The organism is Lutibacter oricola, assembly GCF_900106565.1.
Taxonomy (GTDB): Bacteria; Bacteroidota; Bacteroidia; order Flavobacteriales; family Flavobacteriaceae; genus Lutibacter; species Lutibacter oricola.
Genome location: NZ_FNNJ01000007.1, coordinates 57,672 through 115,342 on the forward strand (window position 1 = coordinate 57,672; position 57,671 = coordinate 115,342).

Here is a 57,671-nt window from a genome sequence, read left to right on the forward strand (position 1 = left end):
TGTTTCTTAACGATTTTTTATAAGCATCTACAGCTTTATCATACTGCTTTTCATTCATAAACGTATTACCCATATTGTGGTAAGCCTCTGCTCTACTTTGCTTATCAGTAAATGTTTTTTCAACAACTTCAAACTGAGATACAGCTTCTTTATTTCTTTTTTGTTGATATATACTATTTCCTAAATTATACGATGCTTTAGGATAATTAGGATTTTTAGACAATGCTTTTTTGTAAGCAATTTCAGCTTCAGAAAATTTTAATTGATTGTACAATTTATTTCCTTCTCGTACGTGTTCGCGAGCAGCTCTATTTAATTCCTCGGCACTTTGTTTTTGCGCAAACAAAAGTGTTGAAAAACCTAAAAACAATATGATTATGTATTTTTTCAAGTCTTCTTATTTTTTTTGATTAAATAAATTCAATTTCTGAATCCAAGTTGTTTTCTTTTCAAGTAATAATACATCAATTAACAACAACAACAATCCTATACCTATAAACCACTGAAACTGATCTTTATAATCGGAAAATTGTTTGGTTTCAAATTCGCTTTTTTCAGCTTTCACCAATATTTCTTCAACAATATCTATAGTTTCTTTAGTTTTATTTCCATTTATATATTTACCATTCCCTTCGGAAGCAATATCTTTTAATACTGCTGGATTCATTTTAGTAATTACAACTTCGCCTTTACTATCTTTTTTATATGAAATTCCACTACCAATGCTTTTAATTGGAATTGGAGATCCTTCTGCAGTACCAATACCAATAGTGTATGTTTTAATTCCTTCTTTAGTAGCCTGTTGCGCTAATGCTAATGTGTTTTCTTCGTGATCTTCACCATCAGACACTACAAACAAAAAGCGATTGGTTTGTTCATCATTATCAAAATAAGTAATAGCACGTTCAATAGCTTCATTAATTGCAGTTCCTTGGCTAGAAACCATATCTGGATTTGCATTTTGAAGAAACATTTTTGCTGCAGCGTGATCTGTTGTAATTGGTAATAAAGGATATGAATTACCGGCATAAATTATAATTCCAATTCTATCGCTACCTAACTTATCTATAATTTTTGTTACTACTTGTTTTGCTTTTTCTAACCTACTTGGAGCAATATCTTCCGCCAACATACTTTTAGAAACATCTAAAGCAAAAACAATATCAACTCCCTGTCTTTTTACAGTTTCTAATTTTGTTCCCATTTTAGGGTTCGCTAATGATATAACTAAAAAAGCAAGCCCTAAACAAATAACAATAATTTTTAAAAACGATTTAAATGTAGATTTTTCAGGACTTAATTTATCTAACAAAGCAGCATCTGCAAATTGCTTTTGTTTTCTTTTTTTCCACCAGAAAACCAACAAAAACACTGTAAGTATTACAGGTATAATTGCCAAATAAATAAAATATGTTGGTTCTTCTATTTGATACATATTAAATAAAACTTTTAAATATTGTGTGTTTTAACAGCATTTCAATTAACACCAACAATCCAGCTATTAATACTAAAAAACGGTATTTTTCGTGATAGTTATAATACTTAAACTCTTCAATTTCTGTTTTTTCGAGTTTATTAATTTCTTCGTAAATAGCTTTTAATTTAGTGTTGCTAGTTGCTCTAAAATATTTTCCTTCAGTTTGTTCGGCTATATATTTTAATAATGCTTCATCTATTTCTACCTGCGATGGTCTAAACATTAATTTGCCTGTTCTTGGGTCTTGTGCATACGGAAAAGATGCCGTTCCATTGGTTCCCAAACCAATTGTATACACTTTAATATCTAAACCTACAGCTAGTTCTGTTGCCGTTTTTGGATCTACAAAACCTGTATTATTTACTCCATCGGTTAATAAAATAATAACCTTACTTTTTGCTTTACTTTCTTTTAGTCTGTTTACGGCAGACCCTAATCCCATTCCAATTGCAGTACCGCCTTCAAGATCTCCCCATTTTAATTTAGAAATTGTATTTCTAACAATACGTTTATCGCTTGTAATAGGTGTTTGTGTAAAACTTTCACCTGCATAAACTACAATTCCAATTCTATCATTTGGACGTTGATTTACAAATTGTGTAGCTACTTTTTTTAATGATTCCAACCTATTTGGTTTTAAATCGGTAGCCAACATACTTGCTGAAACATCAATTGCCATAACAATATCAATTCCTTTATTGGTTTTTGTTCTAGAACTTACTTGAACATTTCTAGGACGTGCCAAAGCAATTATTAACAATGCAATAGCTGCTAGCCTTAACACATATAACAACGGTTTTAATTTTGCTAATATAGATGGCTCTGCCAGAAATCCTTTTGCACTACTTATTGTTAAAGACGAGCTGTTTGTGTTACGCTTTAAAAAGTACCATAGCACTAAAAGCGGCAATACTAATAGTAGCCATAAAAAGTGCGGATGCATAAATTCGAAATTCTCTAACATATTTATCTATTTATGGAAACTGATTTTAGTATTCTATCTTTAACTTCTGCAGCCGATTTATCATTATCTAAATGAACAACAGACACTTGTTGCAAAGCATTTTTATCTGCATAAATTACCATGTTAATTTTGTACGAAGCTTCTTTTTGAGTCAACTCGTTTTTCGATTTAAAATTGGCAGTTACTTCTCTTCCTTCAATTCCGTTAAAGTCAATTTTTTCAGTTTTTACATTTGTAACCTTACTGCCAATAGCAGCTTCAACTTGTGCAATACTTCCTTGAACTGCTCCTTCAAAATTTAAATTATCCATTTCTGAAATAAAATTGATAGTTGACAATCCAATATAAAAGTCACCAACCATTGAACCATACTCAAAATGAGCAAAATCTCCAATACTTGTAACTCCATTATCAGGTAAATTAACCGATTTTACTTCTAAAATTTCAGGTGTTTGAATAACAACAGGTGGATTTCCGTACGAAGAAGTGTACCATTGTTTGCTCATCATTTCTGAAGTAGTAGCTCCAATAAAATTCTCTTTTATATATTGATATCCAAAATAGCCTAAAGTTCCAAAAAGCAATGTTAACACTCCAATAGCAATTAGAATATATTTTAAAATATTGTTCTTTTTCTTAACAGGTGCTACTGGTATTTCAAAATTATTTTCTGTTGAAGTACCACTTGCTGCTTGCATTTCTTTTCGTTTAGCTAATACAGCTGTTTGAGTATCTTTTAAAATATCTTCAATAATTAACCTATCTCCATTAATCTCGTTTGCTTCAGGTTTCGATTTTGCAAACTTTACTAAATCGGCACTTTGTAAAATTGTTTTTAATTGTTTTAAGGTTTCTTTTGAAATGCCCAACTTACTCGATTCGTTAAAATCTGTAATTGTTTCTAACAACTCGTTAGTTGTAGATTCTAATGCTGGAATTTTTATATCCTTCTCTATATATGTTCTAACAATATCGGTTAATTCAGAATAGTAAATTTTTATTTTATTTTGTTTCACTAATTCTTTAGCATCCAACTCTTTTAAACGCTGTAAAGCTTCTTGAATTGGCGGAATTTGAATTTTAACCTTTGGTTTTTTCTCTTTCTTTCTGAAGATTAAATACAATCCTAGAATAAGTAGTAAAACAACTGGAATAATCCACCATAACCAAGGTTTATAATCGTCAAAAGTTTTAGGTTCTCTTTTAATCGATTTTATTTCATACATTTTCTGCTTGGTAGTATCTACCTTTACAGTTGCAACGTTTATTAATAAAGAATCGGCTAAAAACTTTTTGTTATTTATTACTATTTCTTGCTGTGGAATAACATAAACACCACTATCAAAACTAGTAATTAAGTATTTTTTTTCAAGTCTGTTTTTAATAGTATCTACTGGTAAATCTTCAACAACTTCAACCTTACCTAAACTATCTAATTGTAGTTTAGAAAACAGCACATTTTTTATTTCACTTACAGAAATTTTGTATTCTATTTGTTCACCAATTTTTATCGCAGTAGTATCAACTTCAACAGAAATTGGACTTTGTTGTGCATAGGTTATAAAACCGATAAAAAACAGTATGTAAACTAAGTTTTTTTTCATTAAAAATTCTTTTCTATCTAGATCCTTTGTTTTTAAAGTATCCTAATAATTTTTTAACATAGCTCTCATCAATTCTTGTACTTATAGTACCTGCACCACTATGGCTAAACGTTTTTTGAAAATAATCTACATTACTTAAGTAATACTTGTTGTAGCTATTTCTTACTTTTTTTGAAGAAGTATTTACCAAAATAGTTTTACCAGTTTCAGCATCTAACATTGGTACCATTCCTAAGTTTGGAATTTCTACATCGTGTTTATCAAAAATTCTAATTCCTGTTAAATCGTGTTTTCTACCAACTATTTTTAAAGTTTGCTCGTAATTAGTATCCATAAAATCGGATAACATAAAAACAATTGCTTTTTTCTTCATAACGCTAGACAAATATTTTAGCGCCATATTAATATCTGTTTCTGTGCTTTTAGGTTTAAACTCAATAAGCTCTCTAATTATTCTAAGTACGTGGCTTTTCCCTTTTTTAGGAGGAATAAACAATTCAATTTCATTAGAAAACAACAATAAACCTACTTTATCATTATTTTGAATTGCTGAAAATGCCAACGTTGCAGCTATTTCAGTAATAGTATCTCGTTTAAATTGTTGAGTTGTACCAAACAATTCCGAACCACTAATATCAACCATTAACATCATAGTCAATTCGCGTTCTTCTTCAAAAACTTTTACATAAGGCTCGTTATAACGCGCAGTAACATTCCAGTCAATTGCTCTAACATCATCTCCGTATTGATATTGTCGAACTTCAGAAAAAGTCATACCTCGCCCTTTAAACGAACTGTGATATTCGCCTGAAAAAATATGATCAGACAAACGACGAGTCTTAATCTCTATTTTACGAACTTTTTTTAGTATTTCTTTGGTATCCATATATTTAATTGGCAGTTAGCTGTTGGTGGTTAACAGTTAGCACAGAATTAAAAAAACTGTGAACTGAAAACTAAAAACTGAGAACTGTTAAGGTACTTCTACTTCGTTTACTATTTGGTTAATAATATCTACTGAAGTAACGTTTTCTGCTTCTGCTTCATAAGTAATTCCAATTCTATGTCTAAGAACATCATGCACCACAGCACGAACATCTTCAGGAATTACATAACCTCTTCGCTTAATAAACGCATAGCATTTTGCTGCCATTGCTAAATTAATACTACCACGTGGTGATGAACCGAAACTGATTAATCCTTTTAAATCTGGTAAGTTATATTTTTCTGGATAACGAGTAGCAAAAATTATATCAAGTATATATTTCTCGATTTTCTCGTCCATATAAACTTCTTTAACTGCTTTTCTTGCTCTGTTAATTTGATCTAGTGAAACAACCGAATTTACAGTTCCAAAAGTACCCATTAAATTATGACGCATAATTAACTGCTCTTCATCTTGTTTTGGGTAATCGATTACTGTTTTTAGCATAAAACGGTCTACTTGCGCCTCTGGCAATGGGTAAGTACCTTCTTGCTCTACAGGGTTTTGAGTTGCCATTACTAAAAACGGCTCGTCTAATTTAAAAGTAGTATCGCCAATTGTAATTTGACGCTCTTGCATTGCTTCTAATAAAGCTGATTGCACTTTAGCTGGCGCACGGTTAATCTCATCTGCCAATACAAAATTAGCGAAAATAGGTCCTTTTTTAATGGTGAAATCATTGTCTTTTACGCTATAAATCATAGTACCAACAACATCTGCTGGCAATAAATCTGGCGTAAATTGAATTCTACTAAAACCACCATCAACAGCTTTTGCCAATGTGTTAATAGCTAATGTTTTTGCTAAACCAGGAACACCTTCTAATAAAATATGCCCATTTCCTAATAAACCAATTAGCAATCGTTCAATCATATACTTCTGACCAACAATTACTTTGTTCATTTCCATTACCAATAAATCTATAAAAGCACTTTCTTTTTCAATCTTTTCGTTGATTGCTTTTATGTCTACTGAAACTTTATTTTCTTCAATCATTTTATACGTTTTTAACAGCGTGAATTTAACATGCTTTCTAACACTTTGCAAGTAGCATAAATATTTTTTAAAACGTTGTTAAAAATTGGTTAAAACCGTTGGTAAATATGACTTTTTATGAAATTTTAAACAGATAATATTCTAGAATAAAAACTTAATTAATATTTACATTTCTGTTTAAATATTCCATATCACTAGTAGGGATATATTTATTAAGTAAAACAAACTCTACTCGTTTATTTTTTAAATGTTTTTTGGTGGTGCATTTTACTCCATTAACACATTCATTTATAAGTTTAGTTTCTCCATAACCAACTGCTGTTAATCTATCTTTTAAAGGCCAATTAAATGATTTTATGTAGTTAGAAATCTCTAAAGCTCTTCTACTAGATAGCTTTAAGTTAAAAGCGTCGCTACCTAAACTAGATGAGTGCACTCCTATTTCGATTTCAAAATCGGTGTATTTTTTTAAAAGCATTACTACTTTATTAATTTCTCTTTTAGAAGCAGCGCTAATTTTACTGCTATTAATTTCAAACTTAATTGGTTTCACTTTTACTAAAAAACGCTTATCTACATCTATATAAACTTCTTGATTTTCTAGTTTAAAATTAAACTCTTTACTTTTTATTTCATTTTTAAATGTAGAAAAAAGTCTGGTTTCACTAACAAAACCATTTATAGTTACAATTAGTTGGTAATATTTATTAAAACTAGCATCAACTTTATAAACTCCTTTTTCGTTAGTTGAAACAACTTTAATTTTATGTTTTAGAGTATTTTGATGAATTATTTCAATGTCTTTTTGAAGTCTTACAAAGTTTTCCTTATTTACATCATACAAAACAATTTTTGCATTAGATAAGGTCTGATCTGTTAAAGAATCTTTAACAATACCTGAAACTTTAAATAAAGTATTTGTGTTATTTTTTTCTTGAGCGGTAGAATTTATTGTGAATTGAAATAGCACAATAAAACAAATTATAATTAGGGATCTCATTTGTTATTTTATTTGGGGTTACCACAAATATAATAAAAAAATGACTAAAACTAAAATATAAACAACTGATTAACAGAAAGAAGCACCAACTTACGCTTCTAACTTTTTTAAACTAAGTGTATCTTTATTAAAAACAGCATACGTAAAATAACTAACCCAATCGCCTGTATTAATGTATTTTGAAGTTTCGGTTAAGTTAATTTCTAGAGGCAAATGCCTATGGCCAAACACAAAATAATCGTAGTTTTTCTGTGTTAATTTATACTTACAATATTGAACCAACCACTCATTTTCATCGCCTAAATACGTTACATCTTCTTCACCAGAAATTAATTTATTTTTAACAGATAAATATTGCGCCAAACGAATACCAATATCCGGATGCAACCAACGGTACAACCATTTAGACAAAGGATTTGTAAACACTTTTTTCATACGTTTATACCCCTTATCTCCAGGCCCCAAACCATCGCCGTGACCAATTAAAAACTTTTTGTTATTGAAGGTAAATTCTTTTGGTTTATGATACGTTGGAATTTCTAATTCCTTTTCAAAATAATCATTCATCCATAGATCGTGATTACCTACAAAAAAATGAATTTCTACTCCACTATCTTTTAATTCTGCAAGTTTGCCTAAAACCCGAACAAAACCTTTTGGAACAGCTGTTTTATATTCAAACCAAAAATCGAATAAATCACCTAATAAAAAAAGTACTTCAACATCGTTTTTAATGCTATCTAACCAAGCAACAAACTTTTGCTCACGCACTTTACTAGCTTCTTTTGTTGGCGCACCAAAATGCTGGTCTGATGCAAAATATATTTTTTTTTGAATTTTCAATTTTCTTTTTTTATACCACTATTCCACTTTTTCCAACTCCAGAACCTTCAATATCATTGGGTCTTCCTTTTGAGTAATCATAAAAAAGCCTGTATCATCAAATAAATTACGCGCAAAAAATGCATTTAAGTACATTTTTAAGTTTTTTCTAACTCCTGGTGCTAAAGGCAAATTCATATCTAACTCACTTATATATTCCTTAAGAATCTTTTCATCTTTATCAAAATTTTCAACAAAATTACTCAATTCCCAGGCATCCATTTCTGCTCTATGATTATCTATATATTTAAATGTAAATGAATTTAAATTCCCAAACACTTTATTGCTGAAGTTACTTGTAGTATCTAAACCCACAAAAACATCTGGAATAATACCTCCACCACCATAAACTACCTTTCCTTTTGGTGTTTCGAACCTTAAAGAATCATTTACTTTAATACTATCTTTCGAAACTAATTCTCCATTATGAACACGCTCTAAATACTCTGTTTGATACTTTTTAGAATCGGTATGACTATATGGTTTTTGAATAGATCTACCTGTGGGTGTATAATAGCGAGAAGTTGTTAAACGCACAGCAGAACCATCACCTAAATCCATTTCTTGTTGCACCAACCCTTTTCCAAATGACCTACGACCAACTATGGTACCTTTATCATTATCTTGTAATGCACCTGCAACAATTTCACTTGCTGAAGCCGAATTACCATCAATTAAAACATAAACGTTTCCATTTTCAAAGTCTCCTTTAGAAGTTGCGTAAGATTTATCAATTTCTCCATTTTTACTTTTTGTAAATACTATTAGTTTGCCATCTTCTAGAAATTCATCAATAATGCTATTTGCAATATCCATAAAACCACCAGGGTTTCCTCTTAAATCCAACACTAAAGAAGTCATTCCTTCCGAAATTAAACTATCTAAAGCACTTTTAAATTCTTTATAAGTAGTGCGCGCAAACCTATCAATATTAATATAGCCCAATGTTGAGTTTATCATATAATGCCCATCAACACTTTTTAATGATACTTCTCCACGAGTTATTGGTATTTCTATAACTTCGTTTGTTTTTCTACGATAAACCGAAACATTTACCTCGGTATCCGGCTCGCCTTTTAATGCTTTCATTACAGCGTCAGACATTTTTCTTGAACGCACAAAATCTGGACTTCCTTCAGCAATTACAGCTTTATTTTCTATAAATTTCCCAAACAATGTATCTTTTCCGGCAATTAAAATTCTATCTCCAGCCAACAATCCAGCTCTTTCGCTTGGACCACCTTTTATAACACTTGCTACTGCTACTGAATCTTCGTGCATAACAAAACTAACTCCAATACCCACAAATTTTCCTTGCATGTTTTCGGTAATGCCTTGCAGTTCTTCCTTTGGAATATAAACTGAATGCGGATCTAGTTTTACCAACATATTTGTTATCGCATCGTCTAACAAACTATCTGTATCTACCTGATCTACATAATCATATTGTATATAGTTAATTAAGCGTTTTATTTTAGCTTCATTACTATTATTATTAAATAAAACTGATTTATTTTTGAAGTTTAAATTACTTCCAATAAGAATTCCTACAGCAACTGCTATACCCAAAAAAATAGGAAGGTTAAGTTTCTTTCTAGTCATTATATTTCTTTAAGGTGTGTCAATTCAACACCTGCTTTTTCTAAAAAAACAATACCTGTTGTATCTTTATACTTATCAGCAAATACAACTCTTTTAATACCCGATTGGTGAATTAATTTACTACACTCTTTACAAGGCGATAAGGTAATATATAACGTAGAATCTTTACAAGATTGTGTAGAAGCAGCTACTTTTAATATGGCGTTTGCTTCTGCATGCAATACATACCATTTTGTAAACTTCTCATCATCTTCGCAACAATTTTCAAATCCAGATGGTGTTCCGTTGTACCCATCAGAAATAATCATTCTATCCTTTACAATTAATGCTCCAACTTGTTTACGATCGCAATACGATAGTTTTGCCCATTCTAGCGCCATTCTCATATAAGCTTTATCGTACTTTAACTGTTTCTTATCCATATACACTTAAATATGCCCTAAATTAATTTTTTTTTAGCAACTCAATGTTAAATTTTTACCAAATCCAGTTATTAATAAGCATTGGTATAGTTACACCTATTACAACTGATGAAATAACTAGGATCCAATCTCTTTTTGAAAACCTAAAAATAGTTTGAAAAATAAAGCCTAAAAACAAAATTAGAATTACTATAACAATCTGAGCCAATTCAACACCTAATGCAAATTCTAACAACGGCAAAAACTTGCTATTTGAAGTACCAACTAACATTTTAAAATAGGACGAAAATCCTAAACCGTGTATTAACCCAAAAAACAAAGCAAAAAATAAATTTGTATTCGTTTTTGTATCTTTTGAAGCTGTTTTAGCATAAAATATATTTACTAAAGCAGTTATAAATATGGTTAACGGAATTAAAAATTCAATCCAAGCTTTACTTATTGAAACTACGCCATAAGCTGCTAATAATAAAGAAACAGTATGACCAATTGTAAAAAGAGTAATTAACCAAAATATTTTTTTCCAATTTTTAAAATCGTATACAACAGCTAACGCAATTAAAAATAATACATGGTCGTAAGCTTTCCAGTCTAATACATGAAAAAAGCCTTCTTTTACAAAAAAGATTAAATTATCCATAGGGGTTTGATTTAAGTATCAAATATAGAAAAAGTTTTTTCTACACTTTACTGCTTAAACCAATTATTTACTATAGATTTTTCTGAAGGAACAGAAGTTTTATGAACAAAATCATTTTTCACATCGCTATACTCATAATCTTCACCCCATTTTTTAAAGTTATCAGCAACTTGCTTAATAGCTTCACACACAAACAACACCTCTTTATTAGTAATTGTTGGGTGAATTGACATTCTAATCCAACCCGGACGCTCTATCATACAACCTTCTAATATTTTTTCTTCAATACTGTGTGAAGTTTCTTCATCTACGTGTAACAAAAAATGTCCGTATGTACCTGCACAAGAACAACCTCCACGAGTTTGAACACCAAACTTATCATTTAACAGTTTTACTATTAAGTTGAAGTGAACATCTTCAATATAAAAAGAAAAAATTCCTAATCTATCTTCGTGCTTAGATGCTAATATTTTTAAGTTTGAAATTTGTTTTAGCTTTTCAAAAACTATCTCATTTATTTCGTGCTCGCGTGCTAATATATTTTCAACACCCATTTGTTCTTTTAACTGAATTGCCAAAGCAATTTTAATACTTTGTAAAAAGCCTGGTGTACCACCATCTTCACGCGTTTCAATATCGTCTACATAATCGTGATTTCCCCAAGGGTTGGTGTAATTTACTGTACCTCCGCCTGGGTTATCTGGGATCATATTTTTGTATAATTTTTTGTTGAATATTAACACTCCTGAAGTTCCTGGACCACCTAAAAATTTATGAGGTGAAAAGAAAATTGCATCTAAATACGCTTCTTTATCCTCTGGATGCATATTTATTTCAACATAAGGCGCAGAACAAGCAAAATCTACAAAACACAACCCTCCATATTGATGAATAATTTTTGCTATTTGATGGTAATCTGTTCTAATACCTGTAACATTTGAACAAGCTGTAACAGAAGCTATTTTTATAGGTCTGTTTTTATATTGTTCCAATAGTTTTGTAAAGCTATCAAAGCATATTAAACCAGATTCCTGACAAGGTATAATTTCAACATTGGCAATAGTTTCTAACCAAGAGGTTTGATTAGAATGATGTTCCATATGCGTAATAAAAACTATTGGTTTCAATTCTTCTGGAACCTTTGTAAATTCTTTTAAACCTTCAGAAACCTTTAACCCTAAAATACGTTGAAACTTATTTACAACACCTGTCATTCCGGTTCCGTCAGTAATTAACACATCATTTTCACTAGCATTTACATGCTCTTTAATAATGTTTCGAGCCTTATGGTAAGCCATAGTCATTGCAGAACCTGTAATCGAAGTTTCGGTATGCGTATTGGCTACAAATGGACCAAATTCATTCATCAATTTTTCTTCAATTGGTCTGTACATCCTTCCACTTGCAGTCCAATCGGTATAAATAATTTCCTTTTCACCATAAGGAGATTGAAATGTTTGATTTATACCTACAATATTATTTCTAAATTGCTCGAAATATTGCTCTAATGCTGTTTGGTTAGCCATAAATTAAATTACTTAAAATTTGAAGTTCCTTTTTTCAACCAATTGTAATATTCATCTACATCTGGTGTGTATGCAACAGGATCTATTAAATTTTCTTCATTATGATCCATTAATACATAAAAAGGTTGTGCATTTGCTTTGTATTTTATGGTTTGAAACTCGCTCCATTTTTGTCCAATGTATCTTAGTTTTTTACCTGGTCTAAGTTTAGATTCAATTTCTTCACCTTTTGGCAATGGTCTTTTATCATCTACATATAATGAAATTAAAACAACATCATTTTTCAAAATATTTAAAACCTTGTCTTTAGCCCAAACGTTTTGCTCCATTTTTCTACAATTAACACAAGCGTGTCCTGTAAAATCTATCATAACTGGTTTGTTTACTTTTTTAGCATATGCCAAACCTAAATCGTAATCGTTAAATGCAATAATATTATGTGGAGCCATTACGTGAGCTCCTTCTGGAATATCACCGTGAGCACTTCCACCTCCTTGACTATTTCCAACTCCGTATGGAGACTCGCTATAATGTTGTGCTGGTGGAAAAGCACTAATTAAATTTAATGGCGCTCCCCAAAGCCCTGGAATCATATAAATTGTAAATGAAAGCACTAGTAAACCTAAACCTAATCTCCCTACTGAAATATGCTCTAAAGGAGAATCGTGTGGCAATTGAATTTTTCCAAATAAGTATAATGCTAAAGCTCCAAAAATCGCAATCCAAATTGCTAAAAACACTTCACGCTCTAACCAATGTAATTGTAATACTAAATCTGCATTTGATAAGAATTTAAATGCTAAGGCTAATTCCAAGAACCCTAAAACAACTTTTACTGTATTTAACCAACCTCCAGATTTTGGTAAAGAATTTAACCAACCTGGGAAAGCTGCAAACAACGCAAATGGAATTGCCAATGCTAACGAAAACCCTAACATACCAACAGCCGGACCTATTTGATTTCCTCCTGCAGCTGCTTCAACCAATAAGGTTCCAACAATTGGACCTGTACATGAAAAAGAAACAATTGCCAAGGCCAAGGCCATAAAAAAGATTCCTACTAAACCTCCTCTATCAGCTTGCGCATCTACTTTGGTTCCCCAAGAACTTGGTAAAGTAATTTCGAAAGCTCCTAAAAAAGAAATTGCAAATACTATTAATAACAAAAAGAAAATTATGTTAAACCAAACATTGGTGGATAACGCATTTAAGGCATCAGCGCCAAATATAGCACTTACTAATAAGCCTAAAAAAACATATATAATTACAATTGACAACCCGTAAATTACAGCATTTCTAATTCCAGCTGCTTTACTTTTACTTTGTTTGGTAAAAAAGCTAACTGTCATAGGAATCATAGGAAACACACAAGGAGTTAATAAGGCTGCAAAACCTGAAAAAAATGCAATAATAAATATACTTAATAGCCCTTTATTACTTTTTTTAGGCTTTTTGCTTTCTTTAGACTCAATTTCTTTTGTTGAAATAATATTTGTAATACCTTTATTTGCTCCTGAAACATTAAACTCTAAATCTTCAAAAGTTGGTGGTAAACAATTAGCATCATCACATACCATAAATTCAACTTCACCAGTAATTTTTAAATCTCCTTTGGTTAGAAGTTTTACTCTTTGTTTAAACACTGCTTCATTTTCGAAATACTTAATTTTCATTCCAAAAACAGGATCGTCTACCGTATGACCTTCCTCTTCCACAACATCTCCAACTAATTCATAATTTGCTAGTTTCTCAAAAGCAAACGATGTTGCAATTGGCCCATCTTCAGGAACGTTTTGAGAATACAAATGCCATTTGTTTTCAATTTCAGCTTTTACAATTAAATCATATTCTGTTTCACTTATTTTCTCAACTTTAGTTGACCAACTTACAGGATTATGAATTTGTGCGAATACCGATGTACTTACAAGAACTAGTAATAAAAAGAGTTTTTTCATCTATTTCAAATTTGAATTTCCAAAATTAAACAATAATTATTACTCTGTCGTTATGGAAACTTTTAACCCTAAAAAAATGTTGTTAAATTTTTCTTAATGTATAAATTTAAAAAAGTAGGGTTTTACCCTACCTGAAAAATGTTTTACCATACGAATAGCTTGTTTTTCTAAAAAAAAATCGCATATACTTTAAATTGAGTATAATAAATATTACATTTAAAAAATCAACAAGGAAAATTGCAAAAATTAAAGATTCTCAAAGACGGAAAAAGGGTTTGTACTATACAAACCCTTTTTCTTTCGCTTTTAATATTAACTCTCTATCACCATCAGCTTCAAAGAGAATTTTTAGTTGTTTTTTTCTTTTTTCTAAGCCTGCCAGTGACATTGGAATTATGGTTGGTAAGTCTTTCATTTTTGTACCAATAGACATTTCATAAATTAATTGTCTATCTATTTTATCTAATTTATAATCTACCGAATTTTGTTTTCTAAATAACTCTAAAACTGACTTACTATAGTAAGGAGTATCTTCAAGAATTGATTTGACTGCAACTATTAGCTCGTCCTTTGTTATGTCATTTTTTATTAAAAACCCATTTGGATTTACACTTTTTAAAATTACTTGAATTCTAAAATTATCATTAAACGTTGTTGAAATTACAATTTTACAAGTAGGAATGTCTTTTCTTAATTTAGTTCCTAAATCTTCACCAGATAAAATCTTTCCGTCTGAAGATGGCGGTAAGGATATATCTAGTAATGCAATATCAATTCCTTTTTTATTTGAAACCGCTTCCTCTATTTCTTCAACAGCATCATCACAATTTTCAACTATAGTTATATTGAAATCGACTTCTTCATTTTCTGAAGACACCAAATCAAATGCACTTTTATATGCATTCGCTATTAATGGATGATCATCTACAATTAAAATGTTATAAGTCTTACTCATTACAGTTATTTTTTTATTTCGCAAGATACCAATATTTGAGTACCCATATTTATTTCTGATTTTATATTTAACATTCCTCCAAGGTTTTTAACCCGGCTTCTCATATTTTTAAGACCAATTCCTTTCTTTTTTTGCTTAGAATTAAACCCAATTCCATTATCCTCGACTTTTAAAGTTAACCATTCATTCTCCAACTTAACTGAAATTTTTGTTAAATCTGCATTAGAATACTTAATTATATTTTGTAAAGCCTCTTGTATTATTCTATAATAATTAATTTTTACTTCATCACTTATTGTAAGCCAATCAACTTGTTTATCGCAATTATACTCGTATTTAAAGTTGCCTAATTTTGCTTTTTGAATTATTAAATCTTCAATAATTACATTAAAATCTTCTTTAGAAAATAAAATTTCACTTTTTAATTCGTGAGAAATTGTTCTTATTTCTTTTTCAATGGATTGTAGTTCATCTATATATAACTGATGTTGCTTCATTGTTTCCTCATCACCCTTCATATTCAAGAATCCTAAGCCCAATCTTGTTCCAAAAATTTTTCCTAGAACACCATCATGTAAGTCCGCTGCAATTCTATTACGCTCATTAAACCTACCTTCTTCCAATTTTGCTTGTTGCTTTAACATTAATGACAAAATTTCTTGATTTGACTTTTCTTGTTCTTTTTCAAAAAGTAATTCTTTATTTTTTGATCTTTGAAACCTTATTAAATATGCTAATAACATAAATAAAAGTATTACTAAAGAAGACCCTAAGATAAGTATTTTTTGTTGAGATAAAATTTCTGTTTTTTCAATATATTCGTCAGTCTCAAAACGTATTCTAGTAAACTTATTTCTAGTTTTTCTATCTTCAACATTAAGGCTATCGTTTAATCTAATGTAATTATTTAGATAGTTAACAGAGTTTTTCTTTTCTAACTTAGATAGTAAACTAAGCATCTCTAACCTATCTTTATAACCACTAATTTTAAAAGCTATTTTTCTAGCTGATTTAGCATATTCAATTGCTTGAGCAGTATCGCCCCTATATGCTAAAAATTTTGCAAGGTTCATTTTACTTAAAACAATACCTGCATTATTCTTTAAACTATCTCTTATCCTTAAAGCATAATTTAAGTCTTTATAAACATTTAAAGTGTCACCTTTTAAAAATTTAGTATAAGCAATATTATCTATTACTCTAACATAAAAACTTAGATTTTCCTTTTGTAAATTTGAATTCTCAAGTGATTTTTCGAAATAACTTATTGATTTATCATACTCTTTTAGATCTCTATAAACCAGTCCTAAGTTCCCTAATGTCCATTCCTTAAAATTATTCTTTTTTTGAGATTTTTTGAGATATTCTAAAGCTTTATTACTTGCTATAATTGATTTATCATACTCCTTTAAACTTCTATAAACTAAGCCTAAGTGATTATAACAATTATATAAGGATTGATTCTTATTAAAACGTTTATAAATATCAACATCTAATTTTTCGTACATATTTATAGCTTCATATGCTGATATTTCACTTCCGGTATAATCTTTAGTTCTTCCTTGAATAAAACTTAAATTATATAGCATTTGAGCAACATAATAATCATGTTTTACTGTTTTAAATTGTAAAAACGATTTATTAAAATAATAATAAGCACTATCGTATATATGTTTTCTTGTATAATAACCTGCATAATTCCAATTAATATCACCTAAGCTTAAAGAATCATCTAACTTTGTAGCTAAAGCAATAGCTTCTTTATTTACTTTAAACAACTGGGTTTTATTTGTGCTTAAAGCAATTAATGATATTTTTCTAAAATATTTAATTCTTGCAGTATCTTCCCTTACCTGCTTTGCAGTTTCAAAAGCTTTGTCTAAAAATAATATTCTCTCATCCAATGTGTATTTTTTTCCCTTTGACTCTTTTAATAAAAAAATTATGCTATCTCCAACAGCATTATTAGGGGTTAACTTTTTCTTTTTATTGCAACCCAATAAAAAAGAAAAAAAGAAAAAAATAAGTAGACTATATAAAAAGTATTTATTCAAAAGCTTTTTTTATTTAAAACAAAACTACTAAAAAAGCCTTAAAGTATAAATTTAAGGCTTTATTAAGGTTAATATGTTATTACGGAATTATCTACCGTCTGCATATGTTTCATTTCCTTCTTCTCCTTCAGCTCTTACTTGATCTAATGAATATAATTGTTCATCTGTATCAATACTATCTGATGTACAAGAAATAAACAATGTTGAAAATAATGATAATGCGATTAGAAATTTAATAGTTTTCATGTTTTTAAGGGATTATAAGGGTTTAAAAATTATTTTTAACTTGAAAGGCTCTAACTAAAAAACCTTCAACAACACAGCTAAACTACTTATTAACAATATTTTATACTAAAAAAAACAACTGTCTTTAGCAAAACCAAAGGATCTAAAAGGGAATACTATTAGTTTGAGAGGGAAATTTAATTTAAGGATTGATAAGAATGACCGGATAGCGCTTTATTAATAAGCTCTATATTTTTAATATAAGTTTTGGTGAAAGGAACCTTATAACTATTCTTTTTAATAGAACAAAAATGCTTGCCGTATTGAATTCTTGACACAAAATTTTTATTTATTATATAACTTTTATGAATTCTATGAAAATTATCTGGTAGCGTACTTTCAAAAGTTTTAAGGGTTTTATAGGCACTTATTATATTTCCATCGTTCATATAAAAATCAGTAGTATTATTATCGGCTTTCAAAAATAAAATTTCATCTGTTTTTAGATATTGATAATCTTTATAAGATTTTAAACATAAGTGCTTTCTTGATCTTGCAGGGATTTTTTTTAGCACTCTTAAAGCCGATTTTCTAATTTCTAATTCAGACAATGGTTTTAATAAAAAATCGATAAATCCATTTTTAATAACCTCATACAACCTATCTTTCGAATTAGACATTGCAATAAATACAGGAAACTCCTGATTAAACAAGTTTAGCTCTCTAGTAAATTCAAATGGATTTTCAATTACATTATCAATATTAAAAAAAACAAGGTCAGGTGCCTCCTTTAAAATTACATTCATAGCTGTATTATACTCATTACAAATGCCGATAAAATTAAAATCGGCATAATCATTCAAAACATTTTTTATGCTTTGGATAGAATTTTGATTGTTGTCAATTATTAAATAATTACGCATTTTTAATTGAAGGGATATATGGTTATCTACCAAAGGTAGATAAGTTAACACTACTTTTAGTAAGGGAAATCCTCCTTATGTTTATGGTTAAAACAATTCAATTCCTTCAATTAAGGCGTACATTTACAGTACTATTAAACATTAGTATTTGTTATTAAGAACGTTTTAGTAAGTATTTATTTTAATAATTACTATAGTTAAATACTTTGAGAGTGGTATTTAACCATAAAATATACTAAAACCTTTACATAGTGTGAATGAAAAATACATTTAGTCATTAAACAAGTAATTACCAAATGATATTCAAGGGCTATTTATAACATTAGGTAGTGAGTAAAAGTATTTTTTAACCCCTACAATTCACACTAGAAATAGTTAGATAAAAATTCTAACTAAAAAAAACCTGATAATTTATAATTATCAGGTTTCTTCTTTTTTATTAACTCTATAAATTTAATACTGTTTAATAATTAAAGGTGTGTTTACCTTTAAAGAAAACTCGTTTAAATAGTTTTCCCATTCTTTTTTATTATTAATCTGTTTGCTTTTTTTCCATCCAAAACCTGCATAATAAATTACTTTATTATTAATTACATTCAAGTTAGTATAAGCATTACTTAAATCTTTTTTTGAAGTTACATATTTTTCAAAATCTATAAAATATTCTTTCGAAGCTAAAATAGTTGTTCCCAATTCAGAATCTGCATGTGGCTGCCAATAGCTAACCCATCCATTTTTTCTACTACCTGTAACCTCACCATCTTTTTCGTGCAATGTTAAACCTGCTGCAACTCTATTTGTACCTTCTATACTAATTTCAAATTTAGATAAGTTACTTCCATAATCTAAACTAATAACTCTAGACTCTTTAATTATATTCCCATTAGCATCCCAATCTTCATAATTTAAATAAAAACTAGTTCTAATTGGTCCGGTAGAAATAACTTTCCAATCTGTATAATTTTTAGAAAAATAATATGACGAATCTTTTTTAACAGCAATTCCACCAACACCTCTACTTACACCTACATGAAAATTATCTAACCCTTCACCTGTATCTTCGTGATAAGTACCTGTTTTATCTGAGTGTTTTTTATACCATTTATTAATAATCGGGTATTCAACACGTTTTAACCACGCGTCTACACCGCTTGAAAGCGTACCTCCTTTTACACCATCTTCTATCATCTTTTGAGCCGTTGGCCCGTAAACTCTAAAAGCTACTTTATTGTTTTCCCAAGCAAAATCATCTGTTCTTTCAGGAACAAAACGAGCGTAACAACGTTCTTCAAAAACTGGTTTATCTTCATTTGAAATAGTAACAACTTCAAACTTTTTTTTTGAATTAGCAGCTATTTTTGGCTGAAATAACAATTGATCCACAACTCCATCTCCATCAATATCTACTAATTGTGATACTTGAATTTTGTTAGAACTAACATCTCTAATTCCTATTGTAGTTAAATCTTCAACCTTTAAAAAATCTTTAGACAATTCAACTGTTTCAAAAGATCTATCAATATTTAACGTGTTTTCTATGGTAATAAGTTGCTTCACTTTTTCTTGTGAACAACTTGTAATTAAACCAATACAAAAAATAATGAATGCAACTGTTTTTAATTTCATAATATAAATTGGGTATAAAAAATATACATTTATTTAATCTTCGTTTGCTGGCTTTCCAATAGTCGCTAATATTCCACCATCTACATAAACTACTTGCCCACTAACAAAATCACTTGCTTTTGAACTTAAAAATATAGCTGCTCCTTGCAAATCTGAAGGATCTCCCCAACGTCCAGCTGGAGTTCTACCAACAATAAAATCGTTAAACGGATGTCCATCAACTCTTATTGGCTCTGTTTGTGATGTAGCAAAATATCCTGGTCCTATTCCATTTATTTGAATATTGTGTTTAGCCCATTCAGTAGCCATATTTTGAGTTAACATTTTTAACCCACCTTTAGCAGCTGCATAGGCTCCAACAGTATTTCTACCAAGCTCACTCATCATAGAGCAAATATTGATTATTTTTCCTTCTTTTCTAGAAATCATACCTTTTACAACGTGTTTAGACACAATAAAAGGGCTTACTAAATCCACTTTAATCACTTGTTCAAAATCTGCAACCTCCATTTCTTCTAATGGAGTTCTCTTTATGATACCAGCATTATTTACTAAAATATCAATAACACCAACTTCAGTCTCTATCTTTGTAATATTTTCAATTACCTCTGCTTCATTAGTAACATCAAAACGATAACCAAAAGCTTTTAAACCCAACTTTTTATATTCGGCTACTGCGTTGTCTAATTTTTCTTGTGAAGAGGCTCCGTTAATAATTAAGGTAGCTCCGGCATTTCCTAAACCAATTGCCATAGCCATTCCTAATCCGTGAGTTGCACCTGTTACTAAAGCAACTTTTCCTGTTAAATCAAATAATTTTATAGACATTATCTCATTTCATTAATTGCGCACATATCCATATCACTATAATCTAAATTTTCACCAGCCATACCCCAAATAAATGTATAGTTACTTGTTCCTGAACCTGAATGTATTGACCAAGGTGGAGAAATTACAGCTTCGTTATTTGCCATCCATATGTGGCGAGTTTCATTTGGTTGTCCCATAAAATGACATACTGCTTGATCTTCTGGCACTTCAATATAAAAATACACTTCCATTCTTCTATCGTGGACGTGTGCAGGCATTGTATTCCATACACTTCCAGGTTTTAAAGTTGTCATACCCATTTGTAGTTGACAAACATCTACAACACTATTTACTATATATTTTCTTAATGTACGTGCATTTGCAGTTTCAGGAGAACCTAATTCAACAACCTCAACATCATTAATTCCAATTTTTTTAATAGGAAATGCCTTGTGTGCTGGAGTAGAATTTAAATAAAACTGTGCTGGATTTTCCTTAGACTCACTTGTAAATACAACACTCTTATTTCCTTGCCCAACATACAACGCTTCTTTATGATCTAAAACATAAGACTCTCCGTCTATTGTAACTGTTCCTGAACCTCCAATATTAATAACACCCAACTCTCTTCTATCTAAAAAGTTTTCAGACTTCAATGTATCTAAAGTTTCTAAGGCAAGAGCCTCACCTACTGGCACAGCACTACCAACCATAAACCTATCGTAATGAGAGTACACCCATTTTACTTGGTTAGCAATCATTAAATCATTCACCAAAAACTCATCTCTTAGTGCTTGTGTATCATATTTTTTTACAGCCTCTGGACTTGAAGCATATCTAACTTCGTAATTTGTATTCATAAATATCTTTTTAAATTCAGGCATAAAAGTACAAATATTTTATTAAAATACAATCGATTGTATTTTTGAATTTTTTTATACTATATTTGAAATGAAATTACACCAAACCAATTTCAAAAATTATATGCATAAAGGAAAAATTACTATTCATGATATCTCTAAAGAATTAGGAATTGATAGCTCTACCGTTTCTAGAGCGCTAAACAATAGTCCACGAGTTTCTAAAAAAACAAAAGAAAAAATTTCAGCTAAAGCAAAAGAATTAGGTTACCAACGCAATAGCTTAGCTTCTAAATTAAGAACCAACAAAACACATACTATTGGTGTTATTATTCCTCGTATCTCACGTCACTTTTTCGCTTCTGCAATTGCTGGAATTGAAGAAACTGCTTACGATGCTGGTTATGACGTTATTATTTGTCAATCTTTAGATAGTTATGAGCGTGAACAAAAATTAATTGAAACCCTATTAGCTAACAGAGTTGATGGAATTATAATTTCAATTTCTATGGAAACTACAAATTACAACCATTTAGACAGGTACAAAGCCAATGGTTTTCCAATGATATTTTTTGATAGACCTTGCGAAACAGAAAAGAACACCAATGTAATAATTGACGATTTTCAGGCAAGTTTTGAAGTTACTGAGCACTTAATTTTTAATGGTTATAAAAATATTGTTCATTTTTCAGGCCCTCAAACAAACTTACTATATCAAAACAGATGTAAAGGTTACAAAGCTGCATTAAAAAAACATAAGTACCCAATACGAAAAGAATACATAATTGAATCTAAATTAATGGAAGAAGATGGTATCGAAAACGCTAAAAAAGCACTAAATCTGCCAAATGTAGATGCCATTTATTCTGCAAATGATATGGCTGCAATTAGTGCCATGCAATACTTAAAATCGCAAAACATTAAAATTCCCGAACAAATAGCTTTTGCAGGTTTTAGTAACGAACCTGTTTCCGCAGTTATTGAACCTTCTTTAACAACTGTAAACCAACCAAGTTTTGAAATGGGTAAAGTTGCAACCAATATATTGTTTGACCAATTGAATAACAATACAAGAGAAAATAAAACTACCATATTAGAACCAACACTTATTATAAGAAACTCATCTTCAAAAACTAATAATAACTAATGAAGAAATTATATATAATTACCTCGATTATTTTTTATTCAACTCTTGCTGTTTACGCTCAAAACAGCAAAGTTGAATTTAATGGCGAATTAAAAAAATGGCACAAAATAACATTAAGTTTTACTGGTGAAGAATTATCAGAAAATGATGCCAATAACCCATTTTTAAACTACCGCTTAAATGTAACCTTCAAAAACAAAAACAAAACCTACATTATTCCTGGGTTTTATGCGGCAGACGGAAATTCAGCAGAAACTAGTGCTACAAATGGTAAAATTTGGCAAGTACGGTTTACTCCTGATGAAATTGGAGAATGGACTTACAATGTTTCATTTAGAAAAGGGAATCAAATTGCAATAAATGATAATCCTAATGCAGGAGAACCTATTTCATTTAATGGTTTAAACGGAAAATTCAATATTGAAAAATCTGACAAAACTGGTCGTGATTTTAGAAGTAAAGGCCGCTTAAATTATGTAAACAAACGCTATTTACAATTCGAAGAAACAAAAGAATACTTTTTAAAAGGAGGAGCCGATAGCCCAGAGAGCTTTTTGGGTTATTATGATTTTGATCAAACACCACCTTCTCACAAATACGAAGCACACGCAAAAGATTGGAAAAACGGTGATCCAACTTGGCAAAACGGTAAAGGAAAAAATATGATTGGAGCGTTAAATTATTTAGCTTCAAAAGGAATGAATTCTGTATACTTTTTAACAATGAGTGTGCAAGGTGATGGTAACGATGTTTGGCCTTGGAATAACATAAACGAGCGTTACCGTTTTGATTGTAGCAAACTAGACCAATGGGAAATTGTTTTTGACCATATGGAAAAACTTGGTTTAATGATGCATATTGTTACTCAAGAAACTGAAAATGAATTACTATTAGACATTGGTGAACTAGGTGTACAACGTAAATTATATTATCGTGAGTTAATTGCTCGTTTTTCTCATCATTTAGCAATTACTTGGAATTTAGGTGAAGAAAACGGTCCGCTAAGCTGGACTCCAAAAGGGCAAGACGATAAGGATAGAAAGGCAATGGCCAAGTACATTAAAACCCATGACCCATATAAAAATTTTGTTGCTCTACATACGCATGCAGATCCAAAAGCACAAGATCCATTTCTAAACCCATTATTAGGTTACGAGTATTTAGATGGTCCGTCTATGCAAACTCACCATCCAAAAGATGTGCATCGTTTAATTGTAAAGTGGATAAATGAATCTCAAAAAGCAGGTAAACAATGGGTAGTTTGTCAAGATGAAATTGGCCCGGCAGATACAGGTGCAAAACCTGATGCTGATGACCCTGAACACAATGAAATTAGACATGAAGTTTTATGGGGGAATTTAATGGCTGGTGGTGCTGGTGTAGAATGGTATTTTGGATATAAATATGCGCACAACGATTTAAAATGTGAAGATTGGAGGTCTAGAGATATTCTTTGGGATCAAACAAAACACGCGTTAGACTTTTTTCAAAATCACGTGCCATTTCAACATATGAAATCTGCAAACGGATTAACAGATAATTCCAATGATTATGTGTTGGCTGAAAATGGAAAAACATACGTAATTTATCTTCCTAAGGTTGAAAAAACCATATTGAATTTAATAGGTGCAAACTCAAAATTCAATATAAAATGGTACAACCCTAGAGTTGGTGGAGAACTTCAAAAAGGAAGTGTAAAAACAATTAAAGGTGGTAAAAAAGTTTCAATTGGTTTTCCTCCAAATAAAGAAAAAGATTGGGTTGCTTTAATTACAAATACATCTAAAAAAGCTGTTGTAAGTAACTCTAAAAACAAACAAGAAAAAATTATTCTAAACGCGTTATCAGATTTTGAAATTGATCCAACTTCTGAAGCTACTTATTACGTAGACAATCGTAACAAAGCTTTAGCAATAAATGCAGGTAAAAAAACTTTAAGAGATAAATTCGCGAACGCTACAACTATTTTTAAAGGTGCTAATGGAATTTACAAAGGTATGTTAGTATCAATGGCTGAAAATGATGGAGAATCTGTTTATAGAGTTAAAATTAACGGAAACATTGTTTCTACATTTACAAACCCAGAAACAGACAAATCGTTTGAAGAAACGCAGCACAACATTGGTAAAATTTATTTAGAAACAAATGACATTATTGAAGTTGAAGCAAAAGCAGTAACCAATAAAAAAATACCAGAAAACGATGAAACTGCGTGGTCAAGAGGTAGATGGAACTCTATTATTCTTATTCCTGGCGGTGGTTATCAAATTTCAAACAAACATGAAAAAACAACACCTTTTACAGATAAAAAAGGGGTTTTTACTATTGAAGCTGAAGATTTTCATTTTAAAACTTCAAACGGAACAAATAGAGATTGGTATACACGTTCAAACAGTGAAAGCCTTCCTTTTAAAAACTTAGAAAACCACAAAAAAACAGCTAGTAAAAATAGTTATATTGAAGCTTTACCTGATACACGTGTAACACATGATGATGAATTAATTACTGGTGAAAATTTTTATCCGTTACCAGGTTTTGGAGCTATTGTTTCATACAAAGTAAAAATTAAATCTCCTGGCAAGTATTATGTGTGGGTAAAAGCATATTCTAGCGGTCCAGAAGATAACGGCTTGCATGTTGGCATAAACGAAACTTGGCCAGAAACTGGTGCTCGTATTCAACTTTGTGAAGGTAAAAATAAATGGACTTGGACATCTGCTCAACGTGTTCCAGAAAATCATTGTGGTACTCCAAACACAATCTCATTAAATTTCGATAAAAAAGGAGATTACATTATTTCTTTTTCAATGCGTGAAGACGGTTTTGAATTTGACAAATGGATACTTACCAAAAAGAAAAACTTCAACCCAAATAACATTTAATTTTCATTAAAATAACATGAAAACACTAAACTCAACTTTATTACTTATAGCTTTAACACTTTTCATTTCTTGCTCAACAAAAACTTCAAAAAAAGAAAGTAAAATAGACAAAGCTGCTGAACAAATTACACATTTAGTAAAAGATGCTGAAACAGCAAATAGAATTCCTAGAACTTTAACTGCGGAAGGAAAAATGCACTTTGCACATAAAAATTTCGATTGGACTGAAGGGTTTTTCCCTGGTAGTTGCTGGTATTTATTTGAAACTACAAAAGATGAAAAATGGAAAGTAGCTGCTGAAAAATTCCAAAGTTTATTTGAAGAACATAAATTTAGAACTAACAATCACGATTTAGGGTTTGTATTTAATTGCTCTTACGGAAATGGATTTAGGATAACTAAAAATGAGAATTTTAAACAAGTAATGATTACTGCTGCTAAATCGTTAAGCACTCGTTTCAATCCAACTATTGGTTGTATTAAAAGTTGGGATGTAACTGGCGGATGGCAAGCAGAAAGAGGTTGGAAATACCCTGTAATTATTGATAATATGATGAATTTAGAATTATTGTTTGAAGTTTCTAAATTAACAGGTGACGACAGCTACAAAAACATTGCAATTACACATGCAAATACAACATTAAAAAATCATTTTAGAGCAGATAATAGTTCTGTACACGTTGTAGATTACGATCCTGAAACTGGTGAAGTTAGAAACAAACACACAGCTCAAGGTTTTGCACATACAAGTGCTTGGGCTCGCGGACAAGCTTGGGGTTTATACGGTTACACCGTTTGTTACCGATATACAAAAGATGAAAAGTACTTACAACAAGCTGAAAAAATTGCAAAATTTATTACAGAATATAAAGGAACACCAGAAGATGGAATTCCATATTGGGATTACAACGCTCCAAACATTCCTAATGAACCTAGAGATGTTTCTGCTGCCGCTATAACAGTTTCTGCATTAATTGAATTAGATGATTTTTCTAAGAATAATTACCAACCTGCAATCGACAAAATAATGACTTCTTTGGCTTCAGATACATACACTGCTAAAGTTGGAGAAAACAAACATTTTATTTTAAAACATAGTGTTGGTAGTATTCCTCACGGAAATGAAATTGATGTGCCATTAAATTATGCAGATTACTACTATTTAGAAGCTTTAGTTAGACTAAAAAAATAACTTATGAACTTTAAAAATATTTTTTTAACTGGGTTAGTTTTTAGTCTTTTAAGTTGTAAAGCTCAAACTAGTAATGTTTGGGAAGATTTTAAATCTTCAAAAACAACTGGAAATGAAGCCATTTTACCTGATTTTTCTTACGCAGGTTATAAATATAGCGAAGTTGAAATACCAACTGTTAACTACAAACTGTTTGATGTAACCAAATTTGGAGCTATTCCAAATGATTTAAATTCAGATAAAAACGCTATAAAAAAAGCCATTAAAGCTGCTGATAAACATGGGGAAGGCATTGTGTATTTTCCTAAAGGAAGGTATTACATTAATACTCAAAATGATGATATAAGTATTATCGAAATCAAGTCTTCAAAAATTGTTTTTAGAGGTGAAGATAAAGAAAATACCATCCTGTTTTTTGATAAAGATTTACCACCAACTGACCCTAATAAACTATGGTCTTGTCCTTCAGCAATAAAAGTAAAAGCTAAGAAAAATGATAAATTCATCACTAAAATAATTGGAGATTCAAAACGTGAAACTTTTTCTATTAAAGTTGAAGATGCTTCAAAAATTAAAAAAGGAGATTGGATTATTATAAAGGTAAAAAACAATAGTAAAGAACTCATCAAATCTGATATTGGCCCGTTAGAACCTCATCCAAAGTGGAAGAAAATTTTAAATGAAGGTGTTATGGTAAATGAGCGTCATCAAGTTGCTTCAGTAACAGAAAAAAAAGTAACATTGGTTTCTCCAATTCATTATGATATTGAATCAAAATATGGATGGGAAATTTTAAAATTTGAACACGTACATCACGTTGGATTTGAAAACTTAACTTTTGAAGGTAATTGGACTAAAAAGTTTGTTCATCATAAAAATGCCCAACACGATGGTGGTTGGAGTATTTTAAGTCTTTCAGATGCTGTAGATTCTTGGATTCAAAACTGTACATTTAAAAATGTGAACAATGCTGCAAGTATTTCTTCGTCTGCGGCTTGTACGGTAATTAATGTTGATATAAAAGGCAATATTGGTCACGCGGCAATTCACGCATCAAATGGTTCAACAGGAATTTTATTAGCGAAAATTAATGATGAGGCTGGTATGCATCATTCCGTTGGTGTTGGTGGTGGAAGCACTACCGGAACTGTAATTTGGAGATGTACATATCCATCACACACTTGTTATGAATCACACGCATCTCAACCACGTTGTACTTTGTTAGATAATGTTAATGGTGGTTTTTTTACAGGTAGAGCAGGTGGAGCTATTCAAAGTTTACCAAATCACGGAAGGTATTTAGTATTTTGGAATTATAATGAAACCGATGAGGCTGAAAAAGATTTCAGGTTTATAGCAACCAACTCTTGGTATTGGAGAAATGTACCACCTATAATTGTTGGTTTTCACGGAGCTGGAACAACTTTCAAAAAAGATGAAGTTCAAATTGTAGAAAGCAATGGTACTCCTGTAAAACCAGAATCTTTATTCGAAGAACAATTAAAACTTCGACTAGGTAAATTACCAAATTGGATTTCAAAAGAAAAAAAATAGCATTTATATTTTAATAAAATGAAACTAAAAAACACATTACTTATAGCTATTTCATTACTGCTGTTAAGTTGTAAAAGCGAAGTTAAAAAAGAGGTTGTTGTTACAACAAAAAAGCCAAATATATTAATTGTTTTTCCAGATCAATTAAGGCGATACAGTGCTGGTTTTTGGAGCGAAGAAAACTATAAAAAACACGTAGTAGGAAAACCAGATCCTGTATTAACTCCAACCATTGATAAACTAGCAAAAAACGGTGTGGTTTTTACGCAAGCAGTAAGTAATTACCCGTTATGTAGCCCATACCGAGGAATGATGCTTTCTGGAATGTATCCTGAACAAAACGGAATTTGGAACAACTGTAAAAAAGGAAGAGAGCATAGTTTAAAAGATGATATTGCTACCATTCCAGATTTATTTTTCAAAGCTGGTTATAACACTTCTTACTTCGGAAAATGTCATTGGTTAAAAACTGAACCTTTATTTGACGAAAATGGAAACTATCAAGGTACTACAGAAGCACCAGGAGGGCATTATGCAAATACATATGACACTTATATTCCGCCAGGAAAACGTCATAATATCGAATACTTTTACCAAGCTTTAAAAGATGAGCATTTTAATCCTAGAATTTACTCAAACGATCCAAGTACAATTGAAGGTAAAAAAGATGGTGAATTACACTTACCAAAAGTTTTTTCAGCTAAAAATGAAGCTGAAAAAATTATTAAGTACTTAAAAAACGAAAACGGTCAGCGTAATGCAAACAAACCTTTTTGTATGATTTGGGCTTTAAATCCACCGCATAATCCTTGGGATGATGAAAATACAGATATGGAGACTTTACACAAGCATTATGATACAGATAAGTTTCCTGAGATTGATGACAAGTTAGTAGTTAGAAAAAATGCCGATTTAAAAGTTGCTAATTATGCGCGCCATTATTATGCCAACGTTACTAGTGCCGACAATTACATTGGACAAGTTATTGATGAATTAGAAAAAATGGGAGAGCTAGATAATACTATTGTTATGTTTAGTTCAGACCACGGAGAAATGTTAGGTAGCCATAGTAGAACTGGTAAAAATTCATTTCAATTAGAATCGCTATCTGTACCATTTATTGTTCATTGGCCGAAGGGTTTAAAAGCTGATATAACAGATGTGTTGTTCGGAGCAACTGATGTATTGCCAACCGCTATGGGATTAGCAGGATTGTCAAACCAAATTCCTTCGGAAGTAGAAGGAACTAATTTTGCGGAATTACTTCTAAATCCAGAAAATAATTCAGTAAAAAAACCAGAAGACGTTTTAATAATGTTAGGAAATTCTAGAGGTATATTCTCTGGAAAATACACCTTGTGTTTAGAAGAAAATAAAAAACAATGGGATACCGATAAAGGAACCGAAATTTCAGAAGCTTATTTGTACGACAATATAAATGACCCATATCAATTAAATAAGATTGATTTAAAAGCATTGCCTGAAATTTCAAATAAACTATTAAAATCGTTAGGTGAAAAATTAAAAATGTCTAACGATCCTTGGTTTCAACAAAAAAAATATAGCAACCTAATTCCGTATCCAAATAGTTAACTAGCTCATTAATGATCCATTTTAAAAACAGCAGTCGCATAGTTTTATTATTGGTTTCAACATTCTTTTTTATAAGTTGTGAAACTAGCACAAAAGTGCTGTATGCTGATGACTTTGACAAAAATTTAGACAATTGGGTTGTTGAACAAATGGAAGATGGCTTTGTTGAAATTAACAACAAACAATTAGAAATTTCACAAGAAAATGGTGCGGTGGTTTGGTTTAAGCATAAATTACAAACTCCTGTAACCATTGAATATAATATTACTGTTGTAGACAAAGGTGGCAAACATGATAGAGTTGCTGACATGAATTGTTTTTGGATGGCAAATGATCCTGCTAATTCAGATTTCTTTAAAAATTCGGAACTACGCGGAGGTGTGTTTTCAAACTACTTTCCACTAAGTTTATACTATGTTGGTTATGGCGGACATAACAATACAAAAACCAGATTTAGAAAACATTTTGGAAATGGAGAAAGACCTTTAAAACCTGAACACGATATAGAGAATCCTAAATTTCAAATTATTGCAAACACAGCAAATCACATAAAAATAGTGGTTACCGAAAATAGCACTCAATATTTTTGCAACAACAACTTAGTTTACAATATCGAAGATGAAAATTTGTACCGTTCTGGTTATTTCGGATTCAGATCTTATAAAAACCACTTATTGATTGATACTTTCAACATAACAAAACCTTAAAAATGGCAAAATTAATAACACGTATCGGCTTTATAGCTTTAATAGTTTTCATAGTTACTCAATGTAAAATTGAAAAGATTGAAAAAGAGCAATTATCTACAGTCTGTAATCCAATGGATTTAAGTTATAGGTTTATGCCAAATGGTGTTTCAAGGCGCGAGGCTGCAGATCCTACTGTTATTTTATTTAAAGACACCTACTATTTATTTGCTTCAAAATCTGGCGGATACTGGTTCTCGGATGATTTAACAAAGTGGGCTTTTATTGAAACTAACGAAATTCCTACGGAAGAATATGCTCCAACAGCCATTGTTTTAAATAACGAAGTTTATTTTTTAGCTTCAAACGGTAAAAAAAATACAGTTTACAAATCTGCCGATCCAAAAAGCGGAAAATGGCAATTGGTTAAAGATGGTTTAAAGGTTCCAATGACCGATCCGGCATTCTTTTTAGATGATGACAATAAGCTATTTTTATATTGGGGATGCTCAAATAAAAATCCGATTTATGGCGTTGAAATTGATAAAACTACATTTGAATTTATAGGCGAAACACAAGAGCTTATATTTCCTAATCCTGAAAACTTAGGATGGGAAATTCGAGGAGATTATAATACAAAAACTGAAGTTTCTCCTTGGCTAGAAGGGGCTTGGATGAATAAACGAAACGGAAAATATTATTTACAATATTCTGCTCCTGGAACTCGAGAAAAATCGTACTGCGATGGCGTTTATGAATCTGAAAACCCTTTAGGGCCATATACACTTGCCAAACACAATTCTTTTGCTTACAAGCCAGAAGGTTTTGCTTGTGGAGCCGGACACGGAAGTACTTTTGAAGATAAATATGGAAACTTTTGGCATGTCGGAACCATCGCAATTTCAGTAAAAGATAAGTTTGAAAGACGTATTGGCTTTTATCCTGCGTTTTTTGATAAAGATGGAGTTTTGTATTCAAACACTAGATTAGGTGATTTTCCAATAATAATTCCGAAGAAGAAAATTGAAAGTATTGATGATATTTTTCCAAATTGGATGTTACTTTCTTATAACAAACCAATTGAAGTTTCTTCTGAATTAGAAGGGCGTTCAAAAAACTTAGCAACCGATGAAGAAATAAGAACTTATTGGAGCGCAAAAACTGGAAACAAAGGAGAATGGTTTCAAATAGATTTAGAAAAAGAAGTTGAAATTAACGCTATACAATTAAATTTTGCAGAGCAAAACACTAAACTTTTTAATAGACAACCCAATATCTATCAACAGTTTTTGGTTGAATATTCTTTAGACAATAAAACTTGGAAAACCTTAATTGATAAAACAAAAAACAAAGCTGATGTTCCGCATAATTACCTTCAATTAGAAACCTCAACTAAGGCTCGTTTTTTAAAAATTACCAATTATTATACACCAAGCGGAAAATTTGCACTATCAGATTTCCGAGTGTTTGGAAACGGACAAGGAAATTTACCTCAATTTGAAAGAACTTTAACTGGAATTAGAAACAATGAAGACAGAAGGCAAGTTAGCTTAAGTTGGAATACCGATAAAAATGCCTTGGGTTATAATATTCGATACGGTACAGATCCTGAAAAACTGTACCATAACTATCAAGTTTTAAAAAACAACAGTCTAACAATTAGAAGTTTAAACAAACTTCAAAAATATTATTTTACCATTGATACTTTTAATGAAAACGGTATTAAAAAAGGTTCAAAAATTATTGAAATCAACTAACAATAGGTTATTATGAAACAGTTTGTATTCTTATTTTTTACAGGAATTTTATTTTTTAGTTGTGCTAAAAAATATTCAGAAGAAAACATTTGGGAACCAAAAATATTAAAACAATTCAAACAAAAAGGAATAGCTTCTAACCTACCCGATTATTCCTACGCAGGTTATGCTTATGGCGAAAAAAAAATTCCAACAGTTAAAGGAAAAACATACACTATTACAGATTTTGGAGCCATACCAAATGATGAAATTGACGACACAAATGCCATAAATAAAGCTATTGAAACCGCAGGTAAAAATGGCGGAGGAATTGTTTATTTTCCGAAAGGGAAATTTTTAGTGAATACCGATTCTACAAAAACCGATATTGTTAAAATAAACTATAGCAATATTGTATTGCGTGGTTCTGGTTCAGCAAAAAACGGAACCATTATTTTTAGTGGAAGTTCTACACATCAAGCAGAAGATAACAGTCCTTGGTTATCTCCTTTTGTATTTCATACAGGCTTAAATTTACACGGCACATCATCGTTTTTTAATGTTAAAGATTTAGATGTTTTTTCTGAAATTAAACAAGACGTTAAAGCCGGAACTTCTATATTAGAACTAAATTCAACAAAAGATTTAAACGAAGGAGATATTATTTTAATTGCTTTGAACAACACAACGGATGATGGGAATTTAATGAATGATTTAATGCATCCTTTGGAGTTTGAAGAATTTCAAAAAAGTTATTCTGAAGCTGGAATTCAAAGAGCAGCTTCTTTTCAATACCCTGTCGAAATTGCTAACATTATTGATAATTCTCACATTGAACTAAAACAACCTACTCGTAGAGATTTATTATTAAAATACAAGCCAACTATTAGTAAAATGCCAATGCTTAAAAATATTGGTGTGGAACATTTTAAATTCGAAAGTGCTTGGGACGGAAACTACAAACATCACGGTAACAGAGAAATGGATTATGGTTGGGGAGCAATAAATTTGCATCGTGTTGCTAACGGTTGGATTCGTGATATTCATATTGATAATTACACACAAACAACACATTTAGTAAATAGCAGAAATGTAACTATTGAAGACATTAAAATTACGGGAAAAATTGGTCATTATTCACCAAAAATGTATCATTCATCAGATAATTTGGTTCAAAATATTGAAGTTGAAAATGAAGTTACTCACGGTCCTGGTTTAGAAGGTTGCTCCTTTGGAAATGTTTATAGAAATATTAGCTATAAATTTCCTACTCCTTTAGATTTACACGGAATGGCAGATGCAGGATTTTGTCCACCAATGTATAACTTGTATGAAAACATAGTTAATGTAAAACAAATTGCTGGTGGAGCTGCACCACAAAATATTCCACACTCTGGAGAATACAATACTTTTTGGAATATTGGAATGGAAGGTTGGGAAGATGGTGAGTTTCAAGAAATATTTTTCTCTTGGATTTGGAGAGATTCAATTAAGTTTAAAAATGAACTACATATAGATTGCCATAAACAATATTTACGCAGTATTTTAGTAGGAGTTTATTCTTCTAACCCAGAAAAACAACTAAGTATTGAACATAGTTTTAAGGACAGAAGTGATGAGTGGATTTATGTTGAAGGCTTAAATACTAAAAAACCAATGGTCAATTTGTATGAAACTCAGTTAAAATTAAGGCTTAGCAACTAAACCTTTTCTAATTACAATTAATTTTCTCTTTAAGTAGTTATCTAATTTACATTCATTCTAATTAAATAAATACATACTTTTATACCTCTAAATAGCATCTTTTTATTAGAACCATATAAAAAAACGTTATATAAAAAATGCCGCACTAGGTAAACTAAAGACTTTTTTAACACCTCAGTATTGCTTGCATTTTATTGTTGAATAATAATTAAAATTATAATAACCCCTATGAAACAACTACTCAAAGTATGCATGTTGTTTTTTGTCATTAATTTACATGCACAACAAGATCAACCAAACACAAACGAAGCAATTATTTACCAAGGAAAAAAACACATTAATTCTGAGGGTAAAAAATTTAGTTTTGCTTTTGATAAAAACGACAAAATAAAACTAGCTTTTAAAACTGAAAAAGGTAAAAAACTTAAAACAGTAACTGTTAAAAACATTTTTGGAAAAACAATCTGGAAATCTGAAAACTCATTTGAAATAAATCAAGAAATTGCGATTCCTACTGAAGGTGTTTACACTTTTGAATTTAAAGCAAAATCTATGGGAAGTAGAGATGTTTTTATAAACATTTCAAGAGCTAGTAACAAACTTTACAACCCAGCTTGGACAAACTTTAACACTTATAAAAAAGAGTTAGTAAATTACAAAGTAGATAGTATGGTTGGCTATAAAGAGCCAATAGCAGCTAAAAAAGAATTCAAAGTTTTTGATAGGTATTTATACCAAAATATTGAAACTTTTAATTTTCATTCTCAAGTTCTTGGACAATGGGGAAAACATAAATCACAAGCAAAAGGTTACGATTTAGGAATTGATAAAAATCTAATACCTCGCAATGGAAAATTTAAAGGCTATACGTATTCTATAAATTCTACCATTGGAGGAGCAAAACATTGGGTTATAGCTGATGTTACGGTTTCAGTTGGCGCATTATTTTTAAGTCCAGCAGCAAGTTTTGCCGCACACGGAGCAATGGCATTAGTTGGCCCTCAACCAGGAAACGAACCAATCCAATATTTTATTTCAAACAGACATTCCGACATTAATGTTGTTAAAGAAATATACTCTCCAAGTAACAACATAAAAAAAGGTGCAGATAAAGTAGTAGGCGGAGGAAAAAAAATAGGTGGTGCAATTGTAGGAGCATTTAATAAAAAAGCTGGAAAAAAAATAAGTGGAGGAGGTACAGGAATAAAATCCTACAGTGAAAATGATTTAAGTTACACTCAAAAAGGAAAAGTAACTAATTTGTTTATTTATTCTTCTAAACCTTATCCAAACGAATGGTTTATAGTTGCAAACCCAGAAAGAACCCAAGCTAAAAATATTCATATGGAAGCCAATGCTATTTTTTACGCCCCTATTTTTAAAAAACTCTTTGCTAATGAGTTAACCTATGATTTAGAAACTATTGAAGTACCAAAAACAACTTATCAATATTTTAAATCTACAACTTACAGTTCAATTAAAAATTAGTCCCCAACTCATAAAAAAGAAAAAATGCTTCAAAAATATATTTACACATTAACCCTATTTATTTGCTTTACATTTATTGCAAATGCTCAAGAAACCAAAATAAGTATAGTAAAAGGAAAATATACATCTCAAAAAAAAGCTTCAAAATTAAAAACATTTGAAGTTTCTAAAGGAGATATTATTGAAATAAACCTAACCACACTTCATAAAAGAAGAGGATTACATTTATGGGTAAACCAACATCCGGGAGGTTTAACAATTCTTGATTTTGAAGATTTAAAAACTTCAAAAAAAACAATTATAGCACAAACCGACGCTATTTTTCAGGTATTTTACGGAGGAAATAAGCTGGATTTTGAAATTGAAATCGCAAACACAACCAACAAACCTAACGGACCTGGAAAAGGAAAACCTATTGTTGTTCAAATCCCTGACACTTTATACGCTAGCGGTTACGTAAACAAACCTATTGGCGAAAGTTATTCCTTAACTCCTTTTAAAGAAAAAGTAATATTAGGAACAACCATTGAACCAGAACAAATTTGTAACAGAAACTTTTTTACCGGAGTAGATAAAATTGAATTAAACATTCCTAATTTTATTGAAGACGAATACCGTGTTCAAAAATTAAAATCGTACAACGTTACCTTAATTTGCGGTGGAACTTCTATGCAAAGTTCGCTAATGGGAGTTGTAGATGCTGGAATTGATACTTTTGTAGGTTTACCAGGCTTAAAAAGTAAAAACAAAGGAAAAATAGGCAAAGCTTCATCTAACAAACGCTATAAATTCACTAAAAACTTAGATGAACGAAGCGATAAATTAGAAGTTATAAATGAAACCATTGAAATTACACAAGAAGGTGCTGAAGATTATTCTGGTAATGAAAATTCTGAAATACTTGAAAAAACAGCATTTATTGTAGATGGAGGCGTTAAAAAAATAGCTTTGGAAAGCGCTTTAGATGCTACTGGAGCACCAAAAGAAGCTAAAGCCATTATTGGTAAAATAGAATCGTTTCCTAGTGTTAGCGATATGGCTAAAAATGCACTTCATAAAATAACTCCAACTATTAAAGGAAGAGCTAGATTAATTGTTGAAGAAGAAAAATTTGTAAAAAAATCTTTTGCAAAAATACCTTCAACAAAAGAGTTTATTATTCAAAGTGCCATGAATTACGGAAAAAATTCTGGAGGTTGTTGGGATATTCCTGGAGACAATCCTTCACTTTCAGATGGGAAAAACTTCCAAGTATGGAATCTTGATGGTGGATTCGATAGAAAATTCAAATTTACAGATTCTTCAATGCCTGGTTATTATGAAATTCAAGTTAGCTACAGTCCACGTTATCGAGTAAATGTAGACGGTGGACGAACTAAAAACGGTACTAATGTTGAATTATGGTCTAACAACTCAAATAAACGACAAAACTTAAAGCTTAAACATTTAGGCAACGGTCGTTTTAAAATTTATACAAATACTAACAGAGTTTTATGCCTAGATGGAAGAAAAAACCATAACGGTTCTAACATTCATATTTGGGAAGACCACAACGGTGCTTGGACAGAATGGTATTTAGTTGACCCTTATACAAAAAAAGCATTTGTACCAACAAAAAATCATACCATTAAAGTACCACAAAACCATAAACTATCTGATGATGAAGGTGGATTTATTAGTAGACAATTCAAAGTAAATTCAGATAAAAAAGATATTAAAACGCTTCTTACAATTACTAAAAAAACTGCTGAATCCAAAGCTAAACTACTAGTAGAAGCTATTTATGAAATTACAGATTTTACCGATGTAATTAAATACAAAAGAGTAAGTACACCAGTAACAACCAAAGATTTTTGGAGTGCTTATAAAATAAATTATAAATATGCCTTAATGTTTGAAGATCAAGTAAAGGACTATTATAAAATTATTGGTAGTAATTCATCTAGACCAACTAGTGAAGTTGTTGACCCAAACAATGAAAAACAAAAACTTAGATTGTTTAAATACGAACAACTCACAACAACCAAAGCAAACTAGAATTAAAAAGCGGATAAAATTTTAAATTTTATCCGCTTTTTAATTCTAAATATTATAGGTTTTACAAACACCAAAATTAATTATGGGTTAATAAAAGCACCCAGATCTTTTTCATCAATTACTGGATTTGCACCTTCATTTTTTGCTACAATAGCACCAACAGCACAAGCACAATTAATAGCTTCTTGTGGACTAGCATTTGAAAACAATTTATAAATTAAAGTACCTAAAAAAGAATCTCCAGAACCAACTGTATCAACAACATCAACATAGTATCCGCAATTGTGATAGTATTTACCATCAATGAATAATACTGCTCCATGAGATCCTAAAGTAACACAAATAGAATTGGTGTTTGTCTCTTTTGAAATAAATTCAATATTTTGTTCTAATGAATTAAAATTTGACCCCATAAATCGAGAAACCTCATACAGTTCTTCGTCATTCAATTTTATAAAATCAGCTTCATTCATTAATTCAATAAGAGTATCTTCAGTATAATGTGGCTTCCTTAGGTTTACATCAAAAATTTTGTGTTTTGCCACTTTTAATAACTGTAACAATGTTTTTTTTGTTGATTCATCTCTTGATGCTAAACTTCCAAAAACAAAAATATCAGCACTTTTCACCAATTCTGAATCCTCAATAGATAACCGTATTTTATCCCAAGCTGATGGGTATGTTATATCATAAGATGCATTTCCTTTTTCATTCAACCTAACATTTACAACTCCTGTTGGATAATTTTCTTTTACTTGAATTGAGTTTGTAGATATTCCTAAACCATCAAAATACGCAATCAATTCTTTCCCATTATCATCATTTCCAACAGCACTAATAATTGTAGAATCAACTCCAAATGATTTTAATCTTGAAGTAACATTTAATGGTGCTCCACCTATTTTTTTATGCTTTAAAAACACATCAAATAATATTTCTCCAAAACAAACAGCTTTTAATTTTTTCTCTAACATTATAACTCTCTTAAATTAGTATATTCACTTTCATTTAACTTAGAAATACGAATATGTGTTGGTTTAAAAATCATATTTAACAAAAACCCAATAAATAATATTGCTGCAAATAGGGTTGCTAACATAAATCCGTAAGTTGCATTTGAACCAAAAAAATCACTTACCACTCCCATTAATAAAGGGCCAATTGCTGCTCCTGCTGCAGTGAAAAACAAAATAATACCTGCTACAGAACCGTGACTAGATTTTGGAAAGCAACTAATTCCTTTTGAATTTATTGTTGGGTAAATTACAGACATAAATAAACCTGAAAGTGGCAACAAAATAACCGTTGCGGTTTCGCTTACAAAACTTAACCCGTAACATAGAAGGATTATAAAGCTTGAAACTGACATTACAACTGTCCAATCAAACCGTTCTAACATCCAAGCTCCTAAAAAACGTCCACCTGCTCGTAAAATAAAAAATATTGGTAAAGCATATAAAGCAATAAATGTAAAACTACCATCATAACCAGAAATTAAAGTTGGCATCCATACATAAATTGCAGCTTCAACAGCTACGTATAAAAAAGCAGCTAAAGAAAAACCTAACGCATATTTATCTTTTACCATAAGCAACGTTCTCTCTATGTTTATTGGTTCTTCGGTTGATTTTTTAGTGTTAGGGTATTTTGCAAAAAAAGCAATAATTATCAATACTACACACAATGTAGCTGCAACAACATACAACCATTTCCAATCTACATTTCTAGTTAAAAAATAGCTTACTAAAAACGGACCAATAATAGCTCCTACTCCAAAAAAACCTTCAACTATATTCATTGTTGAAGTATGATCATTGGTAGATTTTGACATATCGCCAATAAGAGCTAAAGCACCTGTTTTAAAAATACCAATTGCGACCCCTGAAATAATAAGCAACACTAAGAAAAAACCAAAAGTATTACCTAACAAAAACAAATAAGAATTAATGGCAAACAAAGCCAAGCCAATAATAATAGTTTTTTTTCGTCCAATTTTATCAGCTATAAAACCCAAGAATATTCCTGCTAAAGCAATGGCTGTCATAGGACCATAATGTAATAAACCGGCGGCTGTCATCGATAAATTAAATTCCTTCATTACTTCAGGAATAATTACACCAACAGCATCTGTTGTCATGGCAAACATCATAAACATCAAATAAGTTAACCACTTAATGTTTTTTTGATTGTACTCTGCCGATTGTACTTGCGTATCTTTCATTTTATTTATTTCTATAAAATTAAATAATATTACCGATTAAAATGAGCTGTTTTATAAGTTACTATGAAAAACTAGTTTCCATTTTCATAGCTTTTAAATCTATTAAAAGTTCTGCCCAATGCTCCTTATTTGTCCATTTTATATTTAGCACATCTTCTGAAGTTTCAATTAAATTAAAATCTCCATTAAATGCTTTATGGTTATTCCTTATAATCATTAACTCCTTTAATTTTTTAATTAAAGGCTTTTCTAAATGTGTTTTAATTTCGCTTTTTGTAAAATAATGACGGTTTATATCTCTACCAACATTAGTTTTCTCTAATAATTCCATATCATTTTCACCAGCAAATAAACCTACGTAATAAACTTGAGGAACTCCAGGTACAAAAAACTGAATAGCTCTCGCCATTAAGTAAGCGTTTTCATCTCTACCTAACGCATCAAAATAAGTGCAATTTACTTGGTATAAATCCAAATTTGAAGCTGCTGATCCAGTAGCCTTTAAACTGTTACCTTTGCTATTTGCATGCATTTGATTCACTATTTTATCTAAAATATCATTTTGAATCAATCCTGGTTTTTCATCTTCACCAGCAACATCTACAATTCCAATTCCATCGTGTGTATCTAAAACTGTTAATCCGTTTTTAGGACTCACCTCTAACCATTTTTTAAGGCTAGATGTGTTTTTATTGAATAAAGTATCTAAAACTAACACTGGCAATGCAAAATCATATACATAATCTACTCTTTTTGCAATTTCAATTTGAGTTTTATAATATGAATGTATTTCAACTAATACCTCTATTCCTTTTGCTTTAGCTTTTTCAGTAAGTTGGCTTATAAATTCATAGGTTTCATCTATCATAAAACAAGATGTTCCTTGTTTTTTAATAGCATATCCAGCAGCATCCAAACGAATCATTTTAACCCCTCCTTTTTCAAAAGTATCTAAAATACTTTCCAAATATTTGATTCCAATTTCATTATTTACATCAATATCAACTTGATTGCTAGTAAAGGTTGTCCAAATTAATTTAACCGATCCGTCATTTAATTTAAACATTGAAAAAGGAAGATTTGGACGAGGCCTATAGATTGTCATCAAATCGGCTTCAGTTGCTCCATTTGGAAACACTGTATTATAATTTAAAAATAAAGAAGCATACTCCGATTTTTCACCTTTTTGAAGATAATCTTGAAATTGAATTGATTTAGCTGATACGTGATTTACAATTAAATCTGCCATTATATCAACCTCTTCACTTAAATCTTTTAAATCGTTCCAATCGCCTAATCTAGGGTCTATTAAATTATGATCTATAGGGTCAAAACCTGCATCTTCTCCATCAATAGGGTAATAAAAAGGTAAAATATGCAAACCTCCAAAAAGTCCTTTAAATTCATTTTTGAAGAGTGAATTTAAATCTTGAATACTTTTACATCCTAACCTATCTACATACGTTATTAATTGTATTTTATTTTTCATTTTCTACTTCGTTTATCGGTGTGGGGAATTAAAAAAGTGAACGCTCTCATAGTTTATAAAAAGAACATAACCTAACCTCTTGAGAGCAGTTCACATTTTTAACCATCTAAATGGCTCAGCTCAATTCAAGTTTTTTCTTTTAATAAATATTTATTGGTAAAAGTTAATTTCGAAACCTTTAAAAATTGAAAGGCAGGTATTTATCTGCCTTTCAAAAAATAAACTCAAACATTAATTATTAAGTATGACTAACAATCATCCTTACCGTATTTTAAAATTTAATAACCAGGGTTTTGAATGTACAATCCTCCTGTAAAATCTATTTCTCTTTGTGGTATTGGGTAATATTCATCTCTACCAGATGTAAATTGGGCATTTGCTAAAAAATCACGTTTTGTTTTCTCAACTGCTAAATATCCATTTAACACCTCTTCTGCTTCTCCCCATCTAACTAAATCAAAAAATCTTGGTCCTTCCATTCCAAATTCTAATCTTCTTTCAAACTTTAAAGCTTTTAAAGCATATTCTTTTGAAGTAAAAGTTGGATATGTACCAATATTATAAATATCTGTTGCTCCTGCATCCATTGGCATTGAAGTACTTGCAGCTGCTCTTAATCTAACTTCGTTAATTAAATCTGTTGCTGGACCATATTGATCTAATTGAATCATAGCTTCAGCTTTAAATAATAACAAATCAGCATATCTAATAAAATCAACATTTTTAGAGGTTCCTACAAACGGACCTTCTTTAACATAACAACCGCAATCTGGTGCTTGTTGTTCTTTCATATTCCCAAAATATCCATATACTCCAGGATCTCTAGCCCATGAAAAATTATAAATCATGTCACCTGCTTCATTTACAGTATTTCTATACTTAAAAGGTCTTCCAGGTATTCCAACAGTATGGTCAATTCTTGGATCTAAAGTTATTCCAGCTGTTAATGGTGAATGTCCATTTCCATCAATAGTAGTATAAATATCTTCATTATTAAATGTATCTAATAAAGGTAAACCTTCAGCATTTGTTTTAAATGCATTTACCATATTTTGACTTGCTAAGTGAAATCCACAACATCCATATAAACCTGTACCGTGAGGAGAGTTTAATCCTGTTACATAACTTACACGACTTACTTCAGTTCCATCATTAATTGAAAACTGCGCTGCCCAAATTGATTCTGATCCATTGTCAAAACCATCCATATAATTGTTTCCATAATCAGCTTCTAAACTAGAAGTTACCTCATTAGCATAATCAATTACTTCTTGCAGTCTTGCTGTATTTATTGAAGTTACTTGATGATTGTCATTTTGTTCATAAGCTTGGTATAATCTTAACTTTGCTAAATAAGCTGCTGCTGCATTCCTATCAGCTCTTCCTACTTGATCTTGAGATTGAGGTAAATTGTTATAGGCGAATAAAAAATCATCTGCAATTACATTCCACAACTCTTCATTAGATAAATCATTTGAAGTTTCAAGAATTTGCTCTTGTGTTAACTCTTCAGTTATATATGGAATTTTCTTAAATAAAAGCTTCAACATAAAGTGTGAATGAGCTCTTAAAAAACGTAATTCAGCTTGACGAGTTGTTTTATCTGCATATTCTGCGTCTGGAATTTCATTAATTACTGACAAAGCAAAATTTGCTCTTGAAATTGCTTTATAATGATTTGTCCAAGTTCTAGGAGTCATCCAGTCTCCGTCATCTGCTTTAGTTAAATTATACTGCTCATAATGGTCAACCACATCTACATCACCTCTTCCTCCTCCACCTTTATAGGCGTCATCAGACCTTACACTTCCATATACCCATTGGTGAGTTACAGGACCAATCATTTCATCATTTGCAATTCCTGCATAAGCTGCTACAACTAATGATTCAGCATTTTCTGCAGTTGCAACATTATCAGAAGATAACACTCCTTCTGGCTCATAATCTAAAAAATCTTCGCTACATGATATCAATAGTAAAATTGATAAAAAGTAAGTTATTTTTATATATTTTTTCATTTTTTCAATTCTTAAAAATTAATATTTAAACCTAATGATAGTACTGTTGGAACAGGTATGTTATTGATATTAGATCTTTCAGGATCAGCTCCTATATAATCGCTTGGAGTAAACCAAAATAAGTTTTCTCCTTGCACATACATTCTAAAACTTGACATTCCACCCCATTTTTCAATAATCTCTTCTGGTAATGAATATCCTAGCTGCATATTTCTAACTTTAAAATATGAGTTGTTTCTGTATAAATAATCTGAAGTTTGCGTATCATTATTCACCAAAGAAAGTGAAGGAACATCGGTATTTGTATTTGTTGAAGTCCAAGCGTTTAAGGTTCCTAAACCTGCGTTATCTCTACCTTGTACAAAATTGTTATAGAAAATATAAGAATCTATTCCTATTCTACCTGCAACCCCAGAACCAAATACTGAAAAATCGAAATTTTTATATTCTAAATCAACTCTTACACCATACTCTAAATCAGGTAATGTGGTTCCTAAAAAGTCTCTATCGTCACTATCAATTACATTATCATTATTTAAATCGATAAATTTAATTCCACCTGGTCTTGCTCCAATTTGAGTTGCGTGTGCATCTACTTCAGCTTGACTTTGGAATAAACCATCTGTTTTATATCCAAATATTGAAAATTGTGAATGACCAATAATTGAGTTTTCTGCTGTACCAGGATATGCTGTTCTAACTTCTTCAGGTAGTTCAGTAATTTTATCTTTAAATGCTCCAAAATTTGTTGAAACAGTCATTTTTAAATCATTATCAAATGTTTTTGAATATGCTAATGATAATTCCCATCCTTTTGTGTTTGTTGAAGCTCCATTTAAATATCGAACTTGACCTTCTCCTACAGCTGAAGCAATTGGTGGTTGAATTAAAATTCCTTCAGTATCTCTATTGAAGTAATCAAATGAACCTATTACTTTACCTTGAAATAATCCAAAATCAACACCAAAGTTTACTTCTTTAGTTTCTTCCCACTTTAATCCTGAATTTGCTGCTTGAATTGATACAAAACCTGAAGGTAAATTACCTGTGTTTGCTCCGTTTAAATCATAAGCGGTTCCTACATTGTAATAAATATTGAAAAAATCTGGAACATATACGTTTTGGTTAGGTCCATATCTAGCTTCATACAATCCAAATCTTGCAACATCTCCAATAGACTGGTTACCTACTGTTCCATAACCAGCTCTAAATTTTAAGCTTGAAATTGTTTCGTTATCAGCCAAAAAATCTTCTTCACTAATTTTCCAACCAACTGTTGCTGCTGGAAAAATACCATATCTATTGTCCTCACCAAACCTTGAAGAACCATCACGTCGTAAAGTAAATGACGCTAAATATTTATCATCAAAAGAGTAGTTTACTTTTCCAAATTGAGATAATAATCTATTCCCTGTTGATGTTCCATTAGAACTTCTTGCTCCTGTTGCAGCAGAAAGCGTAAAATATGTTTCTGTTTCAACTGCAAAACCATCTGCAGAAGCTACAATTGAATTTAAATCAGATTTAATAGCTTCTGTTCCTAATAATACATCAAACTTATGTTTCTCATTAATTTCAAAATTATAATTTAATGTATTAGTAAAAGTCCAACTTGTATATTTACTAGTATCATATGTTAAACTATTATTAGCTCTAGTAATAAATCCGTTGGCAACTGTTGTTTCAATATCTTTATCGCTATAATCATTAAAATCAACACCTAAACTAGTTCTAAAAACTAAGTTTTTCATTAAGTTAATTTCAGCAAAAACATTTCCAAAAAACGATGTTCTTTCTGTATTATCCCATCTATTTATATACTGCATGTATAATGGGTTATTTCTATCTGAATAACCTGAACCTAAAGGGCCAGCATAGTCTCCAGTACTTGTATAAACAGGAATAGTTGGAGCTAAGCTAATTGCTAACCCTGGAGTTGGCGCACTACCAACATCTGGAGATGCTAAGGTTTCATCTGAAGTTGAAAATTGAGTATTAATTCCAACCTTTACTTTGTCATCAAACAATTTAAAGTTTGTATTTAATTTAGCAGAATATCTTTCATAACCTGTATGTTCTAAAACACCTGTATTTTTTAAATACCCAACGTTTAATAACGCAAACATTTTATCAGTACCTCCAGATACCGTAAAATCATTATTATAAACAAAACCTGTTTTATAAACTTCATCTTGCCAATCAGTATCTCCAACAGGCACATTAGTATCTCCACCTACATAAGGTTGTACTGTTAAACTATTTAAAACTGGATTGTTAAAATCACCATTCCAATCAAAATTATATATTTCACCATATCCACTATTTGGATCAGCGCCATCATTTACCGATGCTTGAAAAAGAACTTGCCCACGTTGTTCCGCATTTAACATGTCGTAACGTTGAGATTTTTCTGAAAGTACCGATACATTAGTATTGTATGAAACTTTAATTTTCTCACCATCTCCTTTTGGTGCATTTTTAGTTGTAACAATAACAACACCATTACCTGCTCTTGCACCATAAATTGTTGAGGCTGATGCATCTTTTAATACTTGCACAGATTCTATAACACTAGGATTTAAGCTAGACATTACTTCTTGTCTTACAGTTGGTACTCCATCAATAACATATAATGGATCATTATTTCCTAGAGTACTAACTCCACGAATTAAAACCCTACTACTCGTACCACTAGGATCTCCAGATTTTTCAATAAACAATCCTGGTACTTTTCCTTGAATTGCTTGCATTGGATTACCAGAACTCATACTTTGTCCTTCCAATGAAGATACGTCTACTACAGATACAGATCCTGTTACATCTACTGCTCGTTCTCTAGTATAACCTGTTAATACAACAACATCTAATGATTGTGCATCAGGTGTCAAAACAACGTCTATTTTACTTTTTCCATTTAATGGAATTTTTTGAGTTGTAAACCCCACATAACTGAATACCAAAGTAGCATTACTATCAATATTACTTATTGTATAATTTCCATCAAAATCAGTAACAACACCTTTAGTTGTTCCTAATATTGACACAGATGTTCCTGGTAAAGGCGAGCCATCTTCTGAAGATGTAACAACACCTTTTACTTCTAATTTTTGTGCCTGTATTGTAAAAATTGAAGCAAATAAAATTAGAGTTAAAATAAATTTAGTTCTCATAATTCATCTTTATAGTTTAGTTAAAATTAAGTTCATTAATTATCAAGTTTTCAATTTCTATATTGAAATTTTCAGACTGTACTGAAAATGCCTCGATAGGATTTTTTGGAAAAAATATTTCTGTCATAACAGTTTCTCCATTGTTGTAAAATATTTCTATTGAAGTTTTGTCTAATAAAAGCCTAACTTCAAGTTCGTTTTCAGTTGTAGTAAATGGTGCTTTTGAAATTTTTGGAGCAAATTCTTCTGAAAAAGATACATTTCCAGACACCATTCTATCAATAAAGAAAAATTGTTCATTATTATTTAGTCCAAATTTTATAGCATCACCACTTTTGTTATCAAAACAAAATGTATATGTATCTTCTTTTAAATTTTTAATTGTAAACTGAATATCCAAACTTTTAAAATCGATCAGTTTTTTATTAGTTAATAAAGTTTGTTTCCCCTTTTCAATATTTATACTATTTTTCTTTACTGTTTTTGAAATATAGTTTGAGATTTCTTTAACTGGAACAGATTTTAATTGATATTTATTATTGGTTTTTGTAAGCTTAAGTTCTCGTGCAACCGTCATAGAACTTCTCCACTTTTCGGTAGGAACTTTTGTTGCATATTGCCAGTTACTCATCCAACCAATAAATAACTTTCTTCCATCAGTATCTGGAATATTAGACCAAGTTACACCTGCATAATTATCTTTTCCATAGTCAATCCAAGAAGCATTATTAGTATCTAATTCATTTTTAAAGTCTGGATCGATTGTAAAGTTTTTACCATCAAAATCTCCAACAAAATATTGTGTTGCAGACCCCATATTATAACCTCCTTTTCCAACACTTACTATAAGCACCCATTTAACTTCATCAGTACCTTCTACTTGCATAGCAAATAAATCTGGACATTCCCATACACCATCATGAGAACCAATATTTTCTCCAAAATTTGATAAAAGCTCCCAATCTTTTAAATTTTTAGAACTATAAAACATTATTTCTTGACCAGCTGCCAATACCATAATCCACTTTTCATTTACTTCATCCCATACAACTTTAGGGTCTCTAAAATCTTTGATATTTGGGTTTTTTATTACTGGATTATCAGCATATTTTTCCCACGTTAATCCTTCATCCAAAGAATAAGCAATGGCTTGAGATTGAAAATTAACATCACCGTTTTTTTCTTTATCCATATTATGGTAAGTAAACATGGCTATAGTTGGGATTTTACCACCTTTTCCAAAACCAGAAGTATTATCAGCATCAACTACGGCACTTCCTGAAAAAATATAACCTTTCTCATCTGGGTACAATGCTATTGGTTTTTCAACCCAAGTGACCATATCTGTACTAATTGCGTGCCCCCAGTGCATTGGTCCCCAAACATTCCCATCAGGATAGTATTGAAAATATAAATGATAGTAACCATTGTAGAAAAACATACCATTAGGGTCGTTCATCCAATTAGCTTTCGGCGTGAAATGAAAATTAGGCCTATATAATTGTTCTTCTGAAAGCTTTGTTTCAACAGTATTTGATACATCTTGCTTTGTTTTTTGCTCCTTACAACCAATGGTTATAATTAGACCAATAAACACCACAAATAATACTTTAAATTCTTTCATTTGTTTAAGTTTTAATTATTGTTTTATTAATTTTTTAGATAATTTCTCTAATGAAATTCCTTTTGTTTCTGGCATCATAAACATTACAAATATTAATTGAATCAACATCATAAATGCAAAAAAACCAAAGACGGCTCCAGCTCCAATACTTGAAAATAATACTGGTACTAAAGATGGAATTATTGCTGCTAATACCCAATGTACAGAGCTTCCAAATGCTTGCCCTGAACCTCTTAAGTGATTTGGGAAAATTTCAGAAATAAACACCCAAATTACTGTTCCCTGACCTATTGCATGTGCTGCAATAAACATAAATAAGAAAATGGGCATAGAGTTTCCTTCCCAATTAAAAAAGAATGCAATTGAAACTAATGAAAGAGATATTATATAACCTACGGAACCAATATACATCAATTGTTTTCTCCCTAATTTATCTATAAGATATATACCTAATAGTGTAAAAAGCATATTAGTTACACCAACACCTATACTACTTAATAATGCCGAACTTTCCTCTAAACCAGCTTCAGTTAAAATTCTAGGTGCATAATATAAAAATGCATTTATTCCAGATAATTGATTAAAGAAAGCCACAAGAAATGCAAGAATTAATGGATATCTATATTTTTTTAAAAAGATGTTTTCATTAGCAACTGTATTTTCCATTTCAGCCTTAATTTCTGTCATTAACTGCTCTGGATTTTGTTCTGGATTTATAATTTGAAGTACTTTTACAGCCTCTTTATTTCTAAACTTAGTAAGCAACCATCTTGGACTCATAGGCACTGTTAAAGCAAATAATGTATATAAAGCAGCAGGAATAGCTTCTACGCCAACCATCCATCTCCAAGAATTTTCACCTAGACCACTTAGCAAGTAATTAGATAAAAAAGCAACTAAAATTCCAAATACAATATTAAATTGATAAAGACCTACAAGTTTACCGCGGTCTTTTGCTGGTGCTATTTCAGAAATATAAGCTGGCGCCGCTATGGTAGATGCTCCAACTCCTAATCCTCCAATAAATCTAAAAATTGCAAATGTAATTGGATCGTTTGCAAAAGCCGAACCTATAGCAGAAACCGTGTATAAAACACCAATCCAAATCAGCGTATTTTTACGACCAAATTTATTAGTAGGTATACCTCCAAAAAAAGCTCCTATCACTGTTCCCCATAAAGCCATTCCTATCACAATAACACCATGAAATACATCTGAAGACCCCCACAATAATTGTAGTTTTTTTTCTGCTCCAGAGATAACTACCGTATCAAAGCCAAATAAAAACCCTGCTAAAGCTGCAGTAACTGACCATATTAGTATTTTTTTATTCATCCCTTGTTTTTATTAAGTGCTATTTAAATCTATTGGTTTCAATTCTATACTCAAATATATTCACAATTAACATTATTGTTCTTTATATTAACATCGAAATCGATTTCGAAATAACCGAAATCGATTTCGATTACAATTTTAGCTTAAACAATATTTGTTTATTATATTTGATTATATGGAACCAGTAACCCTTAAAAATATAGCTTCAGAACTTGGAATATCAGTTACAACTGCCTCAAAAGCATTAAAAAATTACCCTGATGTTAGTCCAAAAACCAGAAAAGCTGTAGTTGATTTAGCAAAAAAATTAAACTATACTCCAAATTCTTTTGCCGTGAATTTAAGGACCAAAGAATCTAAAATTATTGGATTAATTATTCCTGAAATTGTACATCATTTTTTTTCAAGTGTTATTAATGCAATTATTAAGAAAGCCGAAAAAAAAGGATACTTGGTTATAACTCTTCAATCTAATGAATCTGATAAGCTAGAAGAGAAACAAATTGATTTACTTCTAGACAAACGTGTTGATGGTATATTAATGTCTCTTTCAAATAATAGAAAAGATTTATCACCTCTAAAAAAAATAATAGAATCTGAAACTCCTTTGGTTTTATTTGATAAAATTTCAAAAGTAATTAATTGTTCAAAAGTAATTATTGATGATAGAAAAGCTGCCTATTCAGCTACTAAACATTTAATTAATTCTGGATGTAAAAATATTGCTCATTTTAGAGGTCCTTTAAACCCTCAAAATTCAATTGATCGTTTTTTAGGATATAAAAAAGCTATAGAAGACTATAAATTAACCTTTGACAAATCCTTAATTTATACTTGTGAAAAAGTAACTTATAAAGAGGGTTATAATTTTGCCAAACAACTACATTTAAGCAACAAAAAGGTTGATGCTATTTTTGCAATTACCGATCTTGTAGCAATTGGTGCAATAACCTATTTTAATGAGGCAAACATAAAAATACCTGAACAAATTTCAATTATAGGTTTTAGTAATTGGTTTATGGCTTCTGTAATTTCACCTTCATTAAGTACAGTAGACCAACCAGGAAACGAAATGGGTAAAACTGCTTTAAAGCTATTGTTAAAGGAAATAAAAGCCACAAAAAAAGGTAAAAAAATAGAATATAAAACTATTGTGTTACCAACAGACGTAATTTGTAGAAACTCCACAAAAAAATAAGACCCTCATTTATTCTTCACTAACTTTCATGTAAAAAGAAAAACCCAACTGAAAAATCAGTTGAGTTTTAGTACCTCGAGTGGGAATCGAACCCACACTCCCGAAAGAACTGGATTTTGAATCCAGCGCGTCTACCAGTTCCGCCATCGAGGCTTTTTTGAATTGGACTGCAAATTTAAAAATTTTTTTTCATCTAAAACGTAAAAACTTTAAGAAGATGTTCAATTACTATTTAAATAATTTTAAATTTGCACCCAACAACACACAAAACCGTAAACACAACTAAAAAAAATGGAAAATACTACTCAGTTAGCGCCTAAGATTTTTGCTTGTAGACAAAGCATTAAATTAGCTGAAAAAATCGCTAAAGAATATGGCCAAGAACTTGGTGATGTAAAGATTTCTACATTTAGTGATGGTGAATTTCAACCTGCACTTGTAGAATCTGTACGTGGTAGAAGAATATTTGTTATTGGTTCTACTTTCCCAAATTCTGATAATTTAATGGAAATGCTTTTAATATTAGATGCAGCAAAACGTGCTTCTGCTCGTCATATTACAGCTGTAATTCCTTATTTTGGATGGGCAAGACAAGACCGTAAAGATCAACCTCGTGTAGCAATTGGAGCAAAATTAGTTGCTAATTTAATTCAAGCTGCTGGTGCAACTAGAATTATGACTATGGATTTACACGCTGATCAAATTCAAGGGTTTTTCGAAAAACCAGTAGATCACCTTTATGCTTCAACCATATTTTTACCATACATTCAAAAATTAGGTTTAAAAAACATTACTGTGGCTTCTCCAGATATGGGTGGTTCTAAAAGAGCATATGCATATTCAAAGTATTTAGAAAGTGAAGTAGTAATTTGCTACAAAGAGCGCTTAAAAGCTAACGTAATTGATACTATGGAACTAATTGGTGAAGTTGAAGGACGCCACGTTATTTTGGTAGATGATATGATTGATACTGGAGGAACACTTGCAAAAGCTGCAGATGTTATGATGGAAAAAGGTGCTTTAAGCGTACGTGCAGTATGTACACACCCTATTTTATCTGGTGCTGCTTATGAAAAAATTGAAAATTCTAAATTATCTGAATTAATAGTTTCAGACACAATTCCCTTAAAAAGAGAGAGTTCTAAAATAAATGTTGTATCTTGCGCCCCTTTGTTCGCAAATGTTATGCACAATGTACAAGATTGCTCATCAATTAGCGGACAATTTTTAATGTAAATTAATAATAAATAAATATATAAATGAAATCAATTACAATCACAGGATCTCAAAGAGAAAGCGTAGGTAAGTCGGCGACTAAAGCCTTACGTAATGCTGGAAAGGTACCTTGCGTATTATACGGAGGGGATAAACCATTACACTTTTCAGCTGACGAAATTTCGTTCAAAAAATTAGTGTATACTCCAAATGTATATACAGCAACGATTGAAGTAGAAGGTGCTAAATACCACGCAATTCTACAAGATATTCAATTTCACCCAGTATCAGACAAAATTTTACACGTTGATTTTTACCAATTATTCGATGATAAATTAGTAACAATGAACATTCCTGTAAGATTAGTTGGAACTGCTCCTGGTGTTATTTCTGGTGGTTCTTTGCGTTTTGCAATGCGTAAATTAAGCGTTAGAGCTTTACCTGCAGATTTACCAGACTTTATTAACGCAGATATTTCTAAATTAAAAATTGGAACTAAATTAATTGTATCAGAATTAGCTGATGACAAATTCTCAATTTTACACCCTGAAAATTCAGTTGTAGTGCAAGTTAGAACTGCACGTACTGCTGTTGTTGAAGAAGAAGAAGGTGAAGAAGGTGAAGAAGGAACTGAAGGAGCTACAGAAGAAGCTGCTGCAGAATAATTCAACTTTTACAAAGTATTTAAAAGCGTTGCAAGTTGCAACGCTTTTTTTTTAATTAAAAACTTAACTTTTATTATTTTTGCGCTATGCAAATAACTCGTTTAATTAACTTATTATTCGGTTCAAAAAAAGAAAAGGAATCTACTGAAGATATTATGAAAAAATTCTTAATTGTTGGTCTAGGTAATATTGGTGAAAAATATGACAATACACGTCATAATATTGGTTTTAAAGTTTTAGATGAAGTAGCTAAAAAAGAGGATATTACTTTTGAAAGTCAAAAATTAGGAGCTGTCTCTAAATTTAGATTTAAAGGAAGAACTTTTATTCTTTTAAAACCTTCAACTTTTATGAATTTAAGCGGTAAAGCTGTAAAATATTGGATGACCAAAGAAAAAATAGCTATTGAAAATGTACTAATTATTACCGACGATTTAAACTTACCATTTGGTAGCATTCGATTAAAAGCTAAAGGTAGCGATGGTGGACACAATGGTTTAAAAGATATTCAGGCGGTTTTACAAACCACAAAATATCCTAGATTTAGATTTGGTGTTGGTGCTGAATTTTCTAAAGGTAGACAAGTAGATTATGTATTAGGAAAATGGGATGAGGAAGAATCTAAACAACTTCCTGAACGCTTAGAAAAAGCTACTGAGCTTATTAAATCTTTTGGAACTGCTGGTTTAAATAATACTATGAATACTTTTAACGGAAAATAATAAATAGCAAAGTACTAAAAGCTTGTTGTTTTCTTATTCACTAAACCGTTGTCATTCTACTTTTCTAGTAACTAAATGTTATATAAATCCATATTTCCCTAATTATAACATGGTGAAATGGATTTCTGCCTACGCAGGAATGATAAGAAACAACTTATAAATAAGTACGTATAAACATTATTTTCTTGAAAAAAATGCTGAATTTTGTTACAATTTAGTTTGCGTTAGGGATTGAAGCGGCATCCTTTTTTGTTTTTCTCAAAAAAGATATAGCACAAAGCCCGACCCAAAGGGTAACGCCCAAATAATTAATGTAATTCTATTGAAACAATAAGATTAGTTTGTAAATCTCATTAGATTCTTCATTACGTTATTCACTACATTCAGAATGACAATTTTACAATTAATTATCACTTGCAAACCACTCTGCGTGTGATGTTCCTGTTTCTTGAAGTTTTAGTGAATGTAGTTTGATGGTTTCTGGCAAATGTTTTTTAATTTTTTCGGCAAAATCTATCAACATCATTTCGCTTGTTGGCTGATAATCTACCAAAATTACATTATGCCCACGTGTTTCAAGCTCTTTTGCTAATTCTATATGTGGTGTGTTTTTATTAAAAACGGTTGCGTGGTCAAACTTATCTACAATTTCTGATTTTACAATTTTTTTTAAATCTCCAAAGTCTATTACCATTCCGTATTTTACATTTGAAGTATCTGAAATTGGTACCCCAATAACTGTTACAGATAATTTATAACTATGACCGTGTACATTTTTACATTTACCATCGTAACCGTATAATGCGTGACCTGTTTCAAAATCAAATTGTTTTGTTATTCTAATATTGCTCATAATTATAAATTAATCGTCTAAATCTTTTCTGTTTTTTGCTCTATAGTATGTAAAATATGCCAAGGCTACCAACAATACAAATGGTAAATAGGTTCCAATAGCTACACCTATTTCATAACCGCTGTCTGGTGCATTTTTCATTTTTTCTTCAATATCAACTTCTTGAAGCACTAAAATTATTGTTGCTAACATACTTATTTTTTAAATTTTTGAAGTGCTTTTTTAGTTTCTTCAGATAGCACTAATTTTCCACTAATTTCCGCTCTTTCTTCTAGTAACAAACTCCAATCTTCTGTTCCTTTCCAAAGTACTTTTTTTAAAGAACTTAGAGCTTCGTTAGAATAGTTAGCTAACTTTTCAGCAAAAAAATCAACTTCTTTATCCATCTCGTTAATCGTATCAAAAACCTTTGCATACAATCCTTTTTCTTTTGCCCAATAAGCAGTTTTCCAATTGGTAGCATCTAAAGTTAATTCTGCAAAAGCTGCTACTCCAATTTTACGTTCTACAGCTGGTTCAATTACAAATGGGCCAATACCAATAGAAAGCTCTGAAAGTTTAATAGAAGCTGCCTCAGTAGCGAAACAATAGTCACAAGCCGCTGCTAAACCTACTCCACCTCCAACTGCTTTGCCTTGTACGCGACCAATAATTATTTTTTTACAGTTTCGCATAGCATTAATAACATTGGCAAAACCCATAAAAAACTGTTTTCCATCTTCTAAATTATCAATCGCAATCAATTCATTAAACGATGCTCCAGCACAAAAGGCTTTTTCTTTTTCGCTCTTTAAAACAATAACATTTACATCATTATTTTCACTTAGCAGGTTAAAAGCTTTTGCTAACCTATCTAATAATTCTGAAGGAAAAGAATTGCTAGCTTCGTGATAAAACTCAACCGTTGCAATTCCATTTTGTACGTGTGTATATAAACTTCCGTTACTCATAGGGTTCAAAGTTACGTGTTTTTATGCAAATATTTTCTTCGGAATTTAATTACTAATATCCCAGACCTTAACAGCATCCAAACGGTAAATGCAATCCAAATTCCAACTAGTTTTAAATTAAAATAATCTGTTACTAATAAAACAGGAATAAAGCCTAAAAATGTTGCCACAAGAAGTAAGTTTCTTAAAGTTACAGCTTCTGCTAAACCTTTAAAAATACCGTCAAACACAAATGCTACTGCATTTATTGGCTGCATTATTAACACTATCCAAAATACTTGATAAAAAGCTAACAAAACAGCTTCTTCTGAAGAAAACAACCTTCCAATTGGATAATACAATATCCCACATAAAACAGCTAATAGCAATGCAATTACAATAGAATATCTACACAACTTTATGCTTAACAACCATAATTTTGGGTAGTTTTTTTCGCCCAATAATTTTCCTGAAACTATGTTTCCAACACTTGAATAACCATCTATAAAAAATGCAAAAAACAACCATATTTGAAAAGCAATGGTTTGTGCTGCAATATAACTATCGCCATATTTTGTAGCGTAAGAATTGGCTAAATACAATGCAACATTTAGCGCCATTGCTCTAATAATTAAATTAAGACTTATGGCTAGTAAATTTTTAATTTCTTTATTGAACTTAAATGACAATCTTAAATTAAAAGGAGTTTTTTTCAATAGTAAAATAAGTGCCATTATTGCCATTACAGTTTGCGCAATTACACTTGCCCAAGCTGCACCTTTTACATTCATAGGTTCCAAAAAGCCTTCAATTCCAAAAACCAAGGCAAAGTCTAAACCAATATTTAAAGTTGCTCCAACAATACTAATTACCATTGGCCAAAATGTGTTTTGTAAACCTCTAAACACTCCAAAAACCGAAAATACAAACAAGGTTAACGGAAAACCAATTGCTCTAATTTTGTAATAGTCTACCGAATATTCTAAAATTAAACCCTCAGCATTATACATTCTAAATATTTGCGTTGCAAATAGTAGTGTTACCAAATAAATGGTTGTGCTTAACAATAAATTTATCGCAATAATTTGAGCTGGAAGCGTAGCAATTTCATCTAATTTTCTAGCTCCTAAATATTTTGAAACTGTTGCAGAAATAGCAGAACGAGTTTGTGCTAAAATCCATACTAATGCAGAAATAAAAGAACCTGCAATACCAACTGCTGCCAAAGCTTCGGTTGGGTTTTGCTGAATATTCCCAACAATGGCTGTATCGGTAATTGATAGTAATGGCTCGGCAATACCGGCAATTAAAGCTGGCAATGCTAATTTGTTAATTCCGGCAAAAGTTATGTTTGATTCTTTATACATTATCTCTTATTGCTTTTAATTTTAAAAGCTTGTTGACACAAATCAACGTTTATTTTAATTTTAATATTCTTTCACATTGATTAAAAAAGATTCTTCTCTTGCACTTCGACTCCGCTCAGTGACCTCGATCAGAATAACAAAATTTCTATTTAAACAACCAATTCAAAACAGTAAAACGGATATTTACTTTGTTTTGGAAAATAGATTTTTTCTAACTTTTGATAACCACGTTTTTCATAAAAACGCAGGTTTCTTTTATTTTCTCCAAAAGTATCTAATCTTACCGATTTATAGTTGTTTTTTCTAGCAAAATCTTCTGCAAAAGTCATTAACTGTTGCGCAAATCCTTTTCCTTGAAATTCTGGGTGAACAGCTAAACGATGAATGTATAAATTGTTCTTGTTTTTTGTCAACCACTTTACATTTTCATATTCATCATCTTCAATTTCAGTTAAAACAACAATTCCTGCTAACTCATTTTCAACTTTAATAGTCCAAATTTGATTTAAATCAATATCTTTTTGAAGCACTTGTTGTGACGGATAATACTCGTTCCATTGAAAAATATTTTGCTCAATTAAATGTTGAGCACAACTTTTTGTGAGTTTGTATATTTGTTCTAAATCTTTACTTGTTGCTTTTAAAATCATATTAAATAGATTCTTGCCTTCACTTCGACTCCGCTCAGCCACCACGCAGGAATAACATTAAAAAAAATTATTTCTTTAAAAATTGAATGGTTTTTTCAACAGTTTCAGCTAAATGTTTTGGCATTTTTGTTTCCTCCCAAGGCTGTGAACAACCTAATGCGTGATTCATTTTTTCAATAAAAAGTAATTCGCTTTTAGGGTTCCATTTATGTAAATTTTCTGCTTCAATTGGCGGTACAACTTCGTCTATGTTACCTTGAACTATTAAATGAGGAATGTTTATTTTTTCAACTGCGTTTTTAATTGTTAAACGCTCTTCATTTGCTTTAAAATTGGTGTAAAACTGGTAATAATGTGGCATTTTCTGCTTGGTTCTGGCGTTTTCTATATACGCAACACCATTCATTTTCCATACTGTTCTTTTTAATTTTGAAGGAAATCTAGACCCATAATCTGATACTCCATTCCAAGAAACAACCTTACTTACTTTTTTATTTTCTGAAGCTTTTAAAGTAACAATTCCGCCTCCGCGAGAATGACCAATTAGTGTGATATTATCAGTGTCAATCTCTTTTATATATTCTGAAGTTGAAATCCAGTTAATCACATCCTCTAAATCATCTAATTCTATTTCAAAATTATTATAACCAAACGCTTCTAAATCTGGAAAATCGATTGGGTCTTCAACGG

General features: G+C 30.8%; 47 protein-coding genes and 1 tRNA gene (2 of these 48 cut by a window edge). 14 read left to right on the forward strand and 34 right to left on the reverse strand.

From position 1 onward, the window contains the following. The 20 genes from BLU40_RS12570 to kduI all read right to left on the reverse strand — a co-directional run. Positions 1 to 391: the beginning of a tetratricopeptide repeat protein gene (locus BLU40_RS12570; protein WP_090124048.1), read on the reverse strand. Its footprint begins 425 nt before the window's first position; only the first 391 of its 816 coding nucleotides appear in the window; the start codon lies at positions 389 to 391; its stop codon lies beyond the left edge, outside the window. A gap of 6 nt (positions 392 to 397) precedes the next feature. After that, the gene (locus BLU40_RS12575; RefSeq protein WP_090124052.1) at positions 398 to 1,435 is read right to left on the reverse strand and encodes a vWA domain-containing protein; all 1,038 of its coding nucleotides are present in this window, start codon (positions 1,433 to 1,435) and stop codon (positions 398 to 400) included. Between the two features lies 1 nt (position 1,436). Beyond that, positions 1,437 to 2,441, reverse strand: coding sequence for a vWA domain-containing protein (locus tag BLU40_RS12580; RefSeq protein WP_090124054.1), 1,005 nt, complete (start codon positions 2,439 to 2,441; stop codon positions 1,437 to 1,439). A gap of 2 nt (positions 2,442 to 2,443) precedes the next feature. Then, positions 2,444 to 4,045: a hypothetical protein gene (locus BLU40_RS12585; RefSeq protein ID WP_090124056.1), complete on the reverse strand. Its 1,602-nt coding sequence runs from the start codon at positions 4,043 to 4,045 to the stop codon at positions 2,444 to 2,446. A 13-nt stretch (positions 4,046 to 4,058) separates the two neighbouring features. After that, positions 4,059 to 4,931 carry a DUF58 domain-containing protein gene (locus BLU40_RS12590; protein WP_090124058.1) on the reverse strand — a complete coding sequence of 291 codons (873 nt, stop codon included), beginning with the start codon at positions 4,929 to 4,931 and terminating at the stop codon, positions 4,059 to 4,061. Positions 4,932 to 5,018: 87 nt separating this feature from the next. Further along, entirely contained in the window at positions 5,019 to 6,023 is a 1,005-nt protein-coding gene (locus BLU40_RS12595) for an AAA family ATPase (protein WP_090124282.1), read from the reverse strand. A 157-nt stretch (positions 6,024 to 6,180) separates the two neighbouring features. Beyond that, a complete protein-coding gene (locus BLU40_RS12600) occupies positions 6,181 to 7,026 on the reverse strand; it encodes an OmpA family protein (RefSeq protein WP_090124060.1) in 846 nt (281 codons plus the stop codon). Positions 7,027 to 7,116: 90 nt separating this feature from the next. Continuing rightward, a complete protein-coding gene (locus BLU40_RS12605) occupies positions 7,117 to 7,869 on the reverse strand; it encodes a UDP-2,3-diacylglucosamine diphosphatase (protein WP_090124063.1) in 753 nt (250 codons plus the stop codon). 18 nt (positions 7,870 to 7,887) lie between these two features. Continuing rightward, positions 7,888 to 9,510, reverse strand: coding sequence for a S41 family peptidase (locus BLU40_RS12610; protein WP_090124066.1), 1,623 nt, complete (start codon positions 9,508 to 9,510; stop codon positions 7,888 to 7,890). Beyond that, positions 9,510 to 9,932 (reverse strand): deoxycytidylate deaminase, encoded by a 423-nt coding sequence (locus tag BLU40_RS12615; RefSeq protein ID WP_090124068.1) that lies wholly within the window; start codon positions 9,930 to 9,932, stop codon positions 9,510 to 9,512. The genes BLU40_RS12610 and BLU40_RS12615 overlap by 1 nt, the downstream gene beginning before the upstream one ends. A gap of 55 nt (positions 9,933 to 9,987) precedes the next feature. Continuing rightward, positions 9,988 to 10,572 (reverse strand): HupE/UreJ family protein, encoded by a 585-nt coding sequence (locus BLU40_RS12620; protein ID WP_090124071.1) that lies wholly within the window; start codon positions 10,570 to 10,572, stop codon positions 9,988 to 9,990. Between the two features lie 47 nt (positions 10,573 to 10,619). Continuing rightward, positions 10,620 to 12,098, reverse strand: coding sequence for an aminotransferase class V-fold PLP-dependent enzyme (locus BLU40_RS12625; protein ID WP_090124074.1), 1,479 nt, complete (start codon positions 12,096 to 12,098; stop codon positions 10,620 to 10,622). A gap of 8 nt (positions 12,099 to 12,106) precedes the next feature. Then, positions 12,107 to 14,053: a protein-disulfide reductase DsbD family protein gene (locus tag BLU40_RS12630; RefSeq protein ID WP_090124077.1), complete on the reverse strand. Its 1,947-nt coding sequence runs from the start codon at positions 14,051 to 14,053 to the stop codon at positions 12,107 to 12,109. Between the two features lie 280 nt (positions 14,054 to 14,333). After that, positions 14,334 to 15,008 carry a response regulator gene (locus tag BLU40_RS12635; protein ID WP_090124080.1) on the reverse strand — a complete coding sequence of 225 codons (675 nt, stop codon included), beginning with the start codon at positions 15,006 to 15,008 and terminating at the stop codon, positions 14,334 to 14,336. A gap of 5 nt (positions 15,009 to 15,013) precedes the next feature. Continuing rightward, positions 15,014 to 16,912, reverse strand: coding sequence for a tetratricopeptide repeat-containing sensor histidine kinase (locus tag BLU40_RS12640; RefSeq protein ID WP_139170963.1), 1,899 nt, complete (start codon positions 16,910 to 16,912; stop codon positions 15,014 to 15,016). A 237-nt stretch (positions 16,913 to 17,149) separates the two neighbouring features. Further along, positions 17,150 to 17,308 carry a hypothetical protein gene (locus tag BLU40_RS17605; RefSeq protein WP_175454789.1) on the reverse strand — a complete coding sequence of 53 codons (159 nt, stop codon included), beginning with the start codon at positions 17,306 to 17,308 and terminating at the stop codon, positions 17,150 to 17,152. Positions 17,309 to 17,484: 176 nt separating this feature from the next. Further along, positions 17,485 to 18,210 (reverse strand): LytR/AlgR family response regulator transcription factor, encoded by a 726-nt coding sequence (locus BLU40_RS12645; protein ID WP_090124086.1) that lies wholly within the window; start codon positions 18,208 to 18,210, stop codon positions 17,485 to 17,487. 453 nt (positions 18,211 to 18,663) lie between these two features. Continuing rightward, positions 18,664 to 19,836, reverse strand: a complete 1,173-nt coding sequence (locus tag BLU40_RS12650; RefSeq protein ID WP_090124089.1) for a DUF4861 family protein — start codon at positions 19,834 to 19,836, stop codon at positions 18,664 to 18,666. 33 nt (positions 19,837 to 19,869) lie between these two features. Further along, a complete protein-coding gene (locus BLU40_RS12655) occupies positions 19,870 to 20,664 on the reverse strand; it encodes a gluconate 5-dehydrogenase (protein WP_090124092.1) in 795 nt (264 codons plus the stop codon). Further along, positions 20,664 to 21,506: a 5-dehydro-4-deoxy-D-glucuronate isomerase gene (gene kduI, locus BLU40_RS12660; protein WP_090124095.1), complete on the reverse strand. Its 843-nt coding sequence runs from the start codon at positions 21,504 to 21,506 to the stop codon at positions 20,664 to 20,666. The genes BLU40_RS12655 and kduI overlap by 1 nt, the downstream gene beginning before the upstream one ends. Positions 21,507 to 21,597: 91 nt before the next feature. Between kduI and BLU40_RS12665 the strand changes: the two genes are divergently transcribed. The 10 genes from BLU40_RS12665 (at position 21,598) to BLU40_RS12710 (ending at position 37,525) form a co-directional block, all read left to right on the forward strand. Beyond that, the gene (locus BLU40_RS12665) at positions 21,598 to 22,653 is read left to right on the forward strand and encodes a LacI family DNA-binding transcriptional regulator (protein ID WP_245729949.1); all 1,056 of its coding nucleotides are present in this window, start codon (positions 21,598 to 21,600) and stop codon (positions 22,651 to 22,653) included. Beyond that, the gene (locus BLU40_RS12670) at positions 22,653 to 25,535 is read left to right on the forward strand and encodes a DUF5060 domain-containing protein (protein WP_090124098.1); all 2,883 of its coding nucleotides are present in this window, start codon (positions 22,653 to 22,655) and stop codon (positions 25,533 to 25,535) included. The genes BLU40_RS12665 and BLU40_RS12670 overlap by 1 nt, the downstream gene beginning before the upstream one ends. A 16-nt stretch (positions 25,536 to 25,551) precedes the next feature. Further along, on the forward strand, positions 25,552 to 26,727 hold the full coding sequence (locus BLU40_RS12675; RefSeq protein ID WP_090124100.1) for a glycoside hydrolase family 88 protein: 1,176 nt from the start codon (positions 25,552 to 25,554) through the stop codon (positions 26,725 to 26,727). 3 nt (positions 26,728 to 26,730) lie between these two features. Then, on the forward strand, positions 26,731 to 28,281 hold the full coding sequence (locus tag BLU40_RS12680; RefSeq protein WP_090124102.1) for a DUF4955 domain-containing protein: 1,551 nt from the start codon (positions 26,731 to 26,733) through the stop codon (positions 28,279 to 28,281). Positions 28,282 to 28,299: 18 nt separating this feature from the next. Then, positions 28,300 to 29,874, forward strand: coding sequence for a sulfatase family protein (locus BLU40_RS12685; RefSeq protein WP_090124105.1), 1,575 nt, complete (start codon positions 28,300 to 28,302; stop codon positions 29,872 to 29,874). A gap of 11 nt (positions 29,875 to 29,885) precedes the next feature. Beyond that, a complete protein-coding gene (locus BLU40_RS12690) occupies positions 29,886 to 30,581 on the forward strand; it encodes a DUF6250 domain-containing protein (RefSeq protein ID WP_139170964.1) in 696 nt (231 codons plus the stop codon). Between the two features lie 2 nt (positions 30,582 to 30,583). Next, on the forward strand, positions 30,584 to 32,317 hold the full coding sequence (locus tag BLU40_RS12695; protein ID WP_090124109.1) for a family 43 glycosylhydrolase: 1,734 nt from the start codon (positions 30,584 to 30,586) through the stop codon (positions 32,315 to 32,317). A gap of 12 nt (positions 32,318 to 32,329) precedes the next feature. After that, positions 32,330 to 34,000 carry a glycosyl hydrolase family 28-related protein gene (locus BLU40_RS12700; RefSeq protein WP_090124112.1) on the forward strand — a complete coding sequence of 557 codons (1,671 nt, stop codon included), beginning with the start codon at positions 32,330 to 32,332 and terminating at the stop codon, positions 33,998 to 34,000. Between the two features lie 228 nt (positions 34,001 to 34,228). Further along, positions 34,229 to 35,488 carry a hypothetical protein gene (locus BLU40_RS12705; protein WP_139170965.1) on the forward strand — a complete coding sequence of 420 codons (1,260 nt, stop codon included), beginning with the start codon at positions 34,229 to 34,231 and terminating at the stop codon, positions 35,486 to 35,488. A 24-nt stretch (positions 35,489 to 35,512) separates the two neighbouring features. Then, positions 35,513 to 37,525 (forward strand): RICIN domain-containing protein, encoded by a 2,013-nt coding sequence (locus tag BLU40_RS12710; protein ID WP_090124117.1) that lies wholly within the window; start codon positions 35,513 to 35,515, stop codon positions 37,523 to 37,525. Between the two features lie 80 nt (positions 37,526 to 37,605). Here BLU40_RS12710 and BLU40_RS12715 read toward each other — a convergent pair whose 3' ends face one another. The 7 genes from BLU40_RS12715 to BLU40_RS12745 all read right to left on the reverse strand — a co-directional run bounded on the left by BLU40_RS12715 (position 37,606) and on the right by BLU40_RS12745 (position 49,382). Beyond that, positions 37,606 to 38,499: a carbohydrate kinase family protein gene (locus BLU40_RS12715; RefSeq protein ID WP_090124120.1), complete on the reverse strand. Its 894-nt coding sequence runs from the start codon at positions 38,497 to 38,499 to the stop codon at positions 37,606 to 37,608. Continuing rightward, positions 38,499 to 39,746 carry an MFS transporter gene (locus BLU40_RS12720; protein ID WP_090124123.1) on the reverse strand — a complete coding sequence of 416 codons (1,248 nt, stop codon included), beginning with the start codon at positions 39,744 to 39,746 and terminating at the stop codon, positions 38,499 to 38,501. The genes BLU40_RS12715 and BLU40_RS12720 overlap by 1 nt, the downstream gene beginning before the upstream one ends. A gap of 61 nt (positions 39,747 to 39,807) precedes the next feature. After that, the gene (gtfA, locus tag BLU40_RS12725) at positions 39,808 to 41,235 is read right to left on the reverse strand and encodes a sucrose phosphorylase (RefSeq protein ID WP_090124126.1); all 1,428 of its coding nucleotides are present in this window, start codon (positions 41,233 to 41,235) and stop codon (positions 39,808 to 39,810) included. A gap of 278 nt (positions 41,236 to 41,513) precedes the next feature. Next, positions 41,514 to 43,253, reverse strand: a complete 1,740-nt coding sequence (locus BLU40_RS12730; protein ID WP_090124129.1) for a RagB/SusD family nutrient uptake outer membrane protein — start codon at positions 43,251 to 43,253, stop codon at positions 41,514 to 41,516. Positions 43,254 to 43,264: 11 nt separating this feature from the next. Then, a complete protein-coding gene (locus BLU40_RS12735) occupies positions 43,265 to 46,423 on the reverse strand; it encodes a SusC/RagA family TonB-linked outer membrane protein (protein ID WP_090124132.1) in 3,159 nt (1,052 codons plus the stop codon). Positions 46,424 to 46,439: 16 nt separating this feature from the next. Next, the gene (locus BLU40_RS12740) at positions 46,440 to 48,047 is read right to left on the reverse strand and encodes a glycoside hydrolase family 32 protein (protein ID WP_090124135.1); all 1,608 of its coding nucleotides are present in this window, start codon (positions 48,045 to 48,047) and stop codon (positions 46,440 to 46,442) included. Between the two features lie 15 nt (positions 48,048 to 48,062). Beyond that, on the reverse strand, positions 48,063 to 49,382 hold the full coding sequence (locus tag BLU40_RS12745; RefSeq protein WP_090124138.1) for a sugar porter family MFS transporter: 1,320 nt from the start codon (positions 49,380 to 49,382) through the stop codon (positions 48,063 to 48,065). Between the two features lie 175 nt (positions 49,383 to 49,557). Here BLU40_RS12745 and BLU40_RS12750 point away from each other — a divergent pair, with 175 nt between their 5' ends. Next, entirely contained in the window at positions 49,558 to 50,580 is a 1,023-nt protein-coding gene (locus tag BLU40_RS12750) for a LacI family DNA-binding transcriptional regulator (RefSeq protein WP_090124141.1), read from the forward strand. A gap of 71 nt (positions 50,581 to 50,651) precedes the next feature. Here BLU40_RS12750 and BLU40_RS12755 read toward each other — a convergent pair. After that, positions 50,652 to 50,733 (reverse strand) — tRNA-Leu (locus BLU40_RS12755). A gap of 138 nt (positions 50,734 to 50,871) precedes the next feature. Between BLU40_RS12755 and BLU40_RS12760 the strand changes: the two genes are divergently transcribed. The 3 genes from BLU40_RS12760 (at position 50,872) to pth (ending at position 53,182) form a co-directional block, all read left to right on the forward strand. After that, positions 50,872 to 51,816 carry a ribose-phosphate pyrophosphokinase gene (locus tag BLU40_RS12760; protein WP_090124144.1) on the forward strand — a complete coding sequence of 315 codons (945 nt, stop codon included), beginning with the start codon at positions 50,872 to 50,874 and terminating at the stop codon, positions 51,814 to 51,816. 23 nt (positions 51,817 to 51,839) lie between these two features. Beyond that, the gene (locus BLU40_RS12765) at positions 51,840 to 52,460 is read left to right on the forward strand and encodes a 50S ribosomal protein L25/general stress protein Ctc (RefSeq protein ID WP_090124147.1); all 621 of its coding nucleotides are present in this window, start codon (positions 51,840 to 51,842) and stop codon (positions 52,458 to 52,460) included. 155 nt (positions 52,461 to 52,615) lie between these two features. After that, on the forward strand, positions 52,616 to 53,182 hold the full coding sequence (pth, locus tag BLU40_RS12770) for an aminoacyl-tRNA hydrolase (protein ID WP_090124287.1): 567 nt from the start codon (positions 52,616 to 52,618) through the stop codon (positions 53,180 to 53,182). Between the two features lie 403 nt (positions 53,183 to 53,585). Here the strand turns inward: pth and BLU40_RS12775 are convergent, their stop codons facing one another. The 6 genes from BLU40_RS12775 to BLU40_RS12800 form a co-directional block, all read right to left on the reverse strand. Beyond that, positions 53,586 to 54,035, reverse strand: a complete 450-nt coding sequence (locus tag BLU40_RS12775; protein ID WP_090124150.1) for a 6-pyruvoyl trahydropterin synthase family protein — start codon at positions 54,033 to 54,035, stop codon at positions 53,586 to 53,588. A gap of 9 nt (positions 54,036 to 54,044) precedes the next feature. Next, positions 54,045 to 54,227: a hypothetical protein gene (locus BLU40_RS12780; RefSeq protein ID WP_090124153.1), complete on the reverse strand. Its 183-nt coding sequence runs from the start codon at positions 54,225 to 54,227 to the stop codon at positions 54,045 to 54,047. A 2-nt stretch (positions 54,228 to 54,229) separates the two neighbouring features. Then, positions 54,230 to 54,985, reverse strand: a complete 756-nt coding sequence (locus BLU40_RS12785) for an enoyl-CoA hydratase/isomerase family protein (protein ID WP_090124155.1) — start codon at positions 54,983 to 54,985, stop codon at positions 54,230 to 54,232. A gap of 11 nt (positions 54,986 to 54,996) precedes the next feature. Then, positions 54,997 to 56,331 carry an MATE family efflux transporter gene (locus tag BLU40_RS12790; protein ID WP_090124158.1) on the reverse strand — a complete coding sequence of 445 codons (1,335 nt, stop codon included), beginning with the start codon at positions 56,329 to 56,331 and terminating at the stop codon, positions 54,997 to 54,999. Between the two features lie 149 nt (positions 56,332 to 56,480). Next, positions 56,481 to 56,981, reverse strand: coding sequence for a GNAT family N-acetyltransferase (locus BLU40_RS12795; protein ID WP_090124162.1), 501 nt, complete (start codon positions 56,979 to 56,981; stop codon positions 56,481 to 56,483). A 67-nt stretch (positions 56,982 to 57,048) separates the two neighbouring features. Then, positions 57,049 to 57,671, reverse strand: partial view of an alpha/beta hydrolase family protein gene (locus tag BLU40_RS12800; RefSeq protein ID WP_090124165.1) — the 3' portion only. Its footprint extends 220 nt past the window's final position; the window shows 623 of its 843 coding nt (coding positions 221-843); the start codon falls outside the window, past its right edge; it ends in the stop codon at positions 57,049 to 57,051.

Coding starts and splice junctions, on each gene's coding strand:
- BLU40_RS12575 (WP_090124052.1), bottom strand. CDS start 1,435: ATGTATCAAATAGAAGAACCAACATATTTTATTTATTTGGCAATTATA.
- BLU40_RS12580 (WP_090124054.1), bottom strand. CDS start 2,441: ATGTTAGAGAATTTCGAATTTATGCATCCGCACTTTTTATGGCTACTA.
- BLU40_RS12585 (WP_090124056.1), bottom strand. CDS start 4,045: ATGAAAAAAAACTTAGTTTACATACTGTTTTTTATCGGTTTTATAACC.
- BLU40_RS12590 (WP_090124058.1), bottom strand. CDS start 4,931: ATGGATACCAAAGAAATACTAAAAAAAGTTCGTAAAATAGAGATTAAG.
- BLU40_RS12600 (WP_090124060.1), bottom strand. CDS start 7,026: ATGAGATCCCTAATTATAATTTGTTTTATTGTGCTATTTCAATTCACA.
- BLU40_RS12610 (WP_090124066.1), bottom strand. CDS start 9,510: ATGACTAGAAAGAAACTTAACCTTCCTATTTTTTTGGGTATAGCAGTT.
- BLU40_RS12615 (WP_090124068.1), bottom strand. CDS start 9,932: ATGGATAAGAAACAGTTAAAGTACGATAAAGCTTATATGAGAATGGCG.
- BLU40_RS12620 (WP_090124071.1), bottom strand. CDS start 10,572: ATGGATAATTTAATCTTTTTTGTAAAAGAAGGCTTTTTTCATGTATTA.
- BLU40_RS12625 (WP_090124074.1), bottom strand. CDS start 12,098: ATGGCTAACCAAACAGCATTAGAGCAATATTTCGAGCAATTTAGAAAT.
- BLU40_RS12630 (WP_090124077.1), bottom strand. CDS start 14,053: ATGAAAAAACTCTTTTTATTACTAGTTCTTGTAAGTACATCGGTATTC.
- BLU40_RS12635 (WP_090124080.1), bottom strand. CDS start 15,008: ATGAGTAAGACTTATAACATTTTAATTGTAGATGATCATCCATTAATA.
- BLU40_RS17605 (WP_175454789.1), bottom strand. CDS start 17,308: ATGAAAACTATTAAATTTCTAATCGCATTATCATTATTTTCAACATTG.
- BLU40_RS12645 (WP_090124086.1), bottom strand. CDS start 18,210: ATGCGTAATTATTTAATAATTGACAACAATCAAAATTCTATCCAAAGC.
- BLU40_RS12650 (WP_090124089.1), bottom strand. CDS start 19,836: ATGAAATTAAAAACAGTTGCATTCATTATTTTTTGTATTGGTTTAATT.
- BLU40_RS12655 (WP_090124092.1), bottom strand. CDS start 20,664: ATGTCTATAAAATTATTTGATTTAACAGGAAAAGTTGCTTTAGTAACA.
- kduI (WP_090124095.1), bottom strand. CDS start 21,506: ATGAATACAAATTACGAAGTTAGATATGCTTCAAGTCCAGAGGCTGTA.
- BLU40_RS12665 (WP_245729949.1), top strand. CDS start 21,598: ATGAAATTACACCAAACCAATTTCAAAAATTATATGCATAAAGGAAAA.
- BLU40_RS12670 (WP_090124098.1), top strand. CDS start 22,653: ATGAAGAAATTATATATAATTACCTCGATTATTTTTTATTCAACTCTT.
- BLU40_RS12675 (WP_090124100.1), top strand. CDS start 25,552: ATGAAAACACTAAACTCAACTTTATTACTTATAGCTTTAACACTTTTC.
- BLU40_RS12680 (WP_090124102.1), top strand. CDS start 26,731: ATGAACTTTAAAAATATTTTTTTAACTGGGTTAGTTTTTAGTCTTTTA.
- BLU40_RS12685 (WP_090124105.1), top strand. CDS start 28,300: ATGAAACTAAAAAACACATTACTTATAGCTATTTCATTACTGCTGTTA.
- BLU40_RS12690 (WP_139170964.1), top strand. CDS start 29,886: ATGATCCATTTTAAAAACAGCAGTCGCATAGTTTTATTATTGGTTTCA.
- BLU40_RS12695 (WP_090124109.1), top strand. CDS start 30,584: ATGGCAAAATTAATAACACGTATCGGCTTTATAGCTTTAATAGTTTTC.
- BLU40_RS12700 (WP_090124112.1), top strand. CDS start 32,330: ATGAAACAGTTTGTATTCTTATTTTTTACAGGAATTTTATTTTTTAGT.
- BLU40_RS12705 (WP_139170965.1), top strand. CDS start 34,229: ATGAAACAACTACTCAAAGTATGCATGTTGTTTTTTGTCATTAATTTA.
- BLU40_RS12710 (WP_090124117.1), top strand. CDS start 35,513: ATGCTTCAAAAATATATTTACACATTAACCCTATTTATTTGCTTTACA.
- BLU40_RS12715 (WP_090124120.1), bottom strand. CDS start 38,499: ATGTTAGAGAAAAAATTAAAAGCTGTTTGTTTTGGAGAAATATTATTT.
- BLU40_RS12720 (WP_090124123.1), bottom strand. CDS start 39,746: ATGAAAGATACGCAAGTACAATCGGCAGAGTACAATCAAAAAAACATT.
- gtfA (WP_090124126.1), bottom strand. CDS start 41,235: ATGAAAAATAAAATACAATTAATAACGTATGTAGATAGGTTAGGATGT.
- BLU40_RS12730 (WP_090124129.1), bottom strand. CDS start 43,253: ATGAAAAAATATATAAAAATAACTTACTTTTTATCAATTTTACTATTG.
- BLU40_RS12735 (WP_090124132.1), bottom strand. CDS start 46,423: ATGAGAACTAAATTTATTTTAACTCTAATTTTATTTGCTTCAATTTTT.
- BLU40_RS12740 (WP_090124135.1), bottom strand. CDS start 48,047: ATGAAAGAATTTAAAGTATTATTTGTGGTGTTTATTGGTCTAATTATA.
- BLU40_RS12745 (WP_090124138.1), bottom strand. CDS start 49,382: ATGAATAAAAAAATACTAATATGGTCAGTTACTGCAGCTTTAGCAGGG.
- BLU40_RS12750 (WP_090124141.1), top strand. CDS start 49,558: ATGGAACCAGTAACCCTTAAAAATATAGCTTCAGAACTTGGAATATCA.
- BLU40_RS12760 (WP_090124144.1), top strand. CDS start 50,872: ATGGAAAATACTACTCAGTTAGCGCCTAAGATTTTTGCTTGTAGACAA.
- BLU40_RS12765 (WP_090124147.1), top strand. CDS start 51,840: ATGAAATCAATTACAATCACAGGATCTCAAAGAGAAAGCGTAGGTAAG.
- pth (WP_090124287.1), top strand. CDS start 52,616: ATGAAAAAATTCTTAATTGTTGGTCTAGGTAATATTGGTGAAAAATAT.
- BLU40_RS12775 (WP_090124150.1), bottom strand. CDS start 54,035: ATGAGCAATATTAGAATAACAAAACAATTTGATTTTGAAACAGGTCAC.
- BLU40_RS12780 (WP_090124153.1), bottom strand. CDS start 54,227: ATGTTAGCAACAATAATTTTAGTGCTTCAAGAAGTTGATATTGAAGAA.
- BLU40_RS12785 (WP_090124155.1), bottom strand. CDS start 54,985: ATGAGTAACGGAAGTTTATATACACACGTACAAAATGGAATTGCAACG.
- BLU40_RS12790 (WP_090124158.1), bottom strand. CDS start 56,331: ATGTATAAAGAATCAAACATAACTTTTGCCGGAATTAACAAATTAGCA.
- BLU40_RS12795 (WP_090124162.1), bottom strand. CDS start 56,981: ATGATTTTAAAAGCAACAAGTAAAGATTTAGAACAAATATACAAACTC.